Origin of the sequence: Ramlibacter ginsenosidimutans (genome assembly GCF_016654015.1) — a bacterium.
GTDB classification, from domain to species: Bacteria; Pseudomonadota; Gammaproteobacteria; order Burkholderiales; family Burkholderiaceae_C; genus Ramlibacter; species Ramlibacter ginsenosidimutans.
The window spans coordinates 331,142-374,543 of record NZ_JAEPWM010000005.1 but is presented as its reverse complement, the minus strand read 5'-3'; the positions used below and the strand labels follow the sequence as shown (position 1 = coordinate 374,543).

General features: G+C 69.6%; 44 protein-coding genes and 1 pseudogene (1 of these 45 only partly in view). 25 read left to right on the top strand and 20 right to left on the bottom strand.

The genetic code is table 11. The features are described from left to right. Window positions 1–101: pseudogene (locus tag JJB11_RS26040) on the top strand (IS110 family transposase); the annotation flags it as partial. Window positions 102–272: 171 nt separating this feature from the next. On the opposite strand, the gene JJB11_RS14920 reads toward JJB11_RS26040, so the two are convergent. From JJB11_RS14920 to JJB11_RS14880, 9 genes are all read right to left on the bottom strand, one after another. Continuing rightward, on the bottom strand, window positions 273–1,478 hold the full coding sequence (locus tag JJB11_RS14920; protein WP_201172652.1) for a hypothetical protein: 1,206 nt from the start codon (window positions 1,476–1,478) through the stop codon (window positions 273–275). Next, window positions 1,478–2,089 (bottom strand): hypothetical protein, encoded by a 612-nt coding sequence (locus tag JJB11_RS14915; RefSeq protein WP_201172649.1) that lies wholly within the window; start codon window positions 2,087–2,089, stop codon window positions 1,478–1,480. Before JJB11_RS14915 ends, JJB11_RS14920 begins: the two co-directional genes overlap by 1 nt. After that, window positions 2,086–2,922, bottom strand: coding sequence for a serine hydrolase (locus tag JJB11_RS14910; protein WP_201172644.1), 837 nt, complete (start codon window positions 2,920–2,922; stop codon window positions 2,086–2,088). The genes JJB11_RS14915 and JJB11_RS14910 overlap by 4 nt, the downstream gene beginning before the upstream one ends. A gap of 195 nt (window positions 2,923–3,117) precedes the next feature. Then, on the bottom strand, window positions 3,118–3,522 hold the full coding sequence (locus tag JJB11_RS14905) for a hypothetical protein (RefSeq protein WP_201172640.1): 405 nt from the start codon (window positions 3,520–3,522) through the stop codon (window positions 3,118–3,120). Between the two features lie 133 nt (window positions 3,523–3,655). After that, window positions 3,656–4,477, bottom strand: coding sequence for a C1 family peptidase (locus JJB11_RS14900; RefSeq protein ID WP_201172638.1), 822 nt, complete (start codon window positions 4,475–4,477; stop codon window positions 3,656–3,658). Between the two features lie 249 nt (window positions 4,478–4,726). Continuing rightward, window positions 4,727–4,876, bottom strand: a complete 150-nt coding sequence (locus JJB11_RS14895; protein WP_201172636.1) for a lmo0937 family membrane protein — start codon at window positions 4,874–4,876, stop codon at window positions 4,727–4,729. Between the two features lie 14 nt (window positions 4,877–4,890). Beyond that, window positions 4,891–5,301: a hypothetical protein gene (locus JJB11_RS14890; RefSeq protein WP_201172627.1), complete on the bottom strand. Its 411-nt coding sequence runs from the start codon at window positions 5,299–5,301 to the stop codon at window positions 4,891–4,893. 20 nt (window positions 5,302–5,321) lie between these two features. After that, window positions 5,322–5,633 (bottom strand): BON domain-containing protein, encoded by a 312-nt coding sequence (locus tag JJB11_RS14885; protein WP_201172623.1) that lies wholly within the window; start codon window positions 5,631–5,633, stop codon window positions 5,322–5,324. 161 nt (window positions 5,634–5,794) lie between these two features. After that, on the bottom strand, window positions 5,795–6,532 hold the full coding sequence (locus JJB11_RS14880) for a Crp/Fnr family transcriptional regulator (RefSeq protein WP_201172620.1): 738 nt from the start codon (window positions 6,530–6,532) through the stop codon (window positions 5,795–5,797). 81 nt (window positions 6,533–6,613) lie between these two features. Here JJB11_RS14880 and JJB11_RS14875 point away from each other — a divergent pair, with 81 nt between their 5' ends. From JJB11_RS14875 to JJB11_RS14850, 6 genes are all read left to right on the top strand, one after another. Beyond that, on the top strand, window positions 6,614–7,447 hold the full coding sequence (locus JJB11_RS14875; protein ID WP_201172617.1) for a beta/gamma crystallin-related protein: 834 nt from the start codon (window positions 6,614–6,616) through the stop codon (window positions 7,445–7,447). Window positions 7,448–7,479: 32 nt separating this feature from the next. Next, entirely contained in the window at window positions 7,480–8,424 is a 945-nt protein-coding gene (locus JJB11_RS14870; protein ID WP_201172611.1) for an ice-binding family protein, read from the top strand. Between the two features lie 26 nt (window positions 8,425–8,450). Continuing rightward, window positions 8,451–9,614, top strand: a complete 1,164-nt coding sequence (locus JJB11_RS14865; RefSeq protein WP_201172608.1) for an outer membrane beta-barrel protein — start codon at window positions 8,451–8,453, stop codon at window positions 9,612–9,614. 80 nt (window positions 9,615–9,694) lie between these two features. Then, complete coding sequence (locus JJB11_RS14860) at window positions 9,695–10,294, top strand: TetR/AcrR family transcriptional regulator (protein WP_201172605.1); 600 nt, start codon at window positions 9,695–9,697, stop codon at window positions 10,292–10,294. A gap of 73 nt (window positions 10,295–10,367) precedes the next feature. Then, the gene (locus tag JJB11_RS14855) at window positions 10,368–11,069 is read left to right on the top strand and encodes an SDR family oxidoreductase (protein ID WP_201172603.1); all 702 of its coding nucleotides are present in this window, start codon (window positions 10,368–10,370) and stop codon (window positions 11,067–11,069) included. Further along, complete coding sequence (locus JJB11_RS14850) at window positions 11,066–12,508, top strand: MATE family efflux transporter (RefSeq protein ID WP_201172600.1); 1,443 nt, start codon at window positions 11,066–11,068, stop codon at window positions 12,506–12,508. The genes JJB11_RS14855 and JJB11_RS14850 overlap by 4 nt, the downstream gene beginning before the upstream one ends. 151 nt (window positions 12,509–12,659) lie before the next feature. Here the strand turns inward: JJB11_RS14850 and JJB11_RS14845 are convergent, their stop codons facing one another. From JJB11_RS14845 to JJB11_RS14820, 6 genes are read right to left on the bottom strand one after another with little or no spacing between them, the layout of a single operon-like run. Next, window positions 12,660–13,211 (bottom strand): GspH/FimT family pseudopilin, encoded by a 552-nt coding sequence (locus tag JJB11_RS14845; RefSeq protein ID WP_201172597.1) that lies wholly within the window; start codon window positions 13,209–13,211, stop codon window positions 12,660–12,662. Beyond that, window positions 13,208–16,480, bottom strand: a complete 3,273-nt coding sequence (locus JJB11_RS14840; protein ID WP_201172596.1) for a pilus assembly protein — start codon at window positions 16,478–16,480, stop codon at window positions 13,208–13,210. The genes JJB11_RS14845 and JJB11_RS14840 overlap by 4 nt, the downstream gene beginning before the upstream one ends. Window positions 16,481–16,495: 15 nt before the next feature. Beyond that, window positions 16,496–17,020 carry a pilus assembly PilX family protein gene (locus JJB11_RS14835; protein ID WP_201172594.1) on the bottom strand — a complete coding sequence of 175 codons (525 nt, stop codon included), beginning with the start codon at window positions 17,018–17,020 and terminating at the stop codon, window positions 16,496–16,498. Further along, on the bottom strand, window positions 17,017–18,252 hold the full coding sequence (locus JJB11_RS14830; RefSeq protein ID WP_201172592.1) for a PilW family protein: 1,236 nt from the start codon (window positions 18,250–18,252) through the stop codon (window positions 17,017–17,019). The genes JJB11_RS14835 and JJB11_RS14830 overlap by 4 nt, the downstream gene beginning before the upstream one ends. Further along, window positions 18,249–18,815: a type IV pilus modification protein PilV gene (pilV, locus tag JJB11_RS14825; RefSeq protein ID WP_201172590.1), complete on the bottom strand. Its 567-nt coding sequence runs from the start codon at window positions 18,813–18,815 to the stop codon at window positions 18,249–18,251. Before pilV ends, JJB11_RS14830 begins: the two co-directional genes overlap by 4 nt. A gap of 8 nt (window positions 18,816–18,823) precedes the next feature. Next, a complete protein-coding gene (locus JJB11_RS14820) occupies window positions 18,824–19,210 on the bottom strand; it encodes a type IV pilin protein (RefSeq protein WP_201172588.1) in 387 nt (128 codons plus the stop codon). Window positions 19,211–19,647: 437 nt separating this feature from the next. Between JJB11_RS14820 and JJB11_RS14815 the strand changes: the two genes are divergently transcribed. Both JJB11_RS14815 and JJB11_RS14810 read left to right on the top strand, forming a co-directional pair. Then, window positions 19,648–20,646, top strand: coding sequence for a Bug family tripartite tricarboxylate transporter substrate binding protein (locus tag JJB11_RS14815; RefSeq protein ID WP_201172586.1), 999 nt, complete (start codon window positions 19,648–19,650; stop codon window positions 20,644–20,646). Continuing rightward, window positions 20,643–21,836: an aromatic ring-hydroxylating dioxygenase subunit alpha gene (locus tag JJB11_RS14810; protein ID WP_201172584.1), complete on the top strand. Its 1,194-nt coding sequence runs from the start codon at window positions 20,643–20,645 to the stop codon at window positions 21,834–21,836. The genes JJB11_RS14815 and JJB11_RS14810 overlap by 4 nt, the downstream gene beginning before the upstream one ends. Window positions 21,837–21,860: 24 nt before the next feature. Here JJB11_RS14810 and JJB11_RS26035 read toward each other — a convergent pair whose 3' ends face one another. Then, on the bottom strand, window positions 21,861–22,430 hold the full coding sequence (locus JJB11_RS26035) for a MarR family transcriptional regulator (RefSeq protein ID WP_201964858.1): 570 nt from the start codon (window positions 22,428–22,430) through the stop codon (window positions 21,861–21,863). 347 nt (window positions 22,431–22,777) lie between these two features. On the opposite strand from JJB11_RS26035, the gene JJB11_RS14800 reads away from it, so the two are divergent. From JJB11_RS14800 to JJB11_RS14770, 7 genes are all read left to right on the top strand, one after another. Next, window positions 22,778–23,542, top strand: a complete 765-nt coding sequence (locus JJB11_RS14800) for a gluconate 2-dehydrogenase subunit 3 family protein (protein ID WP_201172581.1) — start codon at window positions 22,778–22,780, stop codon at window positions 23,540–23,542. 4 nt (window positions 23,543–23,546) lie between these two features. Continuing rightward, window positions 23,547–25,307, top strand: coding sequence for a GMC family oxidoreductase (locus JJB11_RS14795; RefSeq protein WP_201172579.1), 1,761 nt, complete (start codon window positions 23,547–23,549; stop codon window positions 25,305–25,307). Window positions 25,308–25,317: 10 nt separating this feature from the next. Then, window positions 25,318–26,988, top strand: a complete 1,671-nt coding sequence (locus JJB11_RS14790) for a c-type cytochrome (RefSeq protein WP_201172577.1) — start codon at window positions 25,318–25,320, stop codon at window positions 26,986–26,988. Between the two features lie 60 nt (window positions 26,989–27,048). Next, on the top strand, window positions 27,049–28,038 hold the full coding sequence (locus JJB11_RS14785) for an SDR family oxidoreductase (RefSeq protein ID WP_201172576.1): 990 nt from the start codon (window positions 27,049–27,051) through the stop codon (window positions 28,036–28,038). 93 nt (window positions 28,039–28,131) lie between these two features. Continuing rightward, window positions 28,132–29,190: a DMT family transporter gene (locus tag JJB11_RS14780; protein WP_201172574.1), complete on the top strand. Its 1,059-nt coding sequence runs from the start codon at window positions 28,132–28,134 to the stop codon at window positions 29,188–29,190. Window positions 29,191–29,346: 156 nt separating this feature from the next. Next, window positions 29,347–30,384 (top strand): Cj0069 family protein, encoded by a 1,038-nt coding sequence (locus JJB11_RS14775; protein WP_201964857.1) that lies wholly within the window; start codon window positions 29,347–29,349, stop codon window positions 30,382–30,384. A 193-nt stretch (window positions 30,385–30,577) separates the two neighbouring features. After that, window positions 30,578–31,687: a hypothetical protein gene (locus JJB11_RS14770; protein ID WP_201172572.1), complete on the top strand. Its 1,110-nt coding sequence runs from the start codon at window positions 30,578–30,580 to the stop codon at window positions 31,685–31,687. A 28-nt stretch (window positions 31,688–31,715) separates the two neighbouring features. On the opposite strand, the gene JJB11_RS14765 is transcribed toward JJB11_RS14770, so the two are convergent. Next, window positions 31,716–32,102 (bottom strand): response regulator, encoded by a 387-nt coding sequence (locus JJB11_RS14765; protein WP_201172571.1) that lies wholly within the window; start codon window positions 32,100–32,102, stop codon window positions 31,716–31,718. Window positions 32,103–32,399: 297 nt separating this feature from the next. Between JJB11_RS14765 and JJB11_RS14760 the strand changes: the two genes are divergently transcribed. From JJB11_RS14760 to JJB11_RS14745, 4 genes are all read left to right on the top strand, one after another. Beyond that, window positions 32,400–33,194: an alpha/beta fold hydrolase gene (locus JJB11_RS14760; protein WP_201172570.1), complete on the top strand. Its 795-nt coding sequence runs from the start codon at window positions 32,400–32,402 to the stop codon at window positions 33,192–33,194. A 2-nt stretch (window positions 33,195–33,196) separates the two neighbouring features. After that, window positions 33,197–34,336: a PAS domain-containing sensor histidine kinase gene (locus tag JJB11_RS14755; protein ID WP_201172569.1), complete on the top strand. Its 1,140-nt coding sequence runs from the start codon at window positions 33,197–33,199 to the stop codon at window positions 34,334–34,336. Between the two features lie 250 nt (window positions 34,337–34,586). Next, window positions 34,587–34,799 (top strand): hypothetical protein, encoded by a 213-nt coding sequence (locus JJB11_RS14750; RefSeq protein ID WP_201172568.1) that lies wholly within the window; start codon window positions 34,587–34,589, stop codon window positions 34,797–34,799. Window positions 34,800–34,833: 34 nt separating this feature from the next. After that, window positions 34,834–35,196 (top strand): hypothetical protein, encoded by a 363-nt coding sequence (locus JJB11_RS14745; protein ID WP_201172567.1) that lies wholly within the window; start codon window positions 34,834–34,836, stop codon window positions 35,194–35,196. Here the strand turns inward: JJB11_RS14745 and JJB11_RS14740 are convergent. Then, entirely contained in the window at window positions 35,193–36,842 is a 1,650-nt protein-coding gene (locus JJB11_RS14740; protein ID WP_201172565.1) for an FAD-dependent oxidoreductase, read from the bottom strand. The genes JJB11_RS14745 and JJB11_RS14740 overlap by 4 nt on opposite strands. A 4-nt stretch (window positions 36,843–36,846) precedes the next feature. Beyond that, entirely contained in the window at window positions 36,847–37,821 is a 975-nt protein-coding gene (locus JJB11_RS14735) for a Bug family tripartite tricarboxylate transporter substrate binding protein (RefSeq protein WP_201172564.1), read from the bottom strand. A gap of 117 nt (window positions 37,822–37,938) precedes the next feature. On the opposite strand from JJB11_RS14735, the gene JJB11_RS14730 reads away from it, so the two are divergent. The 5 genes from JJB11_RS14730 (at window position 37,939) to JJB11_RS14710 (ending at window position 43,311) form a co-directional block, all read left to right on the top strand. Further along, a complete protein-coding gene (locus JJB11_RS14730) occupies window positions 37,939–39,675 on the top strand; it encodes an ABC transporter permease (protein WP_201172561.1) in 1,737 nt (578 codons plus the stop codon). Further along, a complete protein-coding gene (locus JJB11_RS14725; RefSeq protein WP_201964856.1) occupies window positions 39,672–41,000 on the top strand; it encodes an ABC transporter ATP-binding protein in 1,329 nt (442 codons plus the stop codon). The genes JJB11_RS14730 and JJB11_RS14725 overlap by 4 nt, the downstream gene beginning before the upstream one ends. A gap of 205 nt (window positions 41,001–41,205) precedes the next feature. Continuing rightward, window positions 41,206–42,171 carry an EamA family transporter gene (locus JJB11_RS14720; RefSeq protein ID WP_201172559.1) on the top strand — a complete coding sequence of 322 codons (966 nt, stop codon included), beginning with the start codon at window positions 41,206–41,208 and terminating at the stop codon, window positions 42,169–42,171. Window positions 42,172–42,294: 123 nt separating this feature from the next. Then, window positions 42,295–42,723, top strand: coding sequence for an Hsp20/alpha crystallin family protein (locus JJB11_RS14715; RefSeq protein ID WP_201172557.1), 429 nt, complete (start codon window positions 42,295–42,297; stop codon window positions 42,721–42,723). A 174-nt stretch (window positions 42,724–42,897) separates the two neighbouring features. Further along, entirely contained in the window at window positions 42,898–43,311 is a 414-nt protein-coding gene (locus JJB11_RS14710) for a phasin family protein (protein WP_201172555.1), read from the top strand. Between the two features lie 6 nt (window positions 43,312–43,317). On the opposite strand, the gene JJB11_RS14705 is transcribed toward JJB11_RS14710, so the two are convergent. Then, on the bottom strand, window positions 43,318–43,402 hold the 3' end of the coding sequence (locus JJB11_RS14705; RefSeq protein WP_201172552.1) for a flavodoxin family protein. The gene runs 428 nt beyond the window's last position; 85 of the gene's 513 nt are visible here — the last part of the coding sequence; the start codon falls outside the window, past its right edge; it ends in the stop codon at window positions 43,318–43,320.

The window sequence follows — 43,402 nt, the reverse complement described above, 5'->3', positions numbered from 1 at the left end:
AGAAGCTCGTTCTCGGAGCTCTGATGCGCAAGCTGGTGGCGATCGCCTACGGAGTGTTGAAATCCGGACTTCCATTCAATCCGGCACTCCACTCCGCTTGACGGAGAACACAGTATCTACGAAGACGGAATCGATTCGCGATGGAGAACCGCGCCGAGGCGTGTAGGCTGGTGGTGAGCGTAGCGAACCCCAGCGATCCAGCGTCGCGCAGCAAGCTGGGGTTCGCCTGGCGGCTCACCGCCAGCCTACGAGGCAGCCACTGCCGTTGCCCGCTACGCCCGGCCCCAGTCGTCGAGCCGCTCCACGAGGTCATCGAGCGCGATCACCTCGTCGCCGTGGTCCTCGCGCTGGAACACGACGGCCGACCAGCCCCTCATGCCGACCGGACGCAGGCGCCGGCCGTTCACGCGCAGCACGTGGCCGGCGACCGCGCGCAGCACCACGCGCTCGTAACGCGACCGGGCCAGCTGCGCGGGCGGCAGGCGCTCGTCCCAGGCGCACAGCGTGCCGACGTCTTCGTAATCCGGCGGGCGGTCGTCCAGGTCCAGCAGCGAGGGACTGCGCCCACGCAGCACGGCAGCGATCAGCCGGAAGGTGAAGGGATCGCACATGCGGCGGATCGGCCTCCAGAACCGGCGCACCGTCTGCTCAGCGATCGCGCGCAGGCTGAGCGCGCCATGCCGCTGCGTGGGCCACGGCTCCGTGTCGACGTCGCAGGTGAACGGGTTCTTCGGATAGCAGGTGAAGCGCGCCAGCCAGCCCTTGCGTGAGGTGTGCGGCATCGGCCGGAAGCCGCTGATCACGGGGATACCGTGCTTCGCCAGCTCGTCCAGCTCATACGTCGGCCAGGTCATCACCTCGCGCACCACACCGGCGATCAGGGCCGCCGTGGCGATCATCAGTGACGGACTCGGCGTGAAATCGCACGTGATCTCGATGCGGTCCTCGCGCGGCCGCACGCCCACGCCGGTGGAGCGCCGGTTGGCCGCGAGCAGCATCACCGGCGCGGGCAGGATGTACGTGAGCAGCAGCGCCAGCTGTTCGATCGTGCGGCCCTTCGCCGGCTGGCCGGACGGCAGCGCGAAGGACACGTTGTAGTGCGCACTGAAGCCGACCAGCCGCGTCTTGCGCGCGTGCGCCGCGTCCCACGCGTCGAGCTCACCGCGCAGGAACTGCAGCGATTCCCACAGCAGGCGCCCCGCGCACGCCGCGCAACCGCGCTCGATCTCCACCACCGGCGTCGCGACCTCGATCACGCCCGTGTCGAAGTAGACGGCGCCCCCGGTGGGCAGCTGGTACGAGGTGCCCTGCCGATGCATCAGCTCGCCGCGGATGAAATCGCGCGGGCTGCCGAACAAGGCCTCCGGCCGCGTCGGCTCGTCGTCCAGCACCAGCGAGCACTCCGCCTCCATCCCCATGGCGGCCAGCCGCAAACGCTCGGTCGCGGATGCATGCTCCCGCTTCTTCGTGCTCGCCATCAGCTGCCTTCCCTGCCCGGGCGACGGTCGCCCGCGTCCACCGGATCGAACACCGTGTAGCCGATGTCGATGTGCAGGTGATCGTCGGTCTCACCGTCTGCCGGGCCGAAGGGGCGCACCCACGCACCGGGGATCACGCGGCGCGCGATGGCGGCGTACTTCTCGATCTCTTCCCGCGTGTCGAGATAGCTGTCGCCGATGCGGTAGATGTTGGCGGCCGTGCCCCAGCAGTGGCGCGAGGCGTATCGGCTCAGCGCGTGTCCCGGCGAGCGGTAGCCGCCGTTGGCGGCCACGTGCACATAGGTGCCCACCTCGATGCGGAACAGCTCGAGTGCGGCGGCGAGCAGCACGATCGCGCAGGGCACGTAGCGCGGGAACGAGCGCATGCGCGCGGCCTCGCGCACGTCCACGGCCATCAGCTCCGACAGGCAGAAGTGCGCAGTGAGCGGCGTTTCCATCGCCTGCTTCCACGAGTCCACGCGCAGGAAGGACGCGGGCAGGACATGCGCGATGCCCTCGCGGTCACGCAGCGGTTCGCCGGGCCGCAGCACCTGCCGCACGTCGTCGGGCAGGTCGTCGGCGAAGACGACGGGCAGCGGCAGCGCACTCATTGCTGCTGCCCCGTCATGTACTCGTACACCGCGCGCGAGATGCGCGCGATCGTCTCCTGCCGCCCGTTCACCTCCGGCGCCCACTCGGTGAGGATGACGACGACGTACGCATCGCGCCCGTTGAGATAGACGATGCCCGCGTCATGCGCGACCGTGGAGATCTCGCCGGTCTTGTGGGCGACGCGCGCATCCTCCGGCAGCCCGGCCGGGATGCCGCTGCGAAAGCGCTGCTGGTGCAGGATGTCCAGCATCGCCTGGGAAGCCTCGGCCGAGATCGCCTTGCCCTCCTCGATCAGCCTCAACGCGTCGCAGAGCCCCGCGGCCGTCACCCGGTTGTTGATGCCCGCTTCCCACGCGACCTCGTCCTCGACGCCGCGCTGCAGGTCTATGCCGCCCAGGTGCAGGCGCGCCAGCGACGCGCGCGCGGCCTCGATGCCGACGAGATCGAGCAACAGGTTGGTGGCCAGGTTGCTGCTGGTCACGATCATGTGCTCGGCCAGCTCGTGCACGGTCAGCATGCGCCCGACCGCCGCGTGCACCTCGGCGTTCGCTTCGCTGCCGGTCCCGACGCGGAACGGCCGGCCGTCGACCAGGCCGAGGAAGCGGTTGCGCACGTGCACGCGCGAATGCGGCTCGAAGCGGTGCTGCTCGATGGCGTCGTACACGGCCAGCAGCACCGGCACCTTGATCGTGCTCGCGGCATGGAACCAGCGCGCGGCATTGAGCGACCACGCCGTGTGGTGCTCGAAGTCGTAGGCCGCGACCGCGACGGCGGCCGCGTTGGCCTCTTCGCCGATCCGCAGGACGGTGTCGCGAAGCGTGGGCTCTGCCATGGCTGTGTAGGGTCTCCTGCCGCTGAGGTTGGGGAAGAAGCTTCCCGTCTTTCTTCGGCAGATGGTGGGGCGGCACGCGGGCGCCCCGCGTCGGACGAACACCAAAGGTGAGCGGCAACGCAGCCTCGCGCGCACGGCGGCGCGCCGGGCTGCCGCCCGCCGGCACGACGGGGTCGCTGTCTCAGCTCTGCGGCGTCAGCGCTGCACTTTCCAGATCCCGCCGGCCTGCAGCACGGTGCTGCCCGGCTCCGGGACGGCGAAGTCCACCTCCACCTCGTCGCCCGGCTTCAGCGTGGCCAGGTCGAAGGTGTGGTCGTTCACGTGCACGGAGGCGGTGCGTCCGTCGGCATCGCGCAGCTGCAGCAGGTCGGCGCGCGTGTCGACGGCCACGACCCCATAGACGCCCGGCGACGCGCCGCTGCCGCTGCCGCCGCTCGCATCGAAGCGGCCCGCCACGAGCGCGCCCGGCAGGCGTTGGCCGGGCGGCCGCGCGATCGGCTGCGCCGGCCGCTGCGCCCACGCGCCGCTTACGCGCGCCGCCAGCGCCGCAGCGACTGCCGCCGCCGGGACACCGGACAGGAAACGCCGCCGCTGCAGCATGGTGGTCCTCCTCGCGCCGTGACGCAGGGGAATTCTGCGCGCCCCCCTGCGGCAAGCGCACTGGGGATTCGGGCAAGGCCCGGGCCCGCGACCAGCGCGGGGTGACGCACGGCGGCACCCGCGCAGGCTGCCGCTACTTCTCCTTCACCGAGCGGAGTGTCCAGAAGTCGGAGGAGAGCTGCGGGTTGATCACGTACTCGTAGGGCATCAGGCAGTAGCCGGCCAGGCCCCACTTCACGCCCCAGGAGTTGCGGATGATCATGTGCCGCTTCGCGTTGTCGTAGCCCACCGCGACCACGCAGTGGCCGCCGAGGATCGCCTCGCCCGGCTTGGGCATGGGGACGAGGCCCGTCTTGGCGACCTGGTCGCTCTCGAATCTCTCGTAGACGGTGAAGCCGAACACGAACGGGAAGCCCTCGGCCAGGCAGCCCTGGAACTGCGTGAGGCTTTGCGGGACGCGTTCGTACCGGGTGACCAGGTCCTTCTTCGCCTCCGCGTACGCGGCCTGCGGCGGCTTCTGGGTGAACTTGTCGATCGCATAGGGCCACGCCGTCTCCGGCGGCGCGCCCAGCGTGGACACGACCTTCACGCCGTCGCGGATCTGCGCGCCGGAGTCCTGGTTGACGTGGCCTTCGATCGCGCGCTCGTTGTAGTAGATGAACAGGCGCGAGGGCACGAAGGTCTTTACGCCCTGCTTCATCTGGTCGAATTCGACCGCCGCCCCGACGCCGTTGGCCGTGCAGCTCCCGAGCTGCCCCTGGTCGTACACCGCCGGGCAGCCGGGCCGCAGGTCGACCTTCTCCGGCAACGGGCCGGTGCGGGTGAGGGGTGCCGAGTAGAAGAAGTCGCGCTCGTCCGGCAGGTCGCGCACCCAGCCGTAGCCGCCGTGCGCCGAAGCCCTGCGGCGGCGCAGGCCCGTGTCGGTGAAGTCCGCAGTGTGATGGGTCGATGTCATGGCCTCGCTCCTGTGAGTCCGGCAGCGCGTTGCACCGGATCGGGCCGAGGTGTCCGCAGTCGCGCCACCGGTGCCCGCCCCGCGACCGCCGCTGCCCGCGAGCCGCCGGGACACCCATTGAACGACGGCGGCGAGCTTCCGTCTTCTGTCTTTCGGCCGATGAAGGAAATGGCTGGCGACGGCGGTGGCGGTGCCCGCCGCCGCATCAACGTGCGACGCGGCGGGCGGATCAGGCGAAGGCGCTTCCGGTCAGAGCGCGCGCCGGCCGCTGATCACTCGCAGCAGCACGACGACGATGGCGACCACGAGCAGCACGTGGATCAGGCCGCCCGCGGTGACGGAGGTGACGAGGCCGAGCGCCCACAGCAGGACGAGGACGATGGCGAGGGTGTAGAGCATGGTGCTTCCCTGGTTCAAAGGCCGGCGGGGCCGCCGACGAGGAGGATGTTGTCGCCGACGCGCCAGGAGGCCTTGCCTGCCGTGGTGCTGGTCCGCAGGGAGCCGTCGTGCAGGCGGACCGTGAATTCGTACGAGGCAGGTGCGCCGGCGACGAGGTCCAGGGCGCGGATGCCCATGACCACGCCACAGCGCTCGCAGTGCGAGCGCGGCAGGTCCGCCGCCTCGGCCAGCGGTGCTGCGACGCGCTGCGGGGCCGCGAACCACGACGCCGGGTGCAGCGCCTTCGCGATGACCGGCAGCAGGACACACAACAGCGCCGCCGCCATCAAGCCCTGCAGGACGGAGGGCGGCACCGCGTGCACGGCGCGGCTGAAGTTGCTCCAGCCGTGGCGCTCGCCGGCAGGGGGACGGTGGTCGATGGCCATGGCGGAGAGCGCTGCGCTGCTTACTTGACGCGCATGTCGTTGGTCACCGAGCTCACGCCCGGCACGGCTTGCGTGACCTGCACGGCGCGGTCGATGCTGGCGCGGCTGGAGACGAACCCGCTCAACTGCACGCGGCCCTTGTAGGTCTCGACGTTGATCTCGGCGGACTTCAGCGTCGGCTCGTTGAGGATCGCGCTCTTCACCTTGGTGGTGATCGTGGTGTCGTCGACGTACTGGCCGGTGCTTTCGTGGTTCCAGGTGGAGGCACAGCCGCCCAGCGTGGTGAGGGCGATGGCGGCGACGAGGACGGACAGGGTGGTGAAACGGGTCATGGAGTTCTTCCGGTAGACGTCCGGCCGGGGTGGCCGAAGCGCGATGACTGTGGGTCAACAGCGCAAGAATGCCCGCGCCACGCTGGCTCGTCTGTCCGCTAGAGTACGGAGCGGGAACAAAAAGTCCGTTTCGCGCCGCGCTGCGGCAGCGCGCCGCGCCCTCAGGTCGCCTTGATGTCCGGCAGCAGGCGGTCGTATTCCTTCTTGACCACCGCATAGCACTCGCACGAGCGGCGCTCCAGGCCCGGCCGGTCGAGCACCTGGATGTGTCCGCGCTCGTAGCGGATCAGTCCGTCCTTCTGCAGCTTGCCGGCGACCTCGGTGACGCTGGCGCGGCGCACTCCCAGGATGTTGGACAGCAGTTCCTGGGTCATGACGATGTCGCTGGCCCGCAGCCGGTCGAGCGTGAGCAGCAGCCAGCGGCAGAACTGCTGGTCCAGCGCGTGGTGCCGGTTGCACACCGAGGTCTGCGCCATCTGCGTGATGAGCGCCTGCGTGTAGCGAAGCAGCAGGTGCAGCACCGGCCCGCCGCGGTTGAATTCCTCCATCAGCAGGTCCGCCCGCAGCCGCCAGGCCTGGCCCGCCGCCTGCACCACCGCCGAACTGGAGGTGGACTGGCCGCCCATGAACAGCGAAATGCCCACCAGGCCTTCGTTGCCGACCACCGCGATCTCCGCCGACGCGCCGTTCTCCATCACGTAGAGGAGGGACACGATCGCGGTCGTGGGGAAGTACACGTGGGTGGTATTGCCGCCGGGGGCGATCAGCACCTTGGCCAGCGGCAGGTCCACCAGTTCGAGGCCGGGGACCCAGCGGTCGCGCTGTGCATCCGCGAGCGCGGCGAGGAGAAAGTTGTCGCGCGGCTCTGGCGCCTTGCCCGAAGGCGTACTGCGTTGCATGACTGGAGTGTATTCGCCGGTACGCCAGCGGACAGACGAAGCTCTGCCGCTCCCTTACTGTGCGGACCTGAAAGAGGTCCCATGACATCCACCATTCACGCCCTTCTGGGCACCACCCTCCTCGCGTTCGGCGTCCACGCCGCGGCCCAGGTCACCTATTACGAAGGCGAGCATTTCCAGGGGCGCTCGGCCACGGCGACGGCGCGCACGACGAACCTGGAACGTTCGGGTTACCGCGAACGCGCCTCCTCGATCGTGGTCTCGGGCTCCGCGCGCTGGCAAGCCTGCGACGACACGCGCCTGTCCGGCAACTGCATGGTGCTGCGTCCCGGCCGTTACGCCGACCCGCAGGCCATGGGCCTGCAGGAACGCGTGTCCTCGCTGCGGCCGCTCGCCGCCCGCGAGCACGTGGCAGAGTCCGACTACGCACCGCTGCCGCAGGTGGCGCAGGACTTTCATCGCCGCCGCAACGAACGCCTGTACGACGCCGACGTGACCTCGTCGCACGCCGTGCTGGGCACGCCCGGGCAGCGCTGCTGGATGGAAAGCTCGCAGGTGCCGCAACCGGCGCCGGCAGGGCGGACGGACAACCTGAATCTCCCCGGCGCCGCAGTCGGGGCGCTGATCGGCGGCATCCTGGGCCACCAGGTCGGCGGCGGCACGGGCAAGCAGATCGCCACCGTCGGCGGTGCCCTGGGTGGCGCTGCGCTCGGCTCGCAATACGGCCGCGCCGATGCCCCTGCCCCGCAGGCCGTCGCGCAGGAGGTGCGCCACTGCGATTCCAACCCCGTGCAGGCAGTCCCCGCGTACTGGGACGTGACCTACGACTTCCGGGGCCAGCAGCACCGCATGCAGATGTCCTCGGCTCCCGGCCGCACGGTCACGGTGAACGCCAACGGCGAGCCGCGCATCTGATCCCGACCTCCATCTTGAAAAGGCTTCCTTCCATGACGCTCCTCCCCCTTTCGCTGCGCCCCTGGGCCGCAGTCGCGCTCCTTGCCACGCTCGCCGCTTGCGGCGGCGGGCAGGACCGCGTTCTCGGCTTCGACGGCGCGCAGGCCGGCTCACCCGCCGCGGGGGCTCCCGTGGTCGCGCCCAAGGTGCCCCTGGTCGGTGGCGTGGCCGTCCCGCTCGGCGCGGCCACCACCTTCGGCGTCTTCGGCGGCTCCGCCGGCGTGACCAACCAGGGCATCAACACCGTCGTGAACGCGGACCTCGGCACCACCGCCGTCGCCACCACGGTCACGGGTTTCCATGACGGTGTCGCCGGCGTGAACAAGTGCGACTACACCGAAACCGGGCTCAACATCGGCACCTTGCCGGGCACGAACCGCGTGTACACCGCGCCGCCGCCGCCCGTGGGGACCAGTGCTGCAGGCTGCATCGGCGGCACGTCACTGACCGCCACGACGGCCGCTAACGCCCGCGCGGATGCGCTCATCGCCTACAACGCCCTGGTCGCCAAGCCGCTCGGTCCGGATCCGGGCGCCGGCAACCTGGCCAGCCTCACGCTCGCCCCCGGCGTCTATACCGCGGCGGCCGGCACCTTCCGCATCCAGGGCGGTGACCTGACGCTCGACGCGCAGGGCGATGCCAATGCCGTGTGGGTGTTCCAGATGGCGACCTCGCTCACCGTCGGCGGTCCCGGCGCGGCCTTCCCCGCCAACGTGATCCTCACCAATGGCGCCCAGGCCAAGAACGTCTATTGGCAAGTCGGCAGCGCGGCCACCATCAACGCGGGCGGCGGCGGCACCTTCAAGGGAACCGTCATCACGCAGTCCGGCGCCGCGATTTCGACGCCCGGCAACGTCGCGCTGGTCACCATCGACGGCCGCGTGCTGTCGCTGAACGCCTCGGTGACGATGGTCAACACCGTGATCAACCTGCCCTGAGCCCCGGACCAACAACAAGGATGAACATGAAACTCACCACCAAGCCGACCCTGCTCGGCATCGCGGTCTTCACCGCGCTCGCCGCGCCGGCAGCCATGGCGCAGGCCACGGGCTGGTACGCGGGCGGATCCGTCGGCGGCGCCCGCGCCACCATCGACGACCAGCGCATCCAGAACGGCCTGGCCGGCCAGGGCCTTGCGACCAGCAGCATCGATGACCGCGAGCGCCACGCCGCCTTCAAGCTGTTCGGCGGCTACCAGTTGAACCGCTACTTCGGCGTCGAGGCCGGCTTCTTCGATCTCGGCAAGTTCGGCTACACGGCGCACACCACGCCGGCGGGCAGCCTCACGGGCGACATCACGGTGAAGGGCCTGGACCTCGACCTGGTCGGCTCGTACCCGATCACGGACCGCTTCTCCGTGCTCGGCCGCGTCGGCGTGATATCCGGTCGGACCGAAGGCGCTTTCAGCGCAACCGGTGCGGCCCGGGTGCCGTATGCCAGCACGCACACGAGCGAACGGTTCACCGACGCGAAGTGGGGCGCGGGCGTGGCCTACGCCTTCACCGATGCCCTGTCGATGCGGCTGGAAGCCGAGCGCTATCGCATCAAGGACTCGGTGGGCAACCACGGCGACGTCGACATGGTGTCCGTCGGGCTGGTCTACCGCTTCGGCGCGCCGGCGGCCGCAGCGCGCCCCGTGGCGCTTGCGTCTGAGCCCACACCGCAGCCCTACGTCGCACCCGCGCCCGTGGTGGTGCAGCCCGCCCCCGCCCCCGCACCCATGCCGGCAGCGCAGCCCGTGGTGGTGAAACGCGTGAACCTGGCCGCCGATTCGCTGTTCGGGTTCGACAGTTCCGTCGTGAATGCGCGCGGCAAGACGGCCCTCGACCAGCTGGCGGCCGACCTGCGCGGCGTGCAGTACGACGCGATCCGGGTCACCGGCTACACGGATCGCCTGGGCAGCGCCGCCTACAACGAGGCCTTGTCCACCCGGCGTGCGCGCGCCGTGACCGCTTACCTGGTGAGCTCCGGCGGGATCGCGCGCGACAAGGTGACGGCCAGCGGCGCGGGTGAAACGGCGCCGGTCACGAAGGCGGGCGATTGCCGCGGCACCGCACCGACGGCTGCGCTCATCTCCTGCCTGCAACCCGATCGCCGGGTCGAGATCGAAGTGCACGGCACCCGCTGAGCCTCGGGGCGCCTGCCGCGCAGGCGCCCCAAACCCATGGCCATATGATGGCCATCATATTTTCGGCTACAGTGCGAGGCATGGACACCGCCCCCGCGAGCCGCAAGCAGCAGACGCACGACCGCATCCTCGATGCGGCCGCCCGCGCGCTGCGCGACTCCGGCTTCTACAACGTGGGCGTCGCCGACATCATGAAGAAGGTCGGCCTCACCCACGGCGGCTTCTATGCGCACTTTCCTTCGCGGGATGCGCTGCTGGTGGAAGCCCTGCAGCGCGCCGGCCAGGACAGCCAGTTGCGGCTGCAGAAGTCGATTGCGCTGGGCGAGGCGCGCGGCTTCAGCCGCTTCCGCTCCCTCGTGGAGAACTACCTCTCGGACCGCCACCTGAAAGCGCCGGAAGCGGGCTGCCCCGTGGCGGCGCTCGCTTCGGAGATGCCGCGCCAGTCGGACGCCGTCCGCGAGGCCGCGGCCGAGCGCGTGCAGTCCCTCGTCGCCAGCGTGCAGGCGTGCCTGCCCGCCGGGGCGGAGCCAGAGGCCGCCGCGGTGATCGCGAGCCAGCTCGCCGGCGCCTTGCAACTGGCTCGGACGCTGGGCGACAACGCCCGCGGCCGGCGTCACCTGGCGGCTTCGCGCCGCTTCCTGCTCGAGCAATTCGAACCCGGGGGCAGCCCCGCAACCTGAGATGGCGCGCGCTTCGCGCGCCTTGTTCCACCGGGCCGAAATATGACGGCCATCATATTCACCAGGAGCTTCCATGCAACTCGCCAACGCCGTCGTCCTGATCACCGGTGCCAATCGCGGCATCGGCCTGGCCTTCGCCCGGGAAGCGCTCGCGCGCGGCGCCCGGCGCGTCTACGCCGCCGCCCGCGACCCCGCGAGCGTCACCCTGCGCGGCGTGCAGCCGCTGGCGCTGGACGTGACCGATGCCTCGCAGGTCGAGCGCGTTGCGCGCGAGTGCCGTGACGTCACGGTGCTCGTGAACAACGCGGGCATCGCCACCACCGGCGGCTTCCTGCAGGACGCCACCCTGGAGTCCACGCGGCGCCAGCTGGAGACCAACTTCTTCGGCGTGCTGCGCATGGCGCAGGCCTTCGCGCCGGTGCTGGCCGCGAACGGCGGCGGAGCCATGCTCAACGTGCTGTCGATCGCCAGCTGGATCAACCGGCCGCTGCTGGGGAGCTATGGCGCGACCAAGTCCGCGGCCTGGGCGCTCACGAACGGGCTGCGGCACGAATTGCGCGCGCAAGGCACGCAGGTCACCGCACTGCACATGGGCTTCGTCGACACCGACCTCACGCGCGGCATCGAGGGCGTGAAGTCCACGCCCGATGCGATCGTGCGCGCCGCCTTCGACGGGCTCGAGGCCGGCCTGCCCGAGGTGCTGGCCGACGAACTGACACGGCAGGTGAAGGCATCGCTCGCCAGCGCGGCGGCGGCCTACCTGGCGGCGGCATGAGCACCGCCGCCGCCCCGACGCGCATCGCGCCGCGCACCACGCGCAGCGCGGAGGCCAGCGCAGTGAGCAGCGCGGCCGCTTCGCCGGCTTCGGACGCCACGCAGCGCATGCTGCGCGGTCCGGTGCTGCCCACGCTGCTGCGGCTCGCCACGCCCAACGTGCTGGGCCTGTTCGCCAACACCGTGGTGATCGGCTTCGACGGCTACATCGTCGGCCGGCTCGGGGCCGAAGCGCTCGCGGGCGTCGCCGTCGTGCTGCCCCTGGCGATGCTGATGCTGCAGATGTCCGCCGGTGGCCTGGGCGGCAGCACCACCGCGGTGGTGGCGCGCGCTCTCGGCGCCGGCGACACGCACGAGGCGACGCGGCTCGCACGCCATGCGCTGGTGCTGGGCCTGGCGGCCTCGCTGCTGTTCACGCTCCTCTTCTCCACGCCCGCGCCCTACGTGCTGCTCGCCGCGCGCGCAGGGGTGCTGGCGCAGGCCGCCGGCTACGCGGGGGTGCTCTTCTCCGGCGCCGCGGCGATCTGGTCGGTGAACGTCCTCGCCGGCGTGGCACGCGGTACCGGCCAGATGGGCGCCGCGGCCCTGGCCCTCATTGCGACGACGGCGATGCACCTGACGCTGTGCCCGCTGCTGGTGTTCGGCGCAGGCCCCGTACCGCCGCTGGGCGTGGCCGGCGCAGCGACGAGCACGGTGACCTGCAATGCGCTGTCGGCGCTCGCGCTGCTCGCCTGGCTCTCGCGCCGCGGGCAGCCCGTTCGCGTGCTCGGTCCGGGCTGGCAGTGGCAGCGGGCCACGTTCCGGCGGGTGCTGCAACTCGCGCTGCCCTCGGCGCTGAGTCCGATCCTGAGCAACGGCTCCATCGCGCTGGCGACCGCCTATATCGCGGGCTTCGGCAGTCTCGCCGTCGCCGCCTACGGGATCGCGGCGCGCCTGGAATACATCCTGGTGCCGATCGCCTTCGGTTTCGGCGGTGCGCTCACGGCCATGGTGGCCACCAACCTCGGTGCGCGCCAGCCCGCCCGGGCCAAGCGCGTTGCCTGGACCGGCGCCGCGATGGTCTGGGCCGTGACCGGGCTCATCGGCCTGTGGGCTGCGCTGTGGCCGCAGGCCTGGATGACGCTCTTCACGGCGGATCCGGTGGTGCGCGCCGTCGGCAGCAGCTACCTGCGCATCGTCGGTGGCTGCTATGGCTTCTTCGGACTGGGGCTGGCTCTCTTCTTCGCATCGCAGGGTGCGAGCCGGCTCGCCTGGCCGCTGCTGGCCAGCACGGTGCGCCTGCTGATCGTCGCGCTCGGCGGCTATGCGGCCGTGCACGTCGCCGCCGCGCCACCCGAGACGCTGTTCGGCGTGATCGCGTTCAGCCTGTCGGCGATGGGCCTCACGCTCGCGGCGGCGATCCACTTCGCGGACTGGACGCCGCGCGCAAGCGCTGCGTGAAGCGGGGCGGATGCGTAGGCTGGCGGTGAGCCGCAGGCGAACCCCAGCTTGCTGCGCCACGCTGGATCGCTGGGGTTCGCGTTGCTCACCGCCAGCCTACGAGTCCGGTCACGGGGCCGTCCGCGTCGCCAGCGGGGATGATCGTCCCGCCTCAGGCGCAGGTGCCGTTGTGCGTGACGGCCACGGCGGGCCGCCCCGTTGCCGTGACGGCGACCTGGCGCTCCTGGTTGCCGGCGGGGGCCCAGCGGCACAAGGTCAGGCTCACCTGCGTGGCGCCGATGCCGCTGGCCGGGAAGTTGATGCTGTAGCTGCCGGTCCCGCCGGCAAAGTGGTAATCGGAGGAGAGCGCCGGCTGCTTGCGCAGCACGAGCGTCGCGCCCCCTCCGGCGTTGCACATCGTGTCGGTCGACGCGTTCGCGGGGCAGGTGATGATCCAGCCCTGCGCCCAGGTCGCGCCGGACGTGCAGGTCGCGCCGTCGGAAGAGGCGCACATGGTGAGCGCGACGTTGCGCTTGAGCGCCTCGCTGCGGGCGTACTGCGCGCTGCCGATGAAGCTGTTGGAGTACGACGCGAGCCGGCTGGTCAGCATGGCCTGTGCGAACGAAGGCACCGCCAGCCGCGTGAGGATGCCGAGCACGACCAGCGTGACCAGCAGCTCGATGAGCGTGAAGCCCCCTTGCGGACGAAGCCTGGTACGCATCATTTCTTCTCCACGTACCAGTACAGGCGGTTCTTGGCGCGCGACACGCTGCCGTTCTGCTGCGCCTTGCGGCCCTGCAGCGGCGAGTCCGCCGAGCAGCCGATGCAGAAGGACACCGGGTTGCCGTTGATCAACACCGAGCCCGCCACCGGCGAGGGCGGCAGGCCGTCGCCCGCGATCTCGGCGTAGATGTTGCTGCTGCCGTTGACGGCGCCTGCGTTGGCGTAGCTGAGGTTGTAGACCAGGCTCTTGCCCAGGTTGTTGCCGCAGGAATTCGTGGCCACCGCGGGCTGGTGCGTGCTGAACGTGGTGATGCCGAACTGCGTGATGGCGGAGGTCACCACCTGCTCGGTGGAGGCGAGCGCGAGATACCAGCCCTTCTTGGCCGCCAGCGCCGAGGCGCTGGGCGTCGTGCCCGCGGTGATGGCCTGCAGCGAGTTCAGGCACAGGAAGTTGTTGCCGCTGCCGCACTGGTCCTGCAGGAAGGTGGTGCTGCCCGGCTGGTCCTGCAGCATGAAGAAGTAGTTCTGCACGCCGTTGGACGCGCCGTACTGCCGGGTCGGCTTCTCGCGGTCGCCCGTGCCCAGCAGGATGTCGAAGGTCGTGCCGTCCGTGCTCACGACGCTAGGCTGGAACATGAACTTGCGGTTCGCCGTGCAGGCGGTGAGCGAATCGCAGCCCACCTTCGCGATCGGGGTCATCGTCCAGCCAGCGACCGTTGTCGCCGTGAAGTCCAGCCGGTACACCACGCCGCCCATGTCGGCGATGTACGCGTACTTGGCCACGCCGTTGGCATTCACCACGGTCGCATCGCCGATGACGCTGCGCGGAGCGCCGCCGGTGAACGGAGCCACGGTCGGGAACTGCGCGACGATGTGACCGTCCGTGCCGTCGATCACGTACACGCGGCTGCCCTTGGGCGAGCCGGTGCAGCTGTTGTTGGCGCCGCCGGTGCCGGTGTCGTTGTCCTCGCAGGTGTCGTAGCCACCGCCCATGATCAGCAGCGGATTGCTGTAGCCACTGGCCTGGATCACCTTCGGGCTGCTCCAGGTCTGGCCGATGTTGATGTAGTTGCTGGTGCCGCTGGTGCTGCCGCAGTCCGTGGAGGTGAGGTCCACGCTGGAACAGCCGATCTTCCAGAGGAAGGAAGGATTGCCGGGCGTGGTCACGTCGAAGGCATAGACCGCGCGGCCGCCGCGGCGCATCGTGGCGTACAGGTAGGTCTTGGCCGAGCCGTTGATCGTGCCGCGGAATGCGGTGACCGGGCCATCCATGCCATAGGGCTTGGGCAGCGCGCTGGTGTCGGCCGCGCCCTTGTAGTACACGGGCGTCGTGTTGTCGTACAGGCGCTTGATCTGGCCGTAGAACTCCGGCGGCATGAAGGTCCACAGCTCCGCACCGGCGGCATAGGTGGTTCCATTCGAGGTCAGCGAGCCCGTCTGGTTGCCGTTGACGGCGTGCAGCATGCCGTCGTTGGCGCCGTAGTACACGACCACCTGCGGCGCCGTGTCGGTGCCGTAGTTGAGCGCCACCGGCCGGGAGTGCATCACGTCACCGTGCACCGAAGGCCGCATGACCGTGGCGCCCTTGAGCAGCTCGTTCTGCGTGTTCAGGCCGCGCGACCAGTCCACCAGCGTGGCCGCGTCGGTGCTGGTGAGTCCGGTGCCGAACAGGCTGGCGCTGGGCGGGCTGGACGACTTGTAGTCGCTCCAGCCGGTGCAGCTCGCGAGCGTGCTGCCGCAGGTCTTCACCACGCGCGCCGACGGCGTCACCTGGCGCAAGCCGTAGGCTTGCGCCCCCTTCTCCACGATGTTGCCGTCGGGGTAATCCGAGGCCGCCGAATTCGTGACCGTCAGGCAGCCGCCGCTGGGCGACAGCGCCCAGTACTGCTGGTTGGTGGTGGTGTTCGGCGTCCAGAAGCTGCGCGCGCACGAGGTGATGAAGCCCGTGTTGTTGTTGATGGCTGCGTTGCCGTCCGCATCGTTGGTCTGCAGGTTGCCGTTGCTCGTGAACCCCAGCTGGTACTGCTTCAGGTTGCCCAGCCACCGCGGCAGGAAGCCGGAGTCGGGCCGGAACATGCCCACGAAGATCTGGTTCAGGTAGGAGCCCTGCGTGTTGACGCTCACCGGCAGGGACACGGAAGCGAACACGCTGTTGACGGAGATGATGTTGCCGAACGAAGCCTTGAACGCGTTCACCAGCGTGGCGTAGTCGCTGGTGGCGTAGAAGTCCCCGCCACCCACCTCGGCGAGCCGTTGCAGCCAGGCGGAATAACTGGGCAGGCAGGACGCGCCGAGCAGGCCGATGCTGGTGGTCTTGATGCCGGCCTGGCCCCACATGTACTCCGACCAGTTCAGGCCCCAGCTGCCCGAGTTCTCGTTGTCGCCGGGGAAGGTGTAGCTGGAGCTGTTGCCGGACGTGCAGACGATCTGGCTGGTACCGAGCCCGTACTTCGCGCTGACCGTGTCCGTGAACGAGGTCAGCTGCGCGGTGGTGGGCTTCGGGTTGGCGTACATGCCGGTCGCCGTGTCGGAGCCGCTGTACAGGTACTGTCTCGGCCCCTTGCTGCCCGTCTGGTCGTTCGGGCTCGTGTTGTTGCGGTAGGCGTCCCCGACGTAGATGACGTAGTTCTTGCCGCACCCCGTCGAGGGGGCGGCATAGGTGGTGCCGGAAATGCCCTGCTTGCCCTGGTACAGCGCCCAGGCCTCCTGCATGATGGCGCCGCTCGCGAGCGAGTTGCTCTTGATGTTGTAGCCGCTGTTGCCGCTGCTCTTCCAGTTCTTCACCCAGTTGAGCAGGTTCGTCTTGACGGTGGGCGTGTAGCCCACCACGGGCACGATGTTGCAGCCGCCGACGCCGCTGCTCGGGCACGCGGAGAAGGGGTTGCCCGTCGTGTTCGTCGGGTCGAACTTCTGCAGGCCCGTGGCGTTGAACATCATGAAGCCCACGTTGAAGAGGGGCGTGTCGTTGGCGGGCAAGGCTGCCAGGGCCGCATAGAGCGCGCACTGCTCCACGCCGCCGGCCGAACCACTGAGGGCCGTGTTGCTGGTGCCCGTGCCGTCCACTTTCACGGTGCCGAGCGAATCGATGCTGCAGCTCTGCGACGAATTGGCATCGAAGCTCGCGCCGTTGTCGAACACCACGAGGATGTTGGCCGCGGCAGCGGTGTTGGGCGAGGCAAACAGGTCCGTGTCCTCGGCGAAGGCAGCCAGGTGCACGCACGCCGGCAGCGCGATGGTGGCGAGCACCTGCAGGAGTCGCTTGATGGTCATCGTTGCTCCAGGCAATCAGGAAGAGAACACGGTCAGCCCGCAGGGCACGACATAAGTCTGGTAGTCGGACTGCTGCATGGGCAGCCGCACACCGTGGTGGATGACGACCGCAGCGCCCGTGCTGACGTCCGACACGGTCGCGATGAGTTCCCAGTCCACGATGTAGCTGCCGGCGCTGGTGCCGCCGTCGCTGGTCTCGTAGCCGCTGGGGGCGTCCAGCGCGACGCGCGCCGCGCGCACGGGGCACTGCGGAATGCTGATGGTGACGGAGTAGTCGGGCACGCCGTCCTTGTTGATGTCGACGGTCGAATTGACGGTGGTGTTCAGCGCCGTGAGGAACGAGCCGCTCACGACCTGTTCGAGGGCGCGGTTCGCGGAGGCGAGCGCCTCTTCCCGGAACTGCACGTTGCCGACCGAGCGCAGGTCCGAGGAGCTGAGCAGGTAACCGCCGATCACGATCACGGAAATGATCATCAGCAGGATCAAGGCGACCACCATCACGGCGCCCCGCTGCAGGGATTGGAGGGAATGCCGGTTCATGGCGGGGGTACCTCGCGGCGCATGGAGACGTTGTTCAGTCTCACGGTTTCCGCGTACACGTGCCGCTTGTACGCGTCGTTGAACGGGCCGATGCTGCTGCCCGCGATCGAATAGTTCTTGACGTCGACGTACCCCGGGGTGGCGCTCGATGCGCGCGCCAGCACCCCCACCGTCACCGCGACGGTGTTCGCCAGGTTGAACGGCCCCTGCACCGGATCGCTGCAGGGCGAACCCGCGGCGGCACAGGCGAGGTACGCATCGACGTTGCCGTCACCGCGCTTGGTCGGCGTGTAGGTGTCGGTGGTGCTGGCCCAGCCCACGTCCTGCTGGAACTTCGCCGTGGTGAGGGTCGCACCGGTCCCGCCAGCCACCGTGGGCTTGCTGACGTTGTCCACCCCCAGCTGGATGCGCAAGGCCTGGATGCCGTCGACGAGCGCCTCGGTCTGCTGGTGCGCCAGCACGCCGCCCTGCAGCTGGAAGCGGGTGCGCACGAGCGTCGGCACGTTGTCGCCCGGCGTCATGAAGTAGTTGCGCACCCAATAGATCGTGGACAGGAACCGGTACAAGGGGGCGGTCGCCGAGCAGGTGCCGTTCTTCAGCACCAGATCGGCCGGCGTGGCGCTGAGCGCGAAGCGGGCGGCGTCCGTCGGGCAGCGCGAAAGCTGGAAGAACATGTTGCCCGCGGTGTTCAGGCAGTCCGTCTCGCTCGCGGAAGCGTTCGCCACGCAGGGCGCCGCGTGCCGCACGATCAGCACGTCGCTGTCCGGTTGCGCCTCGGCGGCCGTGATGATCGAAGAGCACACCGGCGAAGCGCCGGACGAGGACACCTGGTACACCTGCAGCGGCAGGCCGATCAGCTGGGCGCGGTAGTCGGTGTTCCAGGTGGCGACGGCCGCGCAGGGATCGGGCAAGGCGGTGGGAAAGGCGACGGTCATGGCGTCGTTCACGGCGCCGACCGCTCCGGACACGCTCAGGTCGTCGAAGGTCGGCACGTAGCCGCCCCAGAAGCCCGCGTGCGTGAGGTCCGCCTCGATCAGCTGCTGCGCCATCCGGCCGTTGTCGATGACCGAGTTGGTCCGCGCGAGCTCCGTGCTGTTGCGGTTCACGTTCATCAGCAAGGTGAGCATCGCCAGGATCACGAGCAGCGACAGCGCCACCCCCACCATCAGTTCGACGAGGGTCAGGCCGCGTTGCAGGGTCCGCGTGCGGAAGCCGGCGAGGGTGCGGTTCATATCAGGTTCGCGATGCGGACGACGGTGGTGGCCGCGCGCCGGCACAGGTCGTTGGTGCAACTGCCCCCGTCGTACTGGCTGGCCCCGCAGGCCAGGGAGGTCGGCGGCGCGACGATGGGCGCGAGCCCCTGCCACGTGACGGTCACGAGGTAGTCGCCGTCGGCGGAGAGCTGGACACAGCCGCGCGCGTCGATCATTGCGCCCTGGCGCAGCGCGCTCGCGCCCGTGCCGGTGGTCTCCGAGGAGCCCTGCAAAGCGTTGCACCACGCCTTCAGGTCCGCCTGCGCGATCGAGGTGCTCGCCATGCCGCTGCAATCGAAGCCGGTGCCCAGCGGCGAGCTGGTGCCGGTCACGTAGGCAGCGGCGTTCGCGCGGTTCGTCGCGATGTGCGTGGCCATCTCGTTGAGCAGCAGCAGCGCCTGGCTGCGCTGGTAGGACTCCATCTCCGTGGACTGCATGCGCACCTGGAGTCCGGCCATGCCCAGCAGGCCGAAGGCGACGATCACGAGCGTGATCAGGACTTCGATCAGGGTGGCGCCACGTTGGCGTGCGGTGTTCGACATGCGCTCTCCTACCACTTGTCCGCGGGGCTCTTGGTGCCGTCGCTCGAGAGCACCAGCGGACCGTCCTTGACCTGGCTGCCGATGGGGGTGAAGGTCACCGTGAAGGAAGGCGGTGCGCTGGCGACCGCGATCGAATACGTGTACTTCGCACTGACATCCGGCGGCAGCGCGTAGCCGCTGGCCTGGAGCTGCGTGGCGGAAACGAAGTTGCGGTTGGCGAGCAGGAACTGCTGCTCGCGGTTGGCGATGTCCATCATCTGCGCCTTCGCCGAGGCGCGCGCCGACTTGCGCACGTGCGACAGGTAGGATGGATACGCGACGGACGCCAGGATGGCGACCACCGCGCAGGCGACCATCAATTCGATCAGCGTGAAACCTCGTCCCCGGATCCTCATTTTTTTTGTAGCAGTGGGTTGCGACGGACCGGACTGTAGCGGAGCCCGGCGCTCGTTCTCCTGCTGCTCAGATGGTCGGTCGAAGCTTGTGGGTCAGTGGCGCGACTGGCTTGCAGATCGCTGACACCTAGGGATACGGCTTAACACATTCGCCTGCGCCGTTAACACGAAACGATAACGTGCGAGTGCGCTTCACCTCCCGTTTCCCCATTGGCGACGCGGCGTCATCGCTCCAGTGCCTGGAGCGATCGTCCCAACTCCGATACATCCCGTAACTTCGCATTTCCAAATGCACCCGATGCGAAGCCCGTGGCATCGTTTCGACGCGCGGCGATGGAGCCGGACCGCCCGGATTGCAGCCCATCGGCGGCCCTGAGCGTGCCGGCGAGGCCCCCAGCGGCAGCGCCGCATAATTCGCGCAGCACCCGGAGACCCGCATGCGCTCTTTCCATGAACCCGGCGCCGTCGGCCGCCGCTCGGCCCTCGTCGCCCTCGGCGGCCTGGCCCTGGCCAGCACCCTGCCCGCGCGCGCCGACGGGTTTCCGTCGCGGCCGGTGCGCATCATTCCCTTCGGCACCGGCGGCGGTCCCATCGACACCATCGCACGGATCTACGGCGACAAGCTGCAACAGCGCTGGGCGCAGCCCATGGTGGTCGAGCCCAAGCCCGGCGCGAGCGGCATCATCGCCGCCGACGCGGTCGCGAAGGCCGCACCGGACGGCTACACGGTGATGGTCACGCTGCCGCTCACGCACATCAACAACGCGATCCTGCAAGCTAAGCTGCCGTACGACCCGGTCAAGGACTTCACGCCACTGTCCATGATCGGCACCGGCGGCCCCATGCTCGTCGCGCGCGCCGATGCGCCCTACAACAACCTTCAGGAGTTCATCGCCTTCGCGAAGAAGCAGCCGAAGGGACTGACCTACGGCACCTGGGGCACCGGGTCGGCGGCGCACCTGTTCGGCGAACTGCTCAAGCGCGAGACCGGCGCCAACCTGATCCACGCGCCCTACAAGGGCGAGGCGCAGGCGCACAGCGACATGTTCGGGGGCGCCCTCGACTTCGCCTGGGCCAACCCAGCGACCGCGCGCGCGCAGATCCAGGGCGGCAAGATGAAGGCGCTGGCCGTCGCCGGGACGCGCCGGCTCACGATCCTGCCCAACGTGCCGACCTTCACCGAGCAGGGCTTCCAGGGCTTCGACATCGACAGCTGGATCGGCTGGTTCGCCCCGGCGAAGACGCCGCAGAACGTGGTGGACACGTGGGTTTCGGCACTGCGCGACATCACCGCGATGCCGGATGTCGCGGCCCGCCTGGTCGGCTATGGCTTCGAGCCGCTGGGCAACACGCCCGCGCAGTTCGTCGAGCGCTTCCGGGTCGACTATCCGCGCACCGCCGAACTGATCAAGGCTGCGGGAGTGACGGCCGAATGAACGCGCGACACCTTCCCGTCGCGCCGGACACCGGCACCGCGTACGGCAAGCCGGCGCCCACGTACCGCAAGGAGCTGACCGAAGTCGGCCCCGGCACGCCGATGGGCGAACTGCTGCGCCGCTACTGGCACCCGATCGCGCTCGCCGGCGACGCCACCGACACGCCGCGCAAGGTGCGCGTGCTGGGCGAGGACCTGATCCTGTTCCGGGACAAGAGCGGCCGCCCGGGCCTGGTCTATCCGCACTGCGCGCACCGCGGCACGTCGCTGTTCTACGGTCGCGTGGAGGAGCGCGGCATCCGCTGCTGCTACCACGGCTGGATGTTCGACGTGCAGGGCCACTGCGTGGAGCAGCCGTGCGAGCCGCAGGGCGGCCGCGCCCGCGACAAGGTGCGCCAGCCCTGGTACCCGGTGCAGGAACAGTACGGACTGGTCTTCGCATACCTGGGCCCACCGGACCGCAAGCCGGTGCTGCCCCGCTACGAGTGCCTGGAAAACCTGGACCCCGGCGAGATGCTGGAGGCCAACGACCGCAGCATCGGCGGCGGCGGCCCGCAGGTCATCGACTGCAACTGGCTGCAGCACTACGAGAACCTCGTCGATCCCTTCCATGTCGTCGTCCTGCACTCCACGTTCAGCGGCACGCAATTCGTCGAGCAGATGGCCGTGATGCCCGAGGTCCGCTGGGACACGGTGGAACTGGGCGTGCGCACGACCTCGATCCGCAAGTTTCCCGACGGCAAGACCTTCCGCCGCATCAGCCAGGCCGGCGTGCCGACGCTGCGCGTCATCCCGAGCCCGCGCGTGGGCAAGTACGGGCGCGTGGAGTCGATCGGCTGGATCCTGCCGATCGACGACACGCACTTCCGCATCTACGTGGTGGGCCGCGTGTCCGAGCCGGGCGAGCTGGCGAAGATGCGCTCGCGCCAGAACGGCAAGCTGTGGGAGGAGCTGAGCGAAGAGGAGCACCAGCGCTCGCCCGGCGACTACGAGGCGATGGTGAGCCAGGGCCCGATCGCCGGGCATTCCGAAGAGCACCTCGCCACCACCGATCGCGGCGTGGTCATGGTGCGGCGCTACCTGCAGCAGCAGGTCGAGGCCGTGCAGCGGGGCGAGGACCCGGCCGGCGTGAGCTTCGATCCGCAGGCGCCGCCAGTGTTCTTCGACGCGGGGAATTTCCTCGAGGATTGAAGGCGGCCTGGCGCATCGACGGCTTCAGTCGTCGGCACCGATCAGGGTCTGCGCGCCGCGCGGATCGGTGCGCAGTTCACGGATCAGCCGCTCCAGGTCGCGGTCCAGCCGCTTCAGCGTCGCCTCGTCCAGCCGGCGCAGCACGTCGGGGAGCAGGCCGACAAAAGGGGTCGGCGCCTTGCCGAGCACCTTCAGCCCGCGCGCCGTCGCACGCAGGTGCACGGCGCGCTGGTCCTCCGCGCCGCGTTCCGAAGCGACCAGCCGCGACTCGAGCAGCGCGCGCACCAGGTTGCTCGCGGTGGACTGGTGAATGTCCATGGAGCGGGCCAGCGCACCGACGCCGATGCCGGGGTGCGCGGCGATCTCGCTCAGGGCCCAGACCTGGGCGCCGGAGATACCGGCGACCTGCTCGACGCTGCGGAAATGGTTGCGCACGGCATTGAAGACCGCACGGAAGCGCCGCAGCACCTGGCCGGCGGGATCGGGACGTGCCGCGGTCTTGCGCGGCGCGCGCACGGCCGCAGGCCGGGCCGTCGCACGCGCCTGCGTCCGCGCCGCGGAGTCCGCGCGCGAGCGGGCCGCAGGCCTGGGCACGGACTTCTTCGCGGAAGTTCTCGGGCGCTCGCTGTTTGCCACGCCGCATGATCGCACGGACCAGGCGTCCTGCGGGCTGTGCAGGCGATGCCCACGCACGACTTCGCGCCGCCGAGCACAAACACGCGCGCGAGCACCCCATGGCCGAGGAGTGCGGTGATACATTGCCGCCAAATACAAGCGAGAGCTAGCTGTGCCGCGCGATCCGTTTCCGAGCGAGCGGCTGCAAGTCGGTGACTGGTCTTGTCCAGCCAGACAACGCGGCTGCAGGGCCTGCGCACGTGCGACCGGCACGGCGGACGGCCGACGAGCCGGGTCGCGCACCCGTGCATTCGAAGGGAGTCCCCATGAAACCCACCGACCCTGAATCCCGCGGGCCGGCGCTGACGCGCCGCCGCCTGCTGACCGCCGGCGTGATCGTGCCGGTCACCGGAGCCGCTGCCGCGCGCGTGATCCAGGGCGACATGCCCTGGCAGGAAAGCGAGGCTGCGGCACCGCCGGCCGCCACCCACGGGCCAGCGCAGAGCGGCTACCTCTTCTTCGCGGCCGCAGAGGGCGTCTTCGTCGAGGCCGCGGTCGCCCGCCTGATTCCCAAGGACGACCTCGGCGCCGGCGCGCTCGAAGCGGGCGTGCCCACCTTCATCGACCGGCAGCTCGCCGGTGACTATGGGCGCGGACAGGACTGGTACATGCAAGGGCCCTGGGGCGAAGGCGAACCCACGCAGGGCTACCAGACCCGCCTCACGCCCGCGTCGCTGTACCGCATCGCCATCCGCGAGATCGACGACGCCGTCAACAAGGAGGGGCGCGCCGGCACCTTCGCCAAGCTCGGCGCGGACGACCAGGACCGCTGGCTGAAGCAGCTGGAGGAAGGCAAGGCGCAACTGGCCACCGCCGACGCGAAGAGCTTCTTCCAGATGCTGATGCAGAACACGCTGGAAGGCTTCTGGGCCGATCCCATCTACGGCGGCAACAAGGACATGGTCGGCTGGAAGCTGATCGGCTTCCCGGGCGCGCGCTACGACCACAGTCCCTTCGTGACGAAGCACAACCAGCGCTATCCCCTGCCGCCCGTGGCCATTTCGGGCCGGCCGGAATGGTCGAAGGGGTAACGCAATGGCCCAACGTCTTCCTCCCGTCGATGCAGTCGTGATCGGCTTCGGCTGGACCGGCGCCATCATGGCCCAGGAGCTCACCGACGCCGGCCTGAACGTGCTGGCGCTCGAACGCGGCGCCTGGCGCGACACGCCGACCGACTTCGCGCCCACCTTCGCGCAGGACGAGCTGCGCTACTACTTTCGCCACGCGCTGTTCGAGAAGCTCGCGCACGAGACGCTCACGATCCGCAACAACCCGGGGCAGACGGCGCTGCCGATGCGGCGCCTGGGATCGTTCCTCCCCGGCACCAACGTCGGCGGTGCCGGCGTGCACTGGAACGGGCAGACCTGGCGCTTCCTGCCGTCGGACTTCGTCGCGCGCAGCCACAACCTGCAGCGCTACGGCGCCTCCGCCCTGCCGGCCGACATGACGATCCAGGACTGGGGCGTCACGTACGACGAGCTCGAACCGCACTACGACCGCTTCGAATACCTGTGCGGCATCTCGGGCAAGGCGGGCAACCTGAACGGCGCCATCCAGGAGGGCGGCAACCCGTTCGAGGGCCCGCGCAAGCGCGAGTACCCCAACCCGCCGATGGCCATGACGCTGCCGCCGACGCTGTTCGCCGAGGCCGCCCGCTCGCTGGGCTACCACCCGTTCCCGCAGCCTTCGGCCAACATGTCGCGCGCGTACACGAACCCGCTGGGCGTGCAGCTGGGGCCGTGCACCTACTGCGGCTTCTGCGAGAAGTTCGCCTGCGGCAACTACTCGAAGGCGAGTGCCCAGACGACCATCCTGCCGGTGCTGATGCGCAAGCCCAACTTCACGCTGCGCACGGAGTCGGAGGTGATCAAGATCAATCTCGACTCCACCGGCAAGCGCGCAGTCAGCGTCAGCTATGTCGACGCGTCCGGCAAGGAGTACGAGCAGCCGGCCGACCTGATCCTGCTCACGGCCTACATCCTGCACAACGTGCGCCTGCTGCTCGTCTCCGGCATCGGCAAGCCGTATGACCCGGTGAGCGGCCAGGGCGTGATCGGCAAGAACTACGCCTACCAGATCACGTCGTCGGTGAACGTCTTCTACGACGACAAGATCCTCAATCCCTTCATCGGCGCGGGCGCGCACGGGATGCTGGTCGACGAATTCAACGGCGACAACTTCGACCACTCGGGCCTGGGCTTCATCGGCGGCGGCTTCATCGGCATCGTGCAGACCGGTGCGCGACCGATCGAGACGCACCCGGTGCCCGACGGCACGCCGCACTGGGGGTCTGCCTGGAAGAAGGCGGTGGCGCAGAACTACCTGAAGTCCACCAGCGTGGCCACGCACGGCGCGGTGATGAGCCACCGCACCAACTACCTGGACCTCGATCCGACCTACCGCGATGTCTACGGCCGGCCGCTGATGCGCATGACCTTCGACTTCACGGACAACGAGCACCGCATGTCCGACTACCTCACCGACAAGGCGGCGGAGATCGCGCGGGCGATGAAGCCGCGCGAGATCAAGGTGAACAAGCGCAAGGGCAGCTGGGACGTCGTGCCCTACCAGACGACGCACAACACCGGCGGCGCGATCATGGGCACGGACCCGGCCACCAGCGCCGTCAACCGCTACCTCCAGAGCTGGGACGTGCCCAATCTGTTCGTGTTCGGGGCCAGCGCCTTCCCGCAGAACCCCGGCTACAACCCGACGGGCACGGTCGGCGCGCTGACCTACTGGGCGGCCGAAGCGATCCGCACGCGCTACCTCAAGGCGCCGGGTCCTCTGGCCTGAAGGAGGCGACATGCGCACATCCTCCATCCTCATCGTCGGCGGGCTGGCCGCGGCGGTCGTCGCCACCACCCTGGTGTTCGCCCAACCCAAGAGCGCGCCGCAGCAGCCCGCGCCGTCCGTGCAGCCACCCACGGGTACCTCCGACGTGCAGGTGCAGCGCGGCAAATACCTGGTGGCGCTGGGCGACTGCGTCGCCTGCCACACGCAGCAGGGCGGCGCGCGCTTCGCCGGCGGCCGGGCCGTGCAGACGCCGTTCGGCACGATCTACAGCGCGAACATCACGCCCGACAAGGACACCGGCATCGGCGACTGGACCGCCGACCAGTTCTACCGCGCACTGCACGAAGGCATCGACGACGAAGGCCACCACCTCTATCCGGCCTTCCCTTACAACTACTACACCGGCATCACGCGCGAGGACTCGGACGCGATGCTCGCGTACATGAAGAGCATCCCCGCGGTGCGGCACGACTTCGAGCGCAACCAGCTGCCCTTCCCGTTCAACCAGCGCTGGCTGCTCACCTTCTGGAACGCGCTGTTCCTGGACAAGGGTCCCTACCAGGCCAACCCAAGCAAGTCGCCGCAGTGGAATCGCGGGGCCTACCTGGTCCAGACGCTGGGCCACTGCGAGGCGTGCCACACGGCCAAGAACTTCCTCGGGGCGCCCAAGCACGACCAGGCGTTCCGCGGCGGCACCTTCGGCACCTGGTACGCGCCCGACATCACCGGCAACCGGCGCTCGGGCATCGGCGGCTGGACCGACGACGCGCTGCGCGAGTTCCTGCGCCAGGGCACGAACGTGCACAGCGCGGCCTCCGGTGAAATGGGTGAGGTGGTGGCCTTCTCGACTTCGCAGATGAACGACGATGACCTGCAGGCCGTGATCACCTACCTGCGCGGCCTGCCGGCGTCGCCCGAGCCCGAAGTCAAGCAACCCGACCAGGCCGTGATGAAGCAGGGCGAAGCCATCTTCCAGGACACCTGCTCGGCCTGCCACCGCATGGACGGCCAGGGCGTGCCGCGCTTCTTCCCGCCGCTGCAGCAGGACGCCAACCTGCAGCAGTCGGACCCGACCTCCGTGCTGCACTTCATCCTGGCGGGCACGCGCAAGGTGCCGACCGATCGCGCGGCTACGCCCCTGGCTATGCCGGCGTACGACTGGAAGCTCGGTGACCAGCAGATCGCGGCCGTCGCCACCTTCGTGCGCAACAGCTGGGGCAATCGCGCTTCGCCGGTCACCGCGGAGCAGGTGGACAAGCTGCGCAAGCAGTTGCCGCGTCCGCAGGGCACGCCGGCGCAGGCCGACACCAGCGCAGCGGGCGGCAACCCGCTCGCGCATCCGGGACCCGAGACCCTCGGCCGCGCCGGCACCGACAGCCGCGACAACGGCACGCCGAATGCGGGGCGCGCCGCCACGAACACAGCGCTGATTCCCGCCACGCATGCCAGCGACGCTGCGAGTGCGGCGGGCGGCGGCAATCCGGCCACCGGCGGTGGAACCTCGGGCGCGGGCAGCACCTCGGGTGGCGGCAGCACCGCGGGTGGCGGCAGCACCTCGGGTGGCGGCACCTCCGGCAGCGGCACGTCGGGCACGTCGGGCGGCGCCGGCGCCGGCGGCGGTGGTGCGAAGCAGCAGCAAGGCGGCCATCCGGCCGGCGTGCCGAGCCCGGGTCCGGGCTGAGGCGATCGCGAGCCAAGCAACGGGCGCGCCTTCGCTGGCCGCTGCCACGAAGGAGAACGCATGAATGCACAGCAGCGCCGCGTCGTCGTGATCACGGGGGCATCGGCGGGCGTGGGACGCGCGACCGCGTGCGAGTTCGCATCGCATGGCTGGCGCGTCGCGCTGCTCGCGCGCGGCGAAGACGGACTCCAGGGCGCCCGCGCGGACGTGGAACGCCTGGGCGGCGAAGCGCTGGTCCTGCCCACCGACGTCGCCGACGCCGACGCGGTGGAAGCCGCAGCGGCGCAGGTGGAGGCACGCTGGGGTGCGATCGACGTGTGGGTCAACGACGCGATGGCGACCATCTTCTCCGACGCGCTGTCGATCGCGCCGGCCGACTTCAAGCGGGCGACGGAGGTCACCTACCTGGGCGCGGTGTGGGGCACGCTGGCGGCACTGCGGCGCATGAAGCCACGCGACCGCGGCACCATCGTGCAGATCGGCTCCGCGCTCGCCTACCGCTCGATCCCGCTGCAGGCGCCCTACTGCGGCGCCAAGGCCGCGATGCGTGGCTTCACCGATTCCATCCGCTGCGAGCTCGATCACGACCGCAGCAACGTGCACATCACGATGGTCCACCTGTCGGCCTTCAACACGCCTCAGTTCGAGTGGGGCCGCACGACGCTGGCGAAGCGGCCGCGCCCGATGGGCAAGATCTTCCAGCCGGAGGTCGCCGCGCGCGCGGTGTACCACGCCGCCACGCACCAGCGCCGCGAGTGGTGGGTGGGCTGGCCCGCGGTGCAGGCCATCCTGGGCCAGCGCGTGGTGCCGGGATTCCTCGATCGCATGCTCGGTCGCACGGCCGTGGACGGTCAGCACACCGACGAGCCACTGCCGCCCGGCCGCCAGGACAACCTCTGGCAGCCCGTGGCCGGCGACCACGGCGCGCACGGCCGCTTCGATGCGCTGGCCCACGCGCACAGCGTGCAGACCTGGGCCGATCGCAATCGCGCGGCGCTGGCGCTGGGCGCGCTCGCGGCGGCGCTGGCGTGGAGCCTGCGCCGGCGCTGAACGACTTCAGCGCGCGAGCAGGCGGCCCTCGCGTTGATGTCCACGGTGGCGTACAGCCAGTAAGGCTGCGGCGCGGGCTATGCTTCGCGCCACATGAACGACACTGTCCCGGCGCGCCAGCCCGCGCAACGCGGTGCGTGGCTGGCCGTGCTGGCCGCCACGCTGTTCGGCATCAGCACGCCGCTGGTTCAGCGTGCCGGCACCGGGCTGGGCCCCTTCATGACCGCAGCCCTGCTCTATGCCGGCGCGGCCCTGCTCGGTGCGCTGTTGCGCCGCGCGCCGGAACGCGAGGCGCAGGTCCGCCGCACGGACCTGCCGCGGCTGCTCGCGATGGCGGCCTTCGGCGCCGTCGCCGGTCCGGTGGCGCTCGCCTGGGGACTGCAGCACACCAGCGGCACGAGCGCATCGCTGATGCTGTCGCTCGAGGCCTTGTTCACCGCGCTGCTGGCGCGCGTTCTCTACGGCGAGTCCATGGATCGCCGCGTGCGGTTCGCGATGGCGCTGCTGCTGGCCGGCGGCATCGTGCTCGTGCTCGATCGCAGTTCGGCGGGACAGACGCAGATCGCCGGCTTGCTCGCGGTCCTGCTCGCGACCGCAGCCTGGGGCATCGACAACACGCTCTCGCGCGCGCTTGCCGAACGCGACCCGGCGCAGGTGGTGCTGGTGAAGGCCGCGCTCGGCGCGCCCGCCGCCCTGCTGCTGGCGCTGGCCTGGGGCGAGGCGATGCCGCGTGCGCCCCAGGCGCTCGCGCTGCTGCTGATCGGCGCGAGCGGCTATGGCCTGAGCCTCAGGCTGTACCTGCTGGCGCAGCGCGCCTTCGGCGCCGCGCGCACCGGCTCCGTATTCGCGTTCGCACCCTTCATCGGCGCCCTGGTGGCCGCCGCGCTGGGCGAAGGCGCGCTGGACTGGGGCACGGCTGCGGGCGGGGTCGTCATGCTGGCGGGCGTGGTGCTGCACCTGCGCGAGCGCCACGAGCACGCGCACGTGCACGAGGCGCTGGTGCATGAACACGCGCACAGGCACGACGACGGTCACCACGACCACGTGCACGACGTGCCACCGGCGGGCGAGCACAGCCACCTGCATCGCCACGAGCCGACGCAGCACAGCCATCCGCACGTGCCCGACGCGCATCACACGCACCGGCATTGAGGCGGGGCGCTGGCGTGCGCCCCGCTCGCAATCTGAGCTGCTCCTCGCTAGAATGCCTGCGTGGGGTCACGAGCAGGCTCCCCGCATCCGCAAGAGGCTCGCGCCTCCAAGCTCTGCTCCTGAACGGGCCGCATCGGCCCAATGAGGAGCGCGACCTTGTCCACTTCCCCTGTTGCCCTGCTCTATCCCGGCGACCGCGCCACGCGCGATCGCTCCGACCCGGCCGCAAGCCGGTTCGCCCCGCTGTTCGAGGCCTTCGCTGCCGCCGGCATGGCTGCGGCGCCCGCCGTCTACCACGACGATTTCGCAGAGGAGGTCGAGGCGCAATTGCGCGGCGTCCGCGTGGTGCTGGTGTGGTGCAACCCGATCGAAGGCGGGCGGCGCCGCGACCGGCTCGATGCGATGCTGCGCCGCCTCGCCGCAGCCGGCACCGTGGTCAGCGCGCATCCCGACGCCATCCTCAAGCTCGGGACCAAGGACGTGCTGTTCGACACGCGCGACCTGCCCTTCGGCAGCGATGTGCAACGGGTCGACAGCCTCGCGCAGCTCGAACGGGAATTGCCTGCGCGCCTGCGCATCGGCGCGCGCGTGCTGAAGCAGCATCGCGGCCAGAGCGGCGCGGGCATCTGGCGCGTCGAACTCGCGGATGCCGACTCGTCGCCACCGCTGCTGCGCGTGCGGCATGCACAGCGAGGCAGCGAGGAAGAACGGCTCGCTCTCCCCGCGCTGCTGGACAAGCTCGCGCCCTACTTCGACCCGGCCAACGGCGGCCACATGATCGACCAGGCCTGGCAGCCCCGGCTCGTCGACGGCATGGTGCGGGCCTACCTGGTGGAAGACCGCGTTGCCGGCTTCGGGCACCAGGCGATCAACGCGCTGTTCCCCGCGTCGCCAGGCCAGCCCGCGCCGCAGCCCGGGCCGCGGCTCTATCACGGACCGGAGCTGCCGGCCTTCCAGGGCCTGCGGCGGCGGCTGGAAACCGAGTGGGTCGAGCTGCTGCGAGCGCGCGTCGGGTTGCCGCGCGAGCAGCTGCCCTTGCTGTGGGATTGCGATTTCCTGTTCGGTGAACGGGGCCCGGACGGCGACGAACGCTTCGTGCTCTGCGAGATCAACGCCAGCAGCGTGGCGCCGTTCCCACCGTCCGCGATAGTGCCTATGGTGGCAGCGGTGCGTGCACGACTGGAGCGCGCCTGACCGGCAGCGGCAAAAACGCGAACGACACGCAAATCGAAACGCATACTTACTGGTTACGACAAACAACCGCTTGCAGCGTACGCTGCGCAACTAACCCGTGTGGACGCGTCGCGAGGGCTCCGTTCGTGCAGGGAATGTCCTACAGTCCAGGCTCTGCAGATATGCGCCAATCGGCTGCAGTCCGTCCGCACCCATGCAAGTCGAGCATCAGTTCCAGCCCCATCGTCCCACTCTCATCCTCGGCCTGATCGGGTTCACGCGGGATGCGGCGGCCGAAGTGCAGCGCGTCCTCGACACGCGCGGGCCCCCGGCCGTCCAATGGCGCTTCGGCGAACTCGCGGAAGCCGACGCATGGTGGGCCTGCGGCGCGCGGGTGCAACTGCTCGGGGACGGCAGCGTGCGCATCGGCCCGGGCGAGCCCGGTGGTCGCTCCGTGCGCCTGTCGCTCGCGCAGGTGCAGCGTCCGGTCGCATTCTCGCAACCGGTGGCCAGCCGTGACTTCGAGCCGACGTACACGTTCCGCACCGAGGATCCCGCGAGCATGGCCGCCATGCTCTCGGCCATGGAGTCGCAGTGGCTTGCCGGCACGGCAGCGCGCCTGTGGATCGCCGCCCGGCTGATCGAGGCCGAAGGCGCGCTGTCGCAACGGATCTACCACATCGTCGGCGGCGGGCGGCTGCTGGCGGTGATCGACCGCACTGGCGAGATCGGGCTGATGCCGGGCGTGAACGCGGAGCAACTCGAACGCGGCCAGTGGCTGGCGCGTCCCTCGTCGGCCGCCTACATCCCGGCCAATTTCCAGCGCACGACGATCTCGGAGGTGCTCTGGTCCTTTGCGCTGCGCACGCACGACGACCTCCTGCCTGCCCACTACCGCACGAGGCCGCTGTACTACCGCCGTCCGCCCAAGCTCGATCAACGCCTGCTCGGTGACGAGCACCTGCTCGTGATGCGCGAGCTGTTCCTCGGCCCGGGACGGTTCGCGGAGTTGCAGCAAAGAACCGGACTGGTCGCCGAGCGGCTGGCCCGGGCGCTGGCCGCCTTGTACCTGACCGGCAGCATCACATCGAACCGGGCGCGCGTGCCGCGCGAGACGGGATTGCCCGCCGGCCCGCAGCCGCAGTCCCAGTCGCAGTCGCAGTCGCGCCAGGAAAGCATGTGGACGCCGAGCGCGATGTCCACGCAGACGGACGGGAACTCGCAACACGACTTCACGGTGCCTGCACGACTGGCGCACGATCGCGCTGCCGTCGATGCCGCGAAGGCGCTGGAGATCGCCGAGCGCGCGGCACGCCACGCGTGAGGGCGTGCACCGGCGGCGTTCGCAGCCCTCAGCCGGCCGCGGCGTCGCCGGCCAGGCCGCGCACGTAATCCAGCATCTGCGCGAGATCCGATTTCTTGAACACGGCGTCCGCGCCGAGCGCGACGCATCGTTCGGCGACGGCGGGCGTCACGAAGTCGCTGAACACGACCACCCGGGTGAAGGCGCCGAACGACTTCGCGTGGCGAATCAGCCCGAAACCCGAGCCGCCGGGCAGCAGCAGCAGGTCGGTGATCAGCACGTCCCAGGTCCGCTGCTGCGAAACCAGCCAGTCCGCCGCCGCCATTTCGGAGTTCGCCGAGCCCACGATCTCCACGTCGGCGATCGTCACCAGCAACTCGGCGAGGGAGTCGAGGGCTAGCTTGTTGTCTTCAGCGATGAAGATGGTGAGCGCCACGCGCGGGAGTCCTCGCTTCGCTTGTCAAGCCACGCGGCAAACCGGACCGGAGCAGAGTACCGGCTGTGCACCTCCGGCGTACGACCTGCCGGGGGTGCGCCCACCGCACCCAAGACGCACATTCGATGCGCATAGGCGGGCGGTCGTTGTGGGACCGGGCTGCTTCCGCCGTAGTACGTCGCCTACACCCGGCTCGGGCACCCCGCGTGCTGCAGCCCTTCGGCACAGTCGGCCCGGGCCTACATACAAGGCAGCGCTGCGGATACAGACTGCCGCCTTGCCCCCGACCCGAGAACCATGTCCGTCCTGAATCGCAACAACGTCAAGCTGGTCGGCTCAGGGCCCCCCATGCTGTTCCTGCACGGCTTCGGCTGCGACCAGAACATGTGGCGCCTGATGGCGCCCCACTTCTCCGAGAGCTTCACGTGCATCCTCGTGGACCTCGTGGGCAGCGGCGGATCGGACCTGTCGGCGTATTCGCCGGCGAAGTACGCCACGCTGGACGGCTATGCCGCCGACGTGTGCGAGGTGCTGGCGGAGGTGACGACCGCGCCCGCCATCTGCGTCGGTCATTCCGTGAGCGCGATGATCGGGCTGCTCGCCAACCTGCGCTGTCCCGATGCCTTCCTTGCGCAGGTGATGGTCGGTCCGTCGCCCTGCTACATCAACGACGGCGACTATGTCGGCGGCTTCGAACGCGAGGATATCGAGGGCCTGCTCGAGACGCTGGAGAGCAACTATCTCGGCTGGTCCAGCAACATGGCCCCGGCGATCATGGGCGCGCCCGACCAGCCGGAACTCGCCCGCGAGCTCACCAGCAGCTTCTGCCGCACCGACCCGGAGATCGCCAAGCAGTTCGCGCGCGTGACCTTCCTGTCCGACCTGCGCTCCGAGCTGCCCAAGCTGCAGGCGCCCACCTTGATCCTGCAATGCAGCGAGGACGTGATCGCCCCGCGGAGCGTCGGCGAGTACATGCAGAAGCGCATTCCCGATTGCACGCTGCGGATCATCGAGAACGTGGGCCACTGCCCGCACCTCAGCGCACCGAGTGCGAGTACCGCCGCGATGGAACAGTTCATCGCCCGGCTCTAGCCATGCACGCGGGATCCCTCCCCGGTGCCGAGGAACTCTACGATTCGGCCCCTTGCGGCTTGCTGCTGGCAGAGCCGGACGGGCAGGTGATTGCCGCCAACCGGACGCTGTGCACCTGGCTGCGCTGCTCGCGCGAGGACCTCGCCGGGCGCAAACGCTTCCAGGACCTGCTGACCGTCGGCGGCCGGATGTTCTGGCACACGCACCTGCAGCCCTTGCTGCAGATGCAGCCTTCCGTGGCGGAGGTGAAACTCGAACTGCGGCGTCCCGACGCCGCGCCGCTGCCCGTGATGGTGAACATCGCCAGGCAGGGCGCGAACGGCGCGAAGCTGCTGCACATCGCGATCTTCGTCGCCGAGGACCGCCACAAGTACGAGCGCGAGCTGCTGCTGCAGCGCAAGCGGGCCGAAGAGCTCTCCGCCCAGCACGCGCGCGACCAGCAGAACATCGTCGACGCCCGCTCGGAAGCGGAGGATCGCGCGACGTTCGCGGAGCAGCTCGTGGGTGTCGTGAGCCACGACATCCGCAATCCCCTGTCCGTGGTCCACATGAGCACCATCCTGCTGGAGCGGGGCATCTCGCCCGAGCAGCAGCAGCAGGTGGTCGACCGCATCAAGCGGGCCGTCGCCCGCATGCAGCACCTGATCTCGGACTTGCTCGATTTTTCGCAGGCGCGGCTCGGGCGCGGCCTGTCCATCCGCAAGCGCCAATGCGACCTCCAGCAGGCGATCGCGGACGGCGTGCTGGAGCTCGCCATCGCCTTCCCCGACCACAGCCTGCGGCATGAGCGGCAGGGCGAAGGGGACATCGAGGCCGACCCGGAGCGGATCGTGCAGGCGGTCGGCAACCTGGTCGCGAACGCCGCGAACCACGGGGCCAAGGGCGAGCTGATCACCGTGCGCAGCGAGTTCGGCGAGAGCCGCTTCTGCGTGACCGTGCACAACCAGGGCAAGCCGATTCCGCCGGACATCCTGCCGCAGCTGTTCGAACCCATGGTGCGTGGCGCGGCGCCGGGGGCGAGCCAGGGCGTGGGCCTCGGCCTGTTCATCGTGCGCGAGATCGCCCGCGGCCATGGCGGCATGGTGCGGGTCCGCTCGGACGAGAGCGGGACCGCGTTCACGATCGAGTTGCCCCGCGGATAGGCAGGGTGGCTGATCGGAGAAGTCAACGCAGAGGACGCAAAGGTCGCGCAGAGGACGCAGGGAAGACATTCAAGATGGTTTTCCGTGCGTCCTCTGCGTAACCTCTGCGCATTCTGCGTTCTCCTGGCCTGATCACGCGCCAGCCTTCGTGTCCAGCTTGCACCGCGGCGCGGCAGCAGGAGCAAACCTGCGCGATGAACGCTTTCGTGTCGTGTTCGGCCGCGTTGGCTGCCGCAATATGATTCTGCCCATGAGCCAGCAAACCGAACACGTCCAGGAGTGGCTGCAGATCCACCGCGAACTGATGGAGCTGGAGACGGCTTTCACCGACCTGGCGATGCGCGCGGTGCACGGCGAAGTGCCGGCGGACCAGCTCCAGCAGGAGCGGCAGCATCTGCTCACGACACGCGAGCTGTGCACCGCCGCTTACGAACGCGCCTTCCCGAAGCCGGCAAACCGCTGAAGGAACCCTCCTGGATCCCCGCCAGAATGCGCTGATGTCCCTGCACCACCGCATCGAGCACCGCAGCGGCTACTCCCTGGTGTCGCTGCAGGGCGACCCGTCGCTCGGCCAGTTCCTCTCCTTCGTCGAGCTCATGGGCCCCGAGACAAGGTCCTGGCCGGTCGCGCGCGGACTGTTCGATCTGCGGGAGATCTCGACGCTGAAATCGGTCACCGACCACGTGGCGATCGGCCAGGCCGTCGCCCGCCACCTCGCGCACATGGACCGGATCGCGTCGCTGGTCCTGCCGGACCGTGCCACCGGCATCAGCCGGAAGGAAGCGCAAGGCGCCGGGGTGAACCTGGCGGTATTCGTGGACGAACCCGCCGCCGTGGAGTGGCTGCTGGGGCGCGACTAGCTGCGCCCTGCCCCGCACAGCATCGCCACCAGCCCGCTCGCGTGCGCCGGCAGCGCATCGCCGCGCCAGGCCACATGCTGGTCGTCGCGGCAAAGCAGCAGGGCGTGCCGGTACGCGGCGGGTGGCTCGACGCCGGCGACGTCGACGATCGTCAAGGGCATGCCGCGCTCGCGCGCCGCCGATTGCAGCGGCGCCACGTCCGCGCGCACGTCGAAGCGCAGCAAGGTGTAGCCGGCCCCGAACGCGTCGTACAGCGAGCGGCCGTCCGCCAGCCAGAAGTGCGGCGCGCGGCAACCCGGCACCGTCGATTCCGTGAAGTCGCCCATCGTGTACGCGGGTGGCGTCTCGCCGTCGCCGGCGATGATGGGCGAGCCCTGGTAGAAGTAGCCGAAGTTGAGCCCCGCACAGCAGAACTGCTGCACGTTGAGCGCATACGCCTCCTCGCCCACCTCGCGCCGCGCCTGCGCACCGGCCGCGTCCTGGGCCTCGATGTTCGCGGGCACCGCGCGCCGCGCCTTGATCATCTTGGCGGCGTGGTCCATGGCGAAGTTCGACACCTGCATGGTGATCGGCTGCCGTTCGGCCTCGTACGCATCCAGGATGGCTTCGTCGCCCCAGCCCTGCAGGCGTGCCGCGAGCAGCCACGAGAGGTTGAGCGCGTCGGCGATGCCCGCGTTCATGCCGTAGCCTGCATAGGGCACCCAAAGGTGCGCCGCATCGCCGGCGATGAACACGTTGCGGTCGCGGAAGCGGTCGGCCACGAGGCGGCGGCCCACCCAGTCCTCCTTCGACAGCACCTCGTACTGGAAATCGGGACCGACGCCGAGGATCTGGCGGATGGCCCAGTCGCGGTCGATCGTGTCGAAGTCCGGCTCGTCGGGATTGAGGTGGTTGTGCACCAGCCAGGTCTCGTGCCCGTCGATGGCGAACACCGTGCCGCAGCGGCGCGGGTTCACCGAGTAATACGACCACGCGGGCTTGCCCGGAATCATGGCGCGCAACTGCGGCGCGCGGATGTAGGTGGACTGCACGCGCTGGATCACGGGCGTGCCTTCCAGCTTCGCACCGATCGCCTTGCGCACGGTGGAACTGCCGCCATCGCAGCCGACCATGTAGCGGCAGCGGATGCGCCGCTCGGCGCCGGTGTCCAGGTCCAGCGCCGTCGCTTCGACGCCGCCCTCGCGCTGCGCGAACAATGTGAGCTGCGTGCGGTTCAACAGCGTCACGCCTTGCAGCGCCGCCGTGTGTTCCAGCAGGATGGGCTCCAGGAACAGCTGGTTGATGCGGTGCGGCGGCTCCGGCGTTGGCCACCAGGTATCCGGGCCTTCCCTGGACGTGTAGCGATCGGCGCGGCACGGGATGGGAATGCGCGTGAGCTCGGTGCCGGTGACGCTGGTGCGGAATACCACGTCGTTGGGATAGTCCGCCGGCAGCCCCGCATCGCGCAGCTTCTCCGCCACGCCGAGCCGGCGGAAGCGCTCCATGGTGCGCGCCGCGACGTGGTTGCACTTCACATTGGGCGGCTCGGCGTACCGGCGGATCTCGGCGATCACTACCTGCACGCCGCGCGCGGCGAGGTCCATCGCAAGCGTCAGGCCCACGGGGCCAGCGCCCACCACCAGGACGTCGGTGTCCAGCACATTCATGGGCTCAGTCCAATTTGATGTTGGCCTGGTGGATCACCTTGGCCCACTTTGTCGTCTCGGAACGGATGTAGGCCTCGAAGGCTTCCGGCGTCGTTGGCATGGGCTCGACGCCGAGGTCGCGCATGTGCGTGCGGATCGCCTCGTCGTTGAGGGCGCCCGTGATCTCCGCATTGAGCCGCTGCACCACGGCAGGCGGCGTGCCCGCGGGCGCGACCACGCCGAACCAGCCGATCGACTCGTAGCCGGCGAGCCCCGCCTCGGACGCGGTGGGCACGTCGGGCAGTTGCGGCAGGCGGCGCGGGCTGGTGACGGCGTACGCGACCAGCTTGCCCGCGCGGATCTGTTGCAGTGCCGCCGGCAGGTCCACCACTGCGAGCTGCACGTTGCCCGCGAGCACGGCGAGCGCCGCCGGACCCGAGCCCTTGTACGGCACCTGCACGAGCTTGACGTCGGCCATCTGCGCCAGCAGCGCGGCCGAGAGATGCATTGCCGTGCCGTTGCCGCCGTGCGCGATGGAGAACTTGTCCGGCTGCGCCTTGGCCAGCGCGAGCAGGTCCTTCAGCGTGTGCGCGGGCAGGGTCGGACTGCCCACCAGCACGAACGGAATCGCCGCGAGCCCCGACACCGCCTGGAAGTCCTTCAGCGGATCGAAGGGCATCTGCGCATACAGGCTGCTGTTGGCCGACAGTGCACCGGCCGCGCCGACGCCAAGCGTATATCCGTCGGCCGGCGCCTTGGCCACCAGCGAGAGGCCGACGTTGCCACCCGCACCCGGCCGGTTGTCGACGATCACCTGCTGGCCGAGCTTCTCGGTCAGGCGCGGCACGATCATGCGCACCACCGCATCGGCGCTGCCTCCGGGTGGAAAGGTCACCACCATGCGCACGGGTTGGTGCGGGAGGTCGGTGGTCTGGGCCGCAACGGCCATGGTGAGCCCCGCCAGCACGAGGGCGGCGGCGGCGCGCGCGAGTGTTCGCATGCATGTCTCCTTGTGGGCGCATTGGAGCGGACGCGCGTGCACCCGGCAATGCGGACATTCCACGATCGCCTGCGAAGGCGCGGCGTCAGGCACTTGGTGCAAGATCCGGGCGCCAGCATGTTCACCATCTTTTCTTCCCGCCGCACCGGCACTTCCCTGTTCGCGACGACGCCCAACCGGTGGGACTGGGCGCTGCTGCCCATCGTGTTGTGCGTGTTCGCGGCGCTGGCGTTCGGCGCGGCGCAGATGACGCGGCCCTTCGTCCTGGGCCAGCCGACGCCGATCTCGCTAAATCCGGTGCAACTTCCCTACTACCTGCTGCGGACGATCCTGCGCATGTTCATGGCGCTGACGTGCTCGCTGCTCTTCAGCTTCGTGTTCGCCACGCTCGCCGCCAAGTACCGCGCTGCGGAGAAGATGCTGATCCCGCTGCTGGACGTGCTGCAGTCGGTGCCCATCCTCGGCTTCCAGGCCATCGCCATCGCGCCCTTCATCGCGCTGTTCCCCGGCAACCTGCTGGGTGTGGAATGCGCCGCGATCTTCGCGATCTTCACTTCGCAGGCCTGGAACATGGCGTTCAGCATGTACCAGTCGATCAAGACCATCCCGCCGGAGCTGAACGAGGCGGCGCGGGTGTTCCGGCTCTCCGGCTGGCAGCGGTTCTGGCGTCTGGAGCTGCCTTTCGCCACCCCCGGCCTGCTGTGGAACATGATGATGTCGATGTCCGGCGGCTGGTTCTTCCTGGTCGCGGCCGAAGCCGTCTCGGTGGCCAACCAGGACATCAAGCTGCCCGGCATCGGCGCCTACATCGCGGTGGCGATCGCGCACGAGGACGGCCGCGCCATCCTGTGGGCGATAGTCGCGATGCTGGCCGGCATCCTGCTGTACGACCAGCTGTTCTTCCGGCCCCTGCTGGCGTGGGCCGACAAGTTCCGCTTCGAGGAGTCGCAGGGCGACACGGCCCAGAACTCGTGGCTGCTGGACTGGGGTCGCCGCAGCGCCCTCGTGCGCGCCATCACCGACCGCTTCTGGGCCCGCATGCGCCGCGCCCTGGGCTGGTTCAGCGCGCCGCGCAGGCAGGACGCGCCAGTGGCCGCGCCGCAGGCGGCCGCCAGCCTCGTCTGGAGCCGCATGTGGGACTTCGCCCTCCTGCTGATCGCCGTGGCCACCGGCCTGGCCTTCTTTCTCTACGTGCACGGCGTCGTCGGCTGGGGCGAGACCTTCCACGTGATCGGCCTGGGCTTCATCACCCTCGCGCGCGTGCTCGTGCTGATCGCGCTGGCTTCGGTGCTGTGGGTGCCGATCTCGGTGTGGATCGGCCTGCGCCCGGCGTACTCGCAGAAGGTGCAGGCGCTCGCGCAGTTCCTGGCCGCGTTCCCGGTGAACCTGATGTTCCCGCTGGTGGTCTATGTGCTGGTCACGTACCGCCTCAACCCCAACATCTGGCTGAGCCCGCTGATGGTGTTCGGCACGCAGTGGTACATCCTGTTCAACGTGGTTGCGGGCGCGTCGACCCTGCCCAACGAGCTGCGGCTCGCGGCCGACAACCTCGGGGTGAGGGGCTGGCTGAAATGGAAACGCATCTACCTGCCGGCGGTGTTCCCGAGCTTCGTGACGGGCGCGATCACCGCCAGCGGCGGTTCGTGGAACGCGAGTATCGTTGCGGAATACGTGACCTGGGGCAAGACTTCGCTGGTGGCGGACGGCCTGGGCAGCTACATCAAGCAGATGACCGATGCCGGTGACTTCCATCGCACGGCCCTGGGGATCGGGGTCATGTGCGTGTTCGTCATGCTGTTGAACCGCTTCTTCTGGCGGCGCCTGTACCTGCTGGCCGAGGATCGCAGCCGATGAAGCAACCGTCGATGAAGAAGTCCCTGCTCGACCTGCAGGGCGTGTCGAAGTCGTTCCGCACGGCCGACGGTGCGCCCCGCCGGGTGCTCGATGGCGTGAACTTCACGCTGGTGGAAGGCGAGATCGTCGCGCTGCTGGGCAAGTCGGGTTCCGGCAAGTCGACGCTGCTGCGCATCATGGCCGGACTGATTCCTGCGGATGGCGGCAGCGTGAGCTACCGCGGCCGCTCCATCGTGGAACCGGTGGACGGCGTGGCCATGGTGTTCCAGTCCTTCGCGCTCTTCCCCTGGCTGACCGTGCAGCAGAACGTGGAGCTCGGACTGGAAGCGCAAGGCGTCGCGGCGGACGAGCGACAGCAGCGCGCCGACGCGATGCTCGAACTCATGGGCCTCGGCGGCTTCGGCGGCGCGCTGCCGCGCGAGCTGTCGGGCGGCATGCGCCAGCGCGTGGGCATCGCGCGGGCGCTGGTCACGAACCCCGACGTGCTGCTGATGGACGAAGCCTTCTCCGCACTCGACGTGCTCACGGGCGAAGGGCTGCGCACCGACATCCTCGAGCTGTGGGACAGCGGGAGCATCCCGACCCGGGGCATCCTGGTGGTCTCGCACAACATCGAGGAGGCGGTGATGATGGCCGACCGCATCATCATCCTCTCCAGCGACCCGGGTCGCATCCGCAGCGAGTACGTCATCGATGTGCCGCGGCCGCGCAACGTGGACTCGGCGCAGGTGCGCACGCTGATCGACGAGGTGTACGGCCTCATGACCATGCGGCCGGCCCCGGCGCCCGCCGTGCTGGCGACCGTCGCACCGCAGGTGGACTACCGGCTGCCGGATACGGACGTCGGTCGCATCGAGGCCGTGCTGGAGCTGCTGGCCGACCCGCCCTTCCTCGGCCGTGCGGACCTGCCAAAGCTCGCGGACGAGGCGGAACTGCCCGACGAGGAACTGTTCCCCACGTACGAAGCGCTCGGCCTGCTGGGACTCGCGCAGGTCGAGAAGGGCGACATCGCCCTGACCCCGCTCGGCCAGCGTTTCGCCGAAGCCGGGCAGGCGCTGCGCCAGGAGATCTTCGGGCAGCAGTTGCTCACGCACGTGCCGCTTGCCGCGCGCATCCGCAAGGACCTGGAGGCGGAGCCGTCGGGCACGCTGAAGGAAGAACGCTTCATCCAGCTGCTGGAAGAGGCCCTCGAAGCCGAGGAAGCCGAGCGCACGCTGGAGATCGCGATCGAATGGGGTCGCTACGGCGAAGTGTTCGAGTACGACTTCAACGCCGGCGTGCTGAAGCTGCCGGACGAGACGATCGAAGCGGAAGCGACCGGCTGATCGCGGCACGTCCTGCGTGCAGATGCGGCAAGCCAGCATCAAGGTGTGGCCCTTCTGCGAGGGGTTACGTGCGCGACGAAGCACAGAAGTGGAGTGCAGTGGTGCGGCAGGCGGGGCTGGCGCCGTAAGCGCGCCGCGCGCTCTCCAGCCTGGCGCGGCGGCGGTTATGCTGGGCCCGTCGTCGCCCGATCGGCGACGGATCCAGATGTCCGCCCAGCCCGCACCCACACCCGCAAGCACAGCAAGGTCGAGCGCGCATGCCGCGTCGGCCGCGCGCCCCTTCACCCGCGGCGAACTGCTCTCCGCCCTGGCGATCGTCGTGATCTGGGGCACGAACTTCGTCGTCATGAAGACGGCGCTGCGCCACTTCACGCCCTTGCAGCTCGGCGCGGGCCGATACCTGTTCGCCGTGCTGCCGCTGCTGTTCTTCGTGCGGCCGCCGCGACTGCACTGGAAATGGGTCGTCCTCTATGGCCTCACGCAGGGCCTGGGCCAGTTCGGGTTCCTGTTCACGGCCCTGCGTGCGGGGATGACGGCCTCGCTCGCGTCGGTGCTGATGCAGACGCAGGTGTTCTTCACCGCGATCTTCGGCTTCGTGCTGCTGCGCGAGCGGCCCGCGCGCCCGCTGCAGGTCGGGCTCGCGCTCGCCGCCGCGGCGCTGGCCTGCTTCGCGCTGCCGTATCTGCTGCCGCACGCGGTCGCCGCGGCCGGGTCCGTCACCGCGGTCGGGCTGGTATTGAACCTGTGCTCGGCCGCGTGCTGGGGCGCGTCCAACATCGTCGCGCGCAAGGCGCAAGCCGCCAGCACCGGCTTCGATCCGCTGAGCCTGGTGGTGTGGGCAAGCGTGGTCCCGGTGCTGCCGTTCATGGGCCTGTCGCTCTGGCTGGATGCGCCCGACGCGCGCTGGCACTGGTTGCAGGCGGACGCCTGGAGCTGGGCGGCCGTGGCCTACCTCGGCTGGGTGGCAACCATCGCCGCCTACGGCATGTGGACCGCGCTGCTCAAGAAGCACCCGGCGAACCGCGTCGCACCCTTCAGCCTCGGTGTGCCGGTGGTCGGCATCGCGGCGGGCATGGGACTGCTCGGCGAGGTGCTCTCCGGCTGGCAATGGGCCGGCATCGTGCTGGTGGCTGCCGCGCTGGGCTGCGTGATGTTCTGGCGGCGACGCTAGCGCCAGCCGCGTGGTGCCATCGCACTTGCGCCACGTCAAGGCACGCGCGAGGTCCCCTTCCTACATTGGACGCAGTGGCGGCTCCATCGCCACGTTCACCCATCACCCAGTGAGGACTTCATCATGAGCAACCTTCGCCTGCTGGACCCGAGCTTCGGGGACAGCTTCGAGACTGCGCTGCGCCGCTTCTTCTCCCCCTCCGTGTTCGAGACCGACCAGCCGCAGCTGAAGATGCGCATCGACGTCAGCGAGAGCGACAAGGCCTACAGCGTCAAGGCCGACCTCCCCGGCGTGAAGAAGGAAGACATCAACGTCCGCGTCGAGGGCAACCTGGTGAGCATCGAAGCCCAGACCAGGAGCGAGAAGGAGGAGAAGGGCGAAGGTGGCAAGGTGCTGCGCAGCGAGCGCTACTACGGCACGATCGCCCGCAGCTTCTCGCTCGGCCAGGAGGTCGATGCGTCCAAGGTCCAGGCGAAGTACGCCGACGGCGTGCTGTCGCTCGAGCTGCCCAAGGCCGCGACGGCCGACAGCCGCCGCATCGCCATCCAGTAAGGCGCCGGCTTGCGGGCGGCGGCCCGAGCGCTGCAGCCTACGCATTCGGTTTCAACCTCGGGACGGGACCTCGCGTAGGCTGGCGGTGAGCAGCGCGAACCCCAGCGACCCGGTGAAGCACCGCAAGCCGGGGTTCGCCTGCGGCTCACCGCCAGCCTACTCCGGAGAACAGTCATGACCCGCGCACGCACCAAGCCCGCCGCCCCCAACGCCCAGGAGAGCCCCGCGCCCTCGGTGGCCCTGGGTCCGGTGTTCGACTTCGGCCGCCAATGGATGTCGGTCGGCACCGAGGCTGCGGGCGTGCTGTCGCGGGGCATGCAGCAGATGAACCGGCTGCAGATGGATGCGCTGCACGACATGCTGGGGCACCAGTCGCCCGCGGCCGAGCGGCTGCAGCGCCAGCCCGATCCCATCCAGCTCATGGAGACCCAGGTGGACGGGTTGCGCTTCGCCTGGGAACGCGGCCTGCGCTGCTGGATGGACCTGGCCGGCGCCGCCGCCGAAATGCAGGGAGAAATGATGGCCTGCGGCGAGCACCTGGTGAACACGGAAGACGTGTTCGCCGCAGTGCGCTCGCTGCACGCCTGAAGCGCTTCAGGCCGCCGACGCGGTGCGCGGCACGCCTTGCAGCGGCCGCACCGCCGAGGGCGGCTGCAGCGCGTTGCCGAACGCGAGCAAC

Excerpts from the sequence above, each read along its gene's own strand:
- JJB11_RS14920 (WP_201172652.1), bottom strand. The coding sequence starts at position 1,478 with ATGGCGAGCACGAAGAAGCGGGAGCATGCATCCGCGACCGAGCGTTTG.
- JJB11_RS14880 (WP_201172620.1), bottom strand. The coding sequence starts at position 6,532 with ATGCAACGCAGTACGCCTTCGGGCAAGGCGCCAGAGCCGCGCGACAAC.
- JJB11_RS14800 (WP_201172581.1), top strand. The coding sequence starts at position 22,778 with ATGAAACCCACCGACCCTGAATCCCGCGGGCCGGCGCTGACGCGCCGC.
- JJB11_RS14910 (WP_201172644.1), bottom strand. The coding sequence starts at position 2,922 with ATGGCAGAGCCCACGCTTCGCGACACCGTCCTGCGGATCGGCGAAGAG.
- JJB11_RS14885 (WP_201172623.1), bottom strand. The coding sequence starts at position 5,633 with ATGACCCGTTTCACCACCCTGTCCGTCCTCGTCGCCGCCATCGCCCTC.
- JJB11_RS14840 (WP_201172596.1), bottom strand. The coding sequence starts at position 16,480 with ATGACCATCAAGCGACTCCTGCAGGTGCTCGCCACCATCGCGCTGCCG.
- JJB11_RS14790 (WP_201172577.1), top strand. The coding sequence starts at position 25,318 with ATGCGCACATCCTCCATCCTCATCGTCGGCGGGCTGGCCGCGGCGGTC.
- JJB11_RS14710 (WP_201172555.1), top strand. The coding sequence starts at position 42,898 with ATGACCCGCGCACGCACCAAGCCCGCCGCCCCCAACGCCCAGGAGAGC.
- JJB11_RS14855 (WP_201172603.1), top strand. The coding sequence starts at position 10,368 with ATGCAACTCGCCAACGCCGTCGTCCTGATCACCGGTGCCAATCGCGGC.
- pilV (WP_201172590.1), bottom strand. The coding sequence starts at position 18,815 with ATGTCGAACACCGCACGCCAACGTGGCGCCACCCTGATCGAAGTCCTG.
- JJB11_RS14835 (WP_201172594.1), bottom strand. The coding sequence starts at position 17,020 with ATGAACCGGCATTCCCTCCAATCCCTGCAGCGGGGCGCCGTGATGGTG.
- JJB11_RS14750 (WP_201172568.1), top strand. The coding sequence starts at position 34,587 with ATGAGCCAGCAAACCGAACACGTCCAGGAGTGGCTGCAGATCCACCGC.
- JJB11_RS14865 (WP_201172608.1), top strand. The coding sequence starts at position 8,451 with ATGAAACTCACCACCAAGCCGACCCTGCTCGGCATCGCGGTCTTCACC.
- JJB11_RS14915 (WP_201172649.1), bottom strand. The coding sequence starts at position 2,089 with ATGAGTGCGCTGCCGCTGCCCGTCGTCTTCGCCGACGACCTGCCCGAC.
- JJB11_RS14810 (WP_201172584.1), top strand. The coding sequence starts at position 20,643 with ATGAACGCGCGACACCTTCCCGTCGCGCCGGACACCGGCACCGCGTAC.
- JJB11_RS14720 (WP_201172559.1), top strand. The coding sequence starts at position 41,206 with ATGTCCGCCCAGCCCGCACCCACACCCGCAAGCACAGCAAGGTCGAGC.
- JJB11_RS14780 (WP_201172574.1), top strand. The coding sequence starts at position 28,132 with ATGAACGACACTGTCCCGGCGCGCCAGCCCGCGCAACGCGGTGCGTGG.
- JJB11_RS14770 (WP_201172572.1), top strand. The coding sequence starts at position 30,578 with ATGCAAGTCGAGCATCAGTTCCAGCCCCATCGTCCCACTCTCATCCTC.
- JJB11_RS14900 (WP_201172638.1), bottom strand. The coding sequence starts at position 4,477 with ATGACATCGACCCATCACACTGCGGACTTCACCGACACGGGCCTGCGC.
- JJB11_RS14830 (WP_201172592.1), bottom strand. The coding sequence starts at position 18,252 with ATGAACCGCACCCTCGCCGGCTTCCGCACGCGGACCCTGCAACGCGGC.
- JJB11_RS14860 (WP_201172605.1), top strand. The coding sequence starts at position 9,695 with ATGGACACCGCCCCCGCGAGCCGCAAGCAGCAGACGCACGACCGCATC.
- JJB11_RS14890 (WP_201172627.1), bottom strand. The coding sequence starts at position 5,301 with ATGGCCATCGACCACCGTCCCCCTGCCGGCGAGCGCCACGGCTGGAGC.
- JJB11_RS14740 (WP_201172565.1), bottom strand. The coding sequence starts at position 36,842 with ATGAATGTGCTGGACACCGACGTCCTGGTGGTGGGCGCTGGCCCCGTG.
- JJB11_RS14815 (WP_201172586.1), top strand. The coding sequence starts at position 19,648 with ATGCGCTCTTTCCATGAACCCGGCGCCGTCGGCCGCCGCTCGGCCCTC.
- JJB11_RS14795 (WP_201172579.1), top strand. The coding sequence starts at position 23,547 with ATGGCCCAACGTCTTCCTCCCGTCGATGCAGTCGTGATCGGCTTCGGC.
- JJB11_RS14895 (WP_201172636.1), bottom strand. The coding sequence starts at position 4,876 with ATGCTCTACACCCTCGCCATCGTCCTCGTCCTGCTGTGGGCGCTCGGC.
- JJB11_RS14755 (WP_201172569.1), top strand. The coding sequence starts at position 33,197 with ATGCACGCGGGATCCCTCCCCGGTGCCGAGGAACTCTACGATTCGGCC.
- JJB11_RS14745 (WP_201172567.1), top strand. The coding sequence starts at position 34,834 with ATGTCCCTGCACCACCGCATCGAGCACCGCAGCGGCTACTCCCTGGTG.
- JJB11_RS14730 (WP_201172561.1), top strand. The coding sequence starts at position 37,939 with ATGTTCACCATCTTTTCTTCCCGCCGCACCGGCACTTCCCTGTTCGCG.
- JJB11_RS14735 (WP_201172564.1), bottom strand. The coding sequence starts at position 37,821 with ATGCGAACACTCGCGCGCGCCGCCGCCGCCCTCGTGCTGGCGGGGCTC.
- JJB11_RS14870 (WP_201172611.1), top strand. The coding sequence starts at position 7,480 with ATGACGCTCCTCCCCCTTTCGCTGCGCCCCTGGGCCGCAGTCGCGCTC.
- JJB11_RS14760 (WP_201172570.1), top strand. The coding sequence starts at position 32,400 with ATGTCCGTCCTGAATCGCAACAACGTCAAGCTGGTCGGCTCAGGGCCC.
- JJB11_RS14850 (WP_201172600.1), top strand. The coding sequence starts at position 11,066 with ATGAGCACCGCCGCCGCCCCGACGCGCATCGCGCCGCGCACCACGCGC.
- JJB11_RS14905 (WP_201172640.1), bottom strand. The coding sequence starts at position 3,522 with ATGCTGCAGCGGCGGCGTTTCCTGTCCGGTGTCCCGGCGGCGGCAGTC.
- JJB11_RS14725 (WP_201964856.1), top strand. The coding sequence starts at position 39,672 with ATGAAGCAACCGTCGATGAAGAAGTCCCTGCTCGACCTGCAGGGCGTG.
- JJB11_RS14820 (WP_201172588.1), bottom strand. The coding sequence starts at position 19,210 with ATGAGGATCCGGGGACGAGGTTTCACGCTGATCGAATTGATGGTCGCC.
- JJB11_RS14715 (WP_201172557.1), top strand. The coding sequence starts at position 42,295 with ATGAGCAACCTTCGCCTGCTGGACCCGAGCTTCGGGGACAGCTTCGAG.
- JJB11_RS14845 (WP_201172597.1), bottom strand. The coding sequence starts at position 13,211 with ATGATGCGTACCAGGCTTCGTCCGCAAGGGGGCTTCACGCTCATCGAG.
- JJB11_RS14785 (WP_201172576.1), top strand. The coding sequence starts at position 27,049 with ATGAATGCACAGCAGCGCCGCGTCGTCGTGATCACGGGGGCATCGGCG.
- JJB11_RS14875 (WP_201172617.1), top strand. The coding sequence starts at position 6,614 with ATGACATCCACCATTCACGCCCTTCTGGGCACCACCCTCCTCGCGTTC.